This is a genomic window from Brevibacterium sp. FAM 24630 (genome assembly GCF_049804075.1).
Classification (GTDB): Bacteria; Actinomycetota; Actinomycetes; order Actinomycetales; family Brevibacteriaceae; genus Brevibacterium.
In genome coordinates this window covers 1-56,302 of sequence record NZ_JBNBZD010000016.1, presented here as the reverse complement: position 1 = coordinate 56,302, position 56,302 = coordinate 1, and the positions used below count along the sequence as shown (strand labels likewise).

The window sequence follows — 56,302 nt, the reverse complement described above, 5'->3', positions numbered from 1 at the left end:
ATGGCCGCTTCGGTGGCGAAGCCGTGACCGGCGGCGGCCGGATCGAGGACCCACCCGACCTCGGCCTTCTCCTCGCTGTCGTCGGCGAGCCAGATCGCGATATCGCCGATGACTCGTGACCCCTCGAGCGAATCGAGGCCGTCGGCGGTCTCGATGACCAGGGCCAGGGCACGCGAATCTGTCTCGAGCCCCGTGCGGGGGAGGCGTTTGTCGATCTCGGTCTCGGCCACCTCGGCGGTCCAAGGCTCCTGGAGGAGGAACCGGGAGACATCCTCGCGGGAGTAGATGGGAAGGTGCGTCCTGGCATCGGACTCGCGATACGCGCGCAGAACCAGTCGGTCGGTGGTCAGGGGCAGATCCAGCGGGTCCATGAGCTCACTGTGCCAGGCGAACCTGTGAGTGGGACGGACGATGCCGGACGCTTCGCTGGGAGCGTCCGGCCTCGTGCGCGGTTCAGGCGGGGAGGATCCCACGGCGCTTGGCCATGCGGATAAGAGCCGATCCGCCGATGATCGCGGCCACGCCGAAGAAGACCGCGGCACCGATCTCGACGCCGGTGCGCGGCAGGGTTCCGCCGCCACCGCCGGCCAGCCCCGGGCCTTCGCCTCCGCTGCCGGAGCCGGCGTTGCCTTCGCCGCCTTCGCCGCTGCCATTCGCGCCGGTCCCGCCACCGGCGGCATCGGCATCGTTCGAGCCGTTGGAGTCCTCGGATGCGTTCGAGTCCTGAGAGCCTGCCGAACTGTCATCGCCGCCGGTATCGGACGAACCTGAGGCAGTGGCAGAACCGTTCGCGTCATCCGTGCCCGCCGAGTCGTCATCGCCGTTCGCATCGTCGCCCGGGTCGCCGGGCACTTCGGCTTCGGGGTCGAGTCCCAGGCCGTCGGCGATCGTAAAGTGCATGTCCGTCTGATCGGTCAGTCCGACGACGTTGGCGGCACCCGGTCCGTAGGCGGCGATGCGCAGCTGCGTGCCCGTGTGGCCCTGCGACTCCTCTTCGTCCGCGGTCGCGTAGTTCATCGTCATATCGGTGCCGTCGGCGGTGGTCAGTGTCCGGGTCAGACCCGGAGTGTCCGAACCGGCGGAGACGATCTGGCTCGTGTGGGCGTGGTCGGCGGTCGTGATGACGAGAGTCTCGCCGTCCTCTTTCGCGAAGTCGAGGGCGGCCTTGACCGCTTCGTCGAGGTCGACGGTCTCACCGATCTGACCGCACGGGTTCGCGGCGTGATCCTCCTTGTCGATGCTTGCTCCCTCGACCTGGAGGAAGAATCCATCGTCGTTGTCGAGCAGGTCGACGGCCTTGTTCGTCAGCTGATCGAGCTTCGGCACATTCGAGGTGCGCTCGGGGTTGTTCTTGCATTTCACGGCCGGTTCGGTGCCGCCTCCGTGGGTGGCCTTCGGACCCTCCCAGCGAACGGGGAAATTGCCCTCTGTGAAGAGTCCGAGCACCGGCGAATCCTGGTTCGCCTCGGTGAGGGAATCGAGTGAGTCGGAATCATCGACGAGCTGGTAGCCGCGATCTTCGGCCTGCTCGCGCAGTGTCTGGTCCTTCCAGTCACCGGCGGTGGCCTTCTGTTCGAAGGAGGCCGAGCCGCCGCCGAGGGTGACATCGGCACGAGCGTTGATGATCTGCTCGCTGATTGAACCGAGCCCACCGTTCTCCAGCGCCTCATCCGAGCAGTCCTCGCTTGTCTCTTCCGGCCCGTAGCAGCCGCGGAGGCTGATGTGGGTCAGCTGCGCGGCAGGTGTCGCGTCCTGGATCTCCGCGGTCGAGACGTCACCGGTCTTCATTCCCTTCGCACGGGCCATTTCGATGAGGGTCTTGTGCGGGTTGCCCTGGCGGTCGATGCCGAGCGCCCCGTTGTAGGTCTTCGTACCCGAGGACCAGCCGGTGGCGCTCGCAGCGGAGTCGGTGACGTAGTCCGGCTTGCCGGTGTCCTTGTCCACCGCATAGGTCGTGTACTGCCCGGTCATCGGCAGTGCGTCGAGACCTTCGAAGCGTCCGTGGGCGCCTTTCGCATAGTTGCGGGCGGCGGTGATCTCGGAATCGCCCATGCCGTCGCCGATGAGGAGGATGACGTTCTTCGCGCCGGAGTCCTCGACCGCGTCGCGGATGGCGTCGGTGTTGTCACCGTCGAGCTGGCGGGCTCCTCCGGGTTCGTCGATTCCCGAAGCCTGGGCGGGGCTTGCGACTCCGAAGAGCGCGAAGCTGAGAGCGCCGGTCGCCGCAGCGATTCGCAGGGTTCTCCTGGCCATGTGCCGTCCTTTCGTAGAGAAGCACACAGACGTTCACCGAAGATGCGGTCCGAGCCGTGCCGACGGCAGGACTCGGACGAGCGTGTGAGCGTCTGTGTGCGAGCAGACGGCTTCCAACTTACTCAGCTTTCTCACAAGGTGAGTGGAGGGAATGTGAAGCCTGAGTTAACTCGCAGTTCTGTGTCGTCGCTTCGTGTCATTCCCGGTTGCCAGCACGGTGGAATTTCCATTCTTTCGTCGTGAGATCCAGTGACAGATGGCACCCCGCACTCGGTGACAAATGGCATCAGCGCACGCGAGCACTGATTTCTAGTGTGTGAACATGACTTCACAGACAACGTCCCACACGCCCGCTTCGGCCGTTCCGGTCCACCGCGGAGCCGTCACCGCCTCCGCAGTCGCCCTCAACCATCTGACGAAGAGCTTCGGCGGCATCACAGCCGTCAACGATCTCGACCTGACGATCCGCCCCGGCGAAGTCGTCGCCTTCCTCGGACCCAACGGAGCAGGCAAGACGACGACGATCGACATGCTGCTCGGCCTCAGCCGACCCGATGCAGGAGACGTCGAGATCTTCGGCATGCCGCCTCGGCGAGCCGTGTCTCTCGGCTACGTCAGCTCGGTCATGCAGACCGGCGGCCTGCTCGATGACCTCACCGTCCGCGAAACCGTCGAATACACATCCGCGATCTTCGCCTCTTCCCTCGACACCGACCTCGTTCTCAAACGTGCAGGAATCGCCGAAATCGCGAACTCGGTCGTGAAGAAGTGCTCGGGCGGGCAGAAGCAGCGTCTGCGCTTCGCCATGGCGCTCCTGCCCGACCCTGCCCTCATCGTCCTCGACGAACCGACGACCGGGATGGATGTCACCGGCCGCCGCGACTTCTGGCACCAGATGCGCGCTGATGCGCTGACCGGCAAGACGATCCTCTTCGCCACCCACTACCTCGAGGAGGCCGACGAGTTCGCCGACCGCGTCATCCTCATCGCAGACGGGAAGGTCGTCGCCGACGGTTCGGCCCATGAGATCCGCGGCATGGCCGCAGCGAAGACTGTGAGCGCGACCCTGCCGCTGACCGACGGCGAGCCCACCGCCGAGGCGGGCGTGGCCGAACTGGTCGACCTCCTCGGCGGCCTGGCCGGAGTCGAATCCATCGACGTGCGGGCCAGACGCCTGAGAATGCGCACCACCGACTCCGATGCGGCCGCGAAGATGCTGTTCGACAACGCCTGCACCGACCTCGAGATCACTTCTCACTCCCTCGAAGACGCCTTCATCAGTCTCACCGCGAAAGGGGCATGACATGTCCACCCAGCCATCGACTCAACCGGCCGGATCCTCGAAGGTGCGTACGGCACCGGGGGCCGCCTCGGCGAGGTTCCTCTCCTCCCTCGACGACCGCAGGATCCCTCGCTTCGGCGGATTCTCGGCCACCCTGCTCCGGCTCGAGCTGCTGCGGAAGCTGCGCAACCGGCGCACGCTCATCTTCACGATGATCATGCCTGCGGTCTTCTATCTCATCTTCGGCCTGACGAACAAGGACGAGATGCTCGGCAGCACGAATGCCGCGCTCTACATCTCCGTGTCCCTGGCGACGTACGGAGCGATGATCGCCACGACCACCGGCGGTGCCCAAGTCGCGATCGAACGGGCACTTGGGTGGAGTCGCCAGCTGGCGCTGACGCCGCTGCGCCCGGCGGCGTACATCCTCATCAAGGTGATCGTGTCCATGGTCCTCGGCGCGGTGTCCGTCATCGTCGTCTTCGTCCTCACCGCGATCACCGGCGTCCATGCGCCCCTGACAACGCTCGTCTCCTCCGGACTTCTCGTCATCCTCACGTCCTGTGTCTTCGCGGCCTTCGGCGTCATGCTCGGTTATCTGCTGCCCGCCGAGAACGCGATCCAGGTGGCCAGCATGGTCCTCGGCATCCTCTCCCTCATCGGCGGACTCTTCGTCCCGCTGGAGATCTGGCCGGACACCCTGCAGACCATCGCCCGCTTCACTCCGGCCTACGGAGTCGGCGAAATCGCCCGCGCACCGCTGGGCGGGGGTTACGATCATTGGGCGATCGTCAGTGTCCTCGTCTGGCTTGCGATCTTCGTCGCAGGATCGGCCCTGGCCCTGCGCCGGGACACCTCGCGGGTGTGACGGCCGACCACGTCACGGGCGGCAGGGGACGCGCGAACCCAACGATCACGTCAGGAGCACAGTGACCGCGAACGACACCACCGGCGGGGCGCGGGCAGGGTCCTCGCCCGCCGGGCTGCGCCCGCTGAACTTCATGAGCTGGTTCTTCCCGTTCTTCTGGCTCGTCTTCCTCTCCTATCCGCTGGCCGCCTCGCTGCGGCTCGACGGGGCACAGCGGTTCTGGGGCGTGAGCCTCACGGTCGCCTTCGCAGTCGTGTTCTACCTCGGCATGATCGCCGGCGGCATCGGTCTGGGCACCTTCGTCCGGACGATGCGCGACCCCCGTGCTCACCGCACACGACTGGCCCTGATCGTCGTCAATGCGGCGCTCATCATCATGATCGCCATCACCGTCGTGGCCGTTCCCCTCGTCGGCGAGGCGGCACTGTCGTATCTGGCCTATATCTCTGTGATCGCTGTGGTGTCCGTGCGGCGGGTGGTCCCCGGACTCGTCATCGCGGCCTCGACGCTCATCGTCGCCGAGGTGGCCCAACGTCTCGTCCCCGGGTGGAGCCACGACTGGTCGGCCACCTTCGGGATCTCGATCTCCGGGTTCGCCATGGTGATGGCACTCATGGCCGGTGACCGGTCCAGAGCGGCCCGACAGGTGGAGGAGGAGAACCGCCGTCTGGAACGCGAGACCGAACGACTGCGCGTGTCCCAGGTCGTCCACGACGTGCTCGGCCACTCCCTGACCGTCATCGCGCTCAAAGCGCAGCTGGCGGCGAAACTCGAAGCCGCAGGGTCCCCCGATGCGGCCCGGCACATCGCCGAGATCGAAGAGCTCGCCCGTGGTGCGCTCGCCGACGTTCGCACCACGGTGCAGGGAACGCGCACGATCTCCTTGGCCGAGGAACTCGTCGAAGCAACCCGGGCGCTGCGGGCCGCCGACATCACGGTGGAGGCTCCGACCTCGGTCGATGTCGTCGATCCCCGCCTGCGGGAACTGTTCGCGTGGAGTCTGCGCGAAGGCAGCACGAACATCCTCCGGCATGCCCGAGCGCAGCGGGCGACGATCACCATCGAAAGGCACCGTCTCATCATCAGCAACGACACCGCCGGCCGCGGCGACCCCACGCACCCGGCCACGACGCTCGACCTCGGCGAAGTGGGGGCCGGAACCGGGCTGCGGGGCCTGCGGGAGAGAGCTGCGGGTGTGGGGGCGCGAGTGCGCACTCGGAAGTCCGATGCCGGATTCGACCTCGACGTTGACGGAGGTGAGACCCGTGACGACGCTGCTCATCGCTGACGACCAGACCATGGTCCGCGAAGCGCTCGCCGCCCTGCTCGGCATGGAATCCGACTTCGAAGTCGTCGCGCAGTGTGCCCGCGGCAATGAAGTCCTGCCGGCGATTTCGAAGACCCGTCCGGACGTGGCGCTGCTCGACGTCGATATGCCCGAACCCGACGGACTGAGTGTCGCCGCCACGCTGCACAAGGAGTTTCCCCAGGTCAAGGTCATCATCGTCACGACCTACGGACGTCCCGGATGGGTCAAACGGGCCTTGGACGCCGGGGTCAGCGGGTTCATGGTCAAGGACGCTCCGGTCGACCACCTCGCCGACGGCATCCGCCGCGTCATGTCCGGAATGTCGGTCATCGACCCCGAACTCGTCGTCGAATCGACGATGCATGGGTCCTCCCCGCTGACTGCCAGGGAGACCGATGTGCTGCGCACGGCCGCGGACGGGGCCAGCGTGGACGAAGTGGCCGCGACGCTCCACCTCTCGACCGGCACCGTGCGCAATCGTCTGTCCTCGGCGATCGGGAAGACGAATGCTCGCAACCGTGCCGATGCCGCGCGGATCGCCGAGGAGAACGGTTGGCTGTAGGCCTCAGCCCCGTTGACGGCGCAGCGCCTGCCCCCAGGACAGCTTCGGGCCCGACTGCAGGATCGAGCGTTCGAAGATCCGGGTCGCCAGCAGCAGCGCCAACAGCGTGGTGATGACGAGGATGAGCAGGGAGACCAGCGGCTCCCACCAGGCGATCGTGCCGAGGAAAACGCGCATCGGCACGGCCACTGCCGCCGAGAACGGAATGTAGGACAGCACCGCCATCACCGTTTCGTTCGACGAGAAGATGATGACGCCCATGTAGGGCAGGAAGATGAGCATCATGATCGGCATGCTCGTCGACGGCAGATCCTCGGTGCGCGAGACCAGTGAGGCGGCGGCCGCATAGAGGGCGGCGACCATGACGAAGCCGATGATGAAGAGGGGGACGAACCAGGCGATCGGTTCGGCCACCGATCCGAGCACGAGGTCGTTTCCGCTGATCGCGGCCCCGGTGAGAACCGCGACGGCGGTGAGGCCGATCTGGGTGAAGGCGAGGATCGTGCACGCGATGACCTTGCCGAACATGAGCACCCGCGCCGAGGTGGACGCGAGCAGAATCTCGACGATCCGTGACTGCTTCTCCTCGACCACGGACGAGGCGATCGTGTTTCCGAACGTCATCGCGGCCATGAAGAACACGAGTCCGAGGCCGAGCCCGATGAGGTACGTGAGCGTGGGATCCGGGGCATCGGGGTCGAGGAGCTCGACCTCGGGGGTAAGGCTGAGTGCGCCGATGAGCGACTCGGGTGCCGAGCGCAGAGACAGGACCGCGACCCCGGTCGGCGAGTCCTTCGACTCGACGACGGCCGCGTCGACCTTCTCGGAGGTGACCAGGGCCTTCGCCTCATCCGCGTCATCGACTGAGACCGTTTCGATGCCCTCGATTCCGTCCACGGCCTTCGCCCCCGCCGAGGTGACCGCCACCTCGTCCGTGGAGGAGAAGAGAGAGGGCAGCGCCCCGGAGACCCCGACGAGGACACCGAGGATGACGATGCTCAAGATCGTCGAGACCATGAAGGCCTTGGACTTGAGGCGGACCATGATCTCGCGTTCGATGACGAGTCCGATGGCGGTGGTGAAACCTGCTCGGTGCGAGCGGGCGCTGGCGGCGGTGTTCGTGTCTGTCGTGCTCATGCCTGTGTGACCTCCTGGAACAGACGGTTGAGGGCGACTTCGTGCGGCCCGAACGACGTCACCGAGGACACGGTGAGCGCGTGGCGCAGAACCGCCTCGGCGGTGTCGGAACTCGGGGCGGTGAAGCGGGCCCAGCTGCCGTCGAGTTCGACGACGGAGACATCGGGCATTCCGCGCACCCAGCCGAGGTCGGAGTCGGTCTGCAGGGTCCATTCGGGCAGGCTGCGCTGGCGGCGCAGCTCTTTGGTGGTGCCGGCGGCGACAAGGTGGCCGTCGTTGATGATGACGATGTCGTCGACGAGTCGTTCGACGAGGTCGAGTTGGTGGCTGGAGAACAGCACCGGGGCGCCGGAGGCGGCGAAAGAAGTGAGCACGTCGAGGGTGCGTTCGACGGCGGCGGGGTCGAGACCGGAGAACGGTTCGTCGAGGACGAGCGCCTGGGGATTGTGGATGAGGGCGGCCGCGATCTGGACCTTCTGCTGGTTGCCCAGGCTCACTGATTCGAGGGTGTCGGTGGGTTCACCCTTGAGGTCGAGCTGGTCGAGGAGCTCGAGGCCGCGCTTCTTCGCCACTTGGCGGGTCAGGCCGTGGAAGCGGGCGAGGTAGATGAGCTGATCGATGATCGGCATCTTCGGGTAGAGGCCGCGCTCTTCGGGCATGTACCCGATCGCACTGCGATGGCTCGGGGTGATCGGGGCGCCGTCGACGGTGATGTGACCGGAATCGGCGGCGAGGACTCCGAGGAGGATTCGCATGGTCGTCGTCTTGCCGGAGCCGTTCGAGCCGACGAAGCCGGTCATCCGGCCGTCGCCGATGTCGAAGCTGAGATCGTGCAGCACCTGCTTGCTGCCGAAGCTGCGGTTGATGTTCGCCAGGGTGATCATGTCTCAACGCTATACGGAGACCAGCCGCCTGAGATCCGCCGTGAGGGTGAGTTCGAGCCCCTGCCTGCGGGGGAGATTCGACGCACTTCTCAGCGATTCGACACCGATCATATTACTGCCGTTGTCGCTTCGGTGGTCTCATCTCAGCCCTTGTCGTGCTGACCGATCGCCACGACCCCGTTCTCATAAGCCCAGATCACTGCGTGGATGCGGTCGCGGATGCCGAGCTTGGACAGCAGATTCGACACGTGGGTCTTCACGGTGGCTTCGCCGACGAAGAGGTCACCGGCGATTTCGGAATTGCTCGATCCCGTCGCGACCAGTCTGAGCACTTCGAGTTCTCGTTCGGTGAGCTGATCGAGCTCCGGTGCCGCGGGTGTCGTCGGTTCGGGGATGGACACCGAGCGTTCGATGACGCGCCGGGTCACCTCGGGGGAGAGGAGCCCGTCCCCGTGTGCCAGAGCCGTGACGGCATCGATGAGCTGTTCGGCCTCGGCGGTCTTGAGGAGGAAGCCGCTGGCCCCGGCGGCCAGCGCCTGGAACAGGAAGTCATCGCGGTCGAAGGTCGTGAGCATGAGGACCGCTCCGGCCGCGCTTCGGCGGACGATCTGGGCGGTTGATTCGAGGCCGTTCATCACCGGCATCTGCACGTCCATGCAGATGACGTCGGGGGAGAGCTCGAGGGCACGATCGATGGCGATCTGACCGTTCTCGGCCTCTCCGACGACGGCGATGCCGTCCTCGCTCTCGAGGATCGTGCGGAAACCGGTGCGGACCATCGACTGGTCGTCGACGAGGAGAACTCGAATCATCTGGTTGCCTTCACTGAGTTGTCGGGCCCGGGGGAGTCGGAAGCCGATGCGGTTGCCGCTGGGTCGGTTGCGGCGGCCGGGTCGTCGGCCGCGGGTTCGGCGTCGCTGTGAGGATAGGGGAGGCGGGCGCGGACGAGCCAGCCGCCGCGGGACTTCGGCCCCGCTTCCAGGCTGCCGCTGAGTGCGTTCATACGCTCTCGCATACCGATGATGCCCAGGCCCAGGCCTTCCCCGGCCGACCGGTCGGCCGCAGCGCCGGAGCGGGCGGACCCTTCGCCGGTCGGGCGGGAGTCGCTGACTTCGACCTCGAGACCGGTGGTGCCGTATCGCAGCCGCACATCCACCTCGGCGCCGGCACCCGCGTAGCGGGAGCAGTTGGTCAGGGATTCCTGGATCACGCGATAGATCGACAGTTCGGTGGTCGGGGTCAGTGGTCGGGGGCTGCCGATCGTCGTGAACTCGACGGTCTGCCCGGACCGCTGTGCGGATTCGATGAGTTCGGGCACATCGCCGAGGCCGGGATTGCCCTGCGCAGGCGCTCCTTCGGTGCTCGATTCGTCCGAATCGCGCAGGGTGTAGACGAGCGCGCGGAGTTCCTCGACGGTCTCCCTTGTCGAGGATTCGATCGTCGCCAGCGATTCGGCCGCCTTGTCCGGATTCTTCGTCAGACTGCGTCGGGCCGCCGCTGCGTGGATGCCGACTCCGGCGATGTGGTGGGCAACACCGTCGTGGAGTTCACGGGCGATACGCACCCGGTCGAGTTCGAGAGCCTGCTGGGTCAGACGCTTCTCCTGTGAGCGGACCTCGTCATTGGCAGCCCGAAGTTCGGCCAGCAGCTGCCGCTGCTTCCACGCCCGATCGCCGAATACCCAGGCACCGCCGAAGTAGGCGACGTTCGTCAGCAGATTGACGCCGAAGCTTGCCGCGACCTGCATTGCGGTCATATCGGACAGATCGTTGAACTGGAGGCCCAGCGCGAGGACTAGGTAGACGAGGATGCCGAGGCAGTAGAGTGCGCGGGAGATGAAGGCGGCTCGGCGGTTGCTCTGCCAAGCTCCCACCGAGTAGAGACCCATGAACAGGATGATCTGGGTGACGCCGGGCTCCATGGCACTGGACACCTGTGCTCCGACGAATATGATCACTTGGATCCAGGCAACCTGGCTGGGGTAGCGTCGCCGCCAGATCAGTGGCAGGGCGACCGCCGTCGAGGCCAAACACAGCACCCAGAGCGGCGCCTCGAATGGCCAATATCCACCAGCCGTGTACAGCACCGCGAAGATCATCGAAGCGACCGCTAGGGTGATGACCAGATAGACATCACCCCGCGTGGGTCTCAAAGACGTCGCGTTCTCTGCCATTCCTCCAGCTTAGTCAGTCCGCTGATGCCGCGGTATCCGTCTGGATGGGGAACCGTCCGGGCCCGCCTCCGGCACAGGGCGGAGACGGACCCGGCATCAGCCCAGTGCCAAGCTGTACAGGTGCTCGAGAGCTCCGTCGATGGCATGCGGCACGGGACGGCCCGAATCATCCAGCTCATTCCACCGCTGCCGATTCACCAGGATCGTCATCTGACGTCGGCCGTCGGCACGTGTCATGGTGATGGCGCCGCCTCCCCACACCGAACCGTCGTGGCCCCAGAACGTTCCTCCCGCCTCATTGCGGCGATGCAGTCCCAATCCGTAGTCGATCATCGTTCCCTCGAAGGAGCGGACGGGGGCCGTGCGCTGCATCTGCGCAAGCGACTCCGCCTGGAGCAGCTCGCCGCCGATGAGGAGGCCGAAGAACCGATTGAGATCGGCAGTGGTCGACACCAGGGAGGCCGCCGGCCCGACCCACGACATGTCGAACTCACTGAAGTCACGGGGCGGATCGGCCATCGAGAACCACGACTCGTAGAGTCGCGAATGCGGCCTGGCCAGAGCCGTGTCCGAGGGGAAATAGGTGTCATTCAGACCGGCAGGCACGATGACCTCGGTGGTCATGGCTGGGAGGACGGGCTGCGCACCTATGCCCGCGCTCAGCTCGAGACCCTCAGCGCACATCCGCGGCTCGTCGAGCTGGTCATGTCGCGCCCGGCGGTGACCACCGGAAACCTCGCGCTCATGGAGTCCCTGCTGACATTCCTCCAGGCCGACGCGTTCCCGCCGGCTTCGGCCCTCGATATCGTCTACTCCCTCAACGAGCTGGTCCTCATTCACGCCGTGCTCGAGGCCGGAGACGACACGGCGCCGGGGCCGCAAGGGGAGGATAGGCGGAGGCGCCACCTGGCCGGAGTGTCCGCCGAAGACTTCCCGCTCCTCGCCGAGGCGGTCGAGGCGAACGCCGATCGCGCTGCCGATGCGCAGTTCGAGTTCGCGCTCGACGCTCTCATCGCCGGATTCGCGGACCTTCGCCGGAAGCGATGACCGCCCGCCTAGAATGGTCCTGACCGCGCCGCCAGGAGCGAGGCGGTCGTGAGTCGATGGTCCGATTCCGGCGGCCGAGGAGGATGAGTGGATCGACGTGAGGCCATTGCCCGGACCGGGATGGAGCTGGTAGCCGAAGGTGGCAGTCATGCTCTCACCCACCGTCGAATCGATCAGCGTCTCGACCTGCCGCCGGGAACGACGTCGAACTACGCGCGCAACCGACGCGCTCTGGTCATCATGGTCATCGACCAGATCGCGGCCATGGCCGATCTGCGCGGGGGTGACCGTGACCGCCCTCTGCCGAACACCGTCGCCGAGGCGCTCGAACAGCTGGTCCCCACGCTGGAGGCGACCATCGCCCGCGGGACCGATATCCGGGCACGGATGTCACTGTCTCTCGACTACTGGCAGGACCCCGAACTGCACACCCTGCTCACCACCGAATCTCCCATTCGCCTCAAACTGGTTGCCGAGGCCGAGCGCATGCTCGCCGGTCTCGGGGTTCCCGAGCCCGAGAAGCGAGCGATCGACTTCATCGGTGTGATGAACGGCCTGTTGTTCGACCGGTTGGCAGGCAACGGCGTGCGCGGAGCTCGGGTCGATCCCGCCTCGGTGCTGGGCGCCTGGCTCATCGGCATCGGCGCCAGGCGATGACCGCGGTGGTGTCGATCGCAGCAGTGTACTGACGATCCCGGCCTCGAGGCGACGCAGCTGCGTATGCGGGGTCAGCCGAGATGGACCTTCTGCGCGACGATGACGGCGAGATCGCGGTGCTGCCAGTGCACCCGCGGGTGCAGGCCTGTGGCCTCGAGCCAAGCCAGTTGGTCCTTCAGCGAACTCGGGGTGTCCTCGATCCCATCGATGGGCGTGATGACATCGGCCGGGTCGACAGGAACGACGAGATCGGCGAGGACGAAGCGCCCGCCCTCATCGAGGACGGCCGCGACCCGTGCGAACAGATCCGCCTTGCCTGATCCGTCGAGGTGATGGACGGCCAGGGTCGACATCACGAGGTCGAAAGGCCCGCTCGGCAGCGGGTCCTCCAGTCGGCTCTGCTGCAGAGCAGTCCTGGTCGGATCGAGAGCTTCTTCGGCCGCAGCGAGCATCTCGGCGCTGTCGTCGATGCCGAAGAGGTGCGCCTCCGGCAGTGCCCGGGCCACCTCGGCGGCGGTGAGGCCGCTCCCGATGCCCAGATCGAGGATGGTGCGAGGGGCGTCGGCTGCGACGGCTGCGCTCAGTTCGGCCTGCAGACGGGGATAGTCGGGGATCTCCTCGGCCATGAGCGCGCGGTAGGACTCCGGGTCCCAGGCGAATTCGGTCATGACTCTGCTCCTTCGCCGATGCGATGGGTGCTCGGCTGCTGTGTCGGAAGTGCCTGCGGCTGCGGAGGGTTCGGGTGCGGCTGCGGAGCGATGCCGATGTGGGCAAGGAAGCGGTCGAATCCATGGACGACGGCGGCGAAGCGCCAGGAGAAGAGGGAGTCGAGGCCGTGCTGTCCGCCCGGAAACTCCGCATACCACGTGGGCTGGCTCGACGCGGTTGCCACCTGCTTCGACAGTTCCCTCGCATCATCGATCGGGGCCCAGGAGTCATTGTCGCCGTGGACGAAGAACATCGGCGGTGCCGCCGAGGCATCCATCGCCAGCGGGGTCGACACGGGGTGCTCGTCCTCGCTGCGGCCGTAGTACCGACCGTAGTAGCCGTAGAGGCACAGCGCGGCGGCGATCCGCGGGGTCGTCAGCTCGTCGTGGGTCAGTTCGGCCTCCTCGCTGAGCGGCGGGCCCACGTCCGCGCCCTGGCCGAGTGCAATGAGCGAAGTCAGATGTGCTCCGGCCGAGCTGCCGGCCATGACGATCGTCGAGGCGTCTCCGCCGTGGAGCACCCCGTTGTCGCGTGTCCAGCGCAGCACGGCTCGTGCATCGTCGAGGTGATCGGTGAAGTCCGCTTTCGGGCGCAGCCGGTACGTCGCGCTGATGCAGACCCACCCGCGGGCCGCCAGATGGTGAAGCAGTGCGCGGGCCTCACGGCGGTTTCCGCCGGAGGAGTATCCCCCGCCGTGGAAGTACACGAGCACCGGGCCGCTGAGGGTCTGGTTCCGGAACCGATAGACATCAAGGCGCTGTCGTCGATGCTCGCCGTAGGACAGACCGCCGATCCGCATGACCGAACGGGGGCGCAGCGGGACGGGGAACAGCAGCGGACGCAGCCAGGTCCACCTCGGTGGGGGCGCCGAGCTCGTGCTCCCGCGCCGAGGTTCGGTGTGTGCGCGGATCAGCGCCGTGACCACCGATCGAGCCAGAAGGCAGCGCCGCAGCACCACGAGGAGGCCGAGGAGGATGATTGCCGACAGCGCAAGGAGCACCGTTCCCACGGGGCCGTCCAGGTCTCCCTCGCTGAGAGCAAGCGCGGTGGAGAGGATCAGCCAGAGTGCCCCGAAGTGGGGCACTTCGCTGATGACGACCGCCAGGAAGCAGCTGATGCGACCTGCGCGGCCATAGCCAGGCGGCGGGATGAGGGCCGCAGCCGTGCACACGCCGAGGAGTCCGATTGTGAAGAGGTAGCCGATCGGCATGTGGGTCTCCTTCACCGTTGATGGACATGCCGGTCACATCACGGTACCACGACCATCGTAGTGGTTGAATCCCTTCCTACAGATCGAGTGCGACGATCGGGTCCGTGGTCGGCTGCTCGGACCCGCCCGCGGGCTCCACGGTGATGCCGAACAGGCTGCCTTCCGAGAATTCCCTGCCGGCGATGGTCACCGGTTCATCGGTCATGAGACCGGCGCTCTCGGGCCCGTCGTCACCGATCACCCACATCTGCATCGATTTGCCTGCCGGTGGCTCTCCGACATCGCGCGGGCTGAATCGGATGAGCTGCTCGCTCTCCGAGGACAGCACGGTGACCGAACCGCCCTCGGGCAGATCGGCCGTGCTTGTGCGAAGATCATCGGCCTCCATGAGGCGCGTGGACTCGTCGAGCTGCTGCTGGGTTGCGGCCAGCTGCTCCTCGAGCTGGTTCTGATGCTGAGTCTGCTGCCAGATCGTCACTCCGAATCCGCCCACGATGATGACGGCGGCCGCGGCCGCAGCATAGGGCAGCCAGGGCCGCTGCCGGCTGCGGCGGGCACGCTGATCACGAATGTCGCTGACTCTGCTGTTGCCGCGGCGATCACCGCGTTCACCAGGGTCGATTCGCTCGCCGCCCTCACCGCCGTCCCCGTGGTCCTGCGACTGACGGTGCTCCGACGGTGAGGTGGATGGAGCTGCTGCCGCAGATTCCGAGCCGACGGGACCGGCTGGATCCTGAGACCCCGGGTCGACCGGTGGTGTGGTCCGGGCGAGCCAGTGGTCACCGGGAGGTTCCTGCGCATGTGTCGACGGAATGTTGAGGATGGCCTCTCGTGTCTTGTCGCTGACCTCCTGCGGTTCCTCGTCCTCCGCCATCAGCGCCATCGTCTCGGCGTAGGCGTCGACTTCGGAGCGGAAATCTGCGTCGGAGTCCGCGAGGCGCTGCGCTTCGGCGAGTTCGGAGTCACTGAGCCCTCCGAGGGCCAGACCGGCAGCCAGATAGTCACGATCGGCGTTCATCGGCTTGCCTCCAACTCTTCTCGCAGCTTCTTCATTCCGTCCCTGATCCGTGACTTGATGGTACCCAGCGGCACCTTGAGGTTCTCCGAGATCTGGGTGTGGGTCATGCCCTGGTAGAAGGCCATGACGATCGGTTCGGCCTGCTCCTCCGGCAGGACCTGCAGAGCCGAGACCGTCCGATCGGACTCTGCGCGGGCGATCACCGTCTGCTCCACCTGTTCACCGGCTTCGGCGGTCGTCCGCAGACCGTCCGCGAGATCCCGGTTCTGTTGGGCCTGGACGCTGCGTACGCAGTCGATGGCTCGTCTGCGGCACAGGGTGATCAGCCAGGCTCTTCCGGTGCCGCGGTTCGGGTCGAAACTCGAACACCGGGTCCAGACCTCGGTGAAGCATTCCTGCAGAACCTCCTCGGCGAGCGATCTGCTCTTGACGATCCGCAGGATCACGGCCATGAGGATGCGGGATTGGGTGGTGAACAGCTCGTCGAAAGCGGACCGGTCGCCCTCGGCGATGCGGATCAGCAGCGCACCGCCGGGATCAGCGGAAACCGCTGTCTGGTCATCAGAGCTCATTGCCCAATCATGCCATCTGCGCAGAATCTGATCACCCCGGTCCGTGATGAGAGAGTCGTGCATGTCATGTGTGAACGGTGAGCCGAGCAGGGCGGGAGCAGCGACGCATCGCTCACGTGAGATCGAACGAGTCGCAGGGAATGCAGAAGCGGCCGGGCGCCGATCGTCTCGCTGCTGATCGGTTCCCGGCCACTTCATCGTGGTGCACTCTCGTGGCGAACTCCGGTCACTTCTCCGGCATCATCACGCCGTCGACCATGTAGACGGTGGCGTTGGCGGTCTTCACGCCGCCGCAGACCAGTCCCGCATCGTCGAACTTCATGTCTTCGCCGTCACCGGAGATCTTCACCTTCGAGCCTTCGACGGTCTCGTGTTCGCCGGCGATCTCATCGGGTGAGAGCTGACCGGGGATGACATGGTAGGTGAGTACCTTCGTCAGCATGTCCGAGTCCTTGGCCAAGGCGTCGAGGTCGTCCTTCGGCACGTCGGCGAAGGCATCGTCGACCGGGGCGATGACGGTGAATTCATCGCCGTTGAGGGTGTCGACGAGGTCGACATCGGGGTTGAGCTCGCCCGAGACCGCTTTGGTCAGGGTTGTGAGCATCGGGTTGTTCGAGGCCGCTGTGGCCACGGGATCCTGTGCCATTCCCTCCACGGATCCACCGCCGTCGGGGTTCTCGTCGGCATAGGCTGCACAGCCTGAACCGACGAGGTCGCTGTCGTCCATCGAGGAGTCGCCGGATTCTTCGGGCATCTCGGATTCGCCCGAGTCAGCCGACTGGGATTCCGAGCTGTCGGAATCCGAGCCGGATTCCTCGCCTCCCGAATCCGAACCCATGCCCGAGCAGCCGCTCAGTGCGAGGAGGCCGATCGCGCCGGCCGAGAGGATGGTGGCGGTACGTGTGCGAAGCAGTGTTTTCATCGTTCTTCTCCTAATCAACAGTGATGTGTATCAGCGCACAGCCGTGGAGTTGACTCCATTGCTCGCTGTGTACTGGGTATTCGCAGCGGAGGCGAATGCGGATGGGTGGATGGCAAAGAAATCTGAAAGATTCTTCGCCGAGGCGGGAACACCCAGCCCGAGGGCGGGAGCCTCGGCGCAATCGGCGCTCACTCGACGCGGAACTGGATGTGGTGGTGGCCGGTGGCCGAGTTCGGGATCGCATCTCGGCGCTTCGCAGTCTGGACTGTGCCGTCCTTGTCCGTGGCTCGCACGGTCAGCGTGTGCGAGCCCGGCTCCACCTCGGCGAAATCGGTCCGCCACTGACGCCAGGTGTCGATCGTGACCTCCTCGGCCAGATCGGCCTCCGTCCACTCGCCGTCGTCGAGTCTGACCTCGACGCGGTCGATGCCCGAACGCTGCGCCCACGCGGTGCCGCCGACCTGAAGACTGCCGGCAGAGACCTTCCCCAGCGGTTTGGGCACTTCGATGCGGGAGGCGACGAGGATGGGCGCCTTCGCATCCCACCCACGGTCGGTCCAATAGGAGGTCTTCTCATCGAAACGGGTGACCTCGAGCTCGGTGACCCATTTGGTTGCGGACACGAAACCGTAGAGCCCCGGCACGACGAGGCGTGCGGGAAATCCGTGTTCGGGCGGCAGCGCCTGACCATTCATGCCGACGGCCAGAAGGGAATCGCGGTCATCGGTGAGAGCCGTGATCGGCGTCGAGGCGGTGAAACCGTCGAAGGAGTGGGAGAGGACCATATCGGCGTCTGCGCTCGGCCGGGCACGTTTGAGGAGCTCACGAACCGGGTAGCCGAGCCAGGTCGCGTTGCCGACAAGATCGCCGCCGACCGGATTGGACACACAGGTGAGCGTGATGTGGTGTTCTTCGAGAGGGAGATCGAGCAGCTCGTCCATCGTCAGGGTCACCTCCTCGGCGACCATGCCGTGGATGCGCAGCGACCACTGTTCGGGATCGACGACCGGAGGGGCGAGGACCGTGTCGATGCGGTAGAAGTCCTGCGGGTCGGTGAGAAAAGGGGCCGTGCCTGTCACATCGGTGCTCGCCTTGGCGGGGATCGGTTCCGCCTTCTTCGCCGGGCGGGGCAGGACCAGTTGAGCCACCGCAGCTCCCGCATCCTGTGCAAGAGAGGCAACGGTCTGGCCGGCGGCGATGGTGACCGCACCGATCGCACCGAAGGCTCCTGCCAGGGTGAAGAAGCGACGGCGACTCAAGGGCTCCGGCGTTCGTGACCCGTGCTCTGCGCCTCGCCGATCGGAGCCGGGTGCTCCTGAGCCGCCGAGACGCAGGAGCACCACGAAGACCGCGATGCCGAGCGCAAGACCGATGAGCGTGGGAACGATGTCCGAAGCATTCGCCTCGGGACGCAGCACGATGACCACCGCGGGCACGAGCCCGGCGATGAGCAGAAACAGTGTGGCCAGACGTCGGTGGGACAGGGCGAGGATTCCGATGAGTCCGCCGAGGACCAACGCCCCGAGTCCCGTCGAGAGGACGAGGACAACCTTGTCGTTGTCTCCGAACAATGCGATGACGGGTTTGATCGCCGCCGGCGGGGCGAGGGGGATGATCGCCTGGCCGAGGGTGAGCAGCGGTGCGGCACTGGGACTGAATGCGCGCGCGATGAGGTCGGCGAGGCCGAACATCACGAGGGTGGCCGCGATTCCGACCAGAGCGCCTCGGAGACGGCGGCGAGCGCGAGGATATGGGTTCATGGGAATGATTCGGAGACCGCGGGTCTTCGGATGGGATCATCCGGCCGCGTCACATTCCATTCACCGAAACCCCAGTGACCATGGCACGTGTCTGTCGTAGCATGGAGCAATGACTGAGAACCCCGGATACGCCCAGCCGCAGGCTCCGAGCGCCGATGCGGATGAGCCGAAGAGCCCGACCGCGCCCATCTACACCGCTAAGGTCGAGAACCTCGGCGGCACCTCCGGAGAGGTGCGCGTCGAAGACGGCCAGACCCTGACCACGGCTCCGACTTCGCACGTCGAACAGGGCAACAACCCCGAACAGTTCCTTGCGATGGCGTGGTCGACGTGCCTCGGTGAGACCCTCAAAGTCGTGCTCGCCGTCAACGAACTCGACGTCCTCTCCCGGGTGCGCGTCGAGGTCGAACTGCACAAAGAGCCTTCGGGCAACGGCTTCTACTTCGCCCCGCGTGCGTACATCTCCATCGACGGGGTCTCGGACGAGGACGCCGAGAAGTACGCGGCCCGCGCTCACGCACGCTGCCCGATCTCCAAACTCCTCATGGGCAAGGGAACTCCGGTCGTCGAGATCGAACAGTACAAGAACCCGGACAACTTCCAGCTCAGCTGACCGAGCGGGCCGGGAGCCGATGTGGAACTGAATCTGCAGGAAGTCCTCTTCCTCGCCCTCGACCTCACCGGCACCTTCGCTTTCGCCGTCTCCGGTGTGCTGCTGGCGGCCCGCCGCAATTTCGACATCACCGGCGGACTCGTGCTCGGCACGCTCACCGGCATCGGCGGCGGCATGATCCGCGACGTGCTCCTCGACCGGGTGCCCAACGCCATCGCTCAACCCATCTATCTCGCCCCGCCGGTGATCGCGACCCTGCTCATCTACATGATCGGCTCGCACATCTCCCGGGCACGGATCTGGATCGTCGCCTTCGACGCGATGGGACTCGGGCTCTTCAGCGTCACCGGAACGACGATCGCGCTCGCCGCCGGAACGAACTACCCGGCCGCGCTGCTCATGGGCGCGCTGACGGCCTGTGGCGGCGGGCTCATGCGCGATGCCGTGGCCAGCGAGGACCCTGCGATCTTCCGCGGCACCGACCTCTACCTCATCCCCGCCCTGCTCGGATCGGGGCTGACGATCCTCGCCGAGGTGACCGGACTGTTGGGCGCCATCTCCTCGCTCATCATCGCGGCCGCCGCTTTCGCCTTCCGCATGCTCGCGTGGAAGCTGCAATGGCGGGTCCCGCAGCCGATGCGGCAATGGTCGTACCGCGAGACCCGCCATCGGGTGAAGAAGAAGCTGCCGTCGGTGTTCCGGAAGCCGGACTGAGGCGGGCCCTCCTGTCTGCAAGGATGATCGCATGAGCGAGCCGAAGAGCAACTGGACGACCGACCCTGCCCCTCTGCTGCGCGTTGGGGAGGGATTCCGCCTCGGCGAGGTCGATCCCGACTCCACTCCCGGCTACGCCGGGGACAAGAAGAGCGGGAAAAAGGATCTCGGGGCGCTGTCGACCGAGCTGAACGACCTGCAGGAGAGGCTCTTCGCCGCCCACCACGACGACGACACCGGGCCAGCCGTCCTCCTCGTCCTGCAAGCCATGGACACCGCCGGCAAGGGCGGAATCGTGCGCCACGTCGTCGGCGCCGTCGACCCACAGGGCGTCGAAACCGCGAGCTTCAAGAAACCGACGGATGAAGAACTCGCCCATGATTTCCTCTGGCGCATCCGCCCACGGGTACCCGGGCCCGGCATGATCGGTGTCTTTGACCGCTCCCACTACGAGGACGTGCTCATCGGCCGCGTCCGTGAACTCGCTGACGCCCCCGAGATCGACCGCCGCTACTCAGCCATCAACGACTTCGAAGCCGAACTCGCCGAGGCAGGAGTGCACATCGTCAAGGTGATGCTTCACCTCTCCCGGACGAGCAGAAGGAGCGGCTGACCGAACGCCTCGACCGGCCCGACAAGTACTGGAAGTACAACCCCGGCGACGTCGACGAACGACTCCTGTGGCCGGATTACATGGACGCGTATCAGACCGTGTTCGATCGCACCTCCACCGAGGCGGCACCCTGGTTCGTCGTCCCTGCTGACCGGAAATGGTACGCGCGACTGGCCGTGCAGCGACTGCTGCTCGACGCCCTCCACGACATCGATCCACAGTGGCCTGCCGCCGATTTCGACGTCGAGGTCGAGAAGAAGCGGCTCGCCGAGAGCTGAGGTCCACGTCTGCACGGAACGTCGGGCCGCCTCGGCGAGGTAGGGGCCCGAGCGCATCGCGACGTCAGTCGCGGCGGATGCTGAAGTCGACCTTTGTGGGGTGTTCGACGGTGCGCGAGACCGTGCAGTACTTGTCGTGGGAGAGGCCGACGAGGCGTTCGATGCGGGCATCGGCCTTCCGCCCGTCCTCATCGTCGGGGAACGCGAGGTCGAAGTCGAGGTGAACGTTGTCCAGGCGGGAGGCGCCGTCCTCGTCGACCTTCTCGGCCTGTGCGTTGACCTCGAAGCGGGTCGGTTCGGTGTGGCGGCTGGTCACGGTGTCGACGTCGATCGACGAGCAGCCGGCAACGGCGGCCAGGAGCAGCTCGACCGGGGACATGAGGCCCTCGCCGCGACCGAATTCGATGCTCGCCCCGCTCGGAGCGGTGGCGCGGTAGTGGTTCTCGGCGATGCGGGTCAGTTCGATGCTGCGGGTGTCTTCACTCATGGACCCATGATGTCAGACTCCGGGTCTCAGGGGCGGGTGAAGTCGACCTCCCCCGATTCCTGTACCTGTGCCGTGCGGCCAGGACCCGATTCGAACTGCCAGTACAGGTTCGTGTGAGAGACGACCTGCTCCGGCGGGGGAGCTCCCCACTCGGTGAGGTCCTCGGTGGTGTGGGCGTCGGTGACGAGGGTGACGTCGTAGCCGCAGGCGAAGCCGCCGTGGATCGTCGAGCGCACGCAGGCATCCGATTGGGCGCCGGTGACGACGAGGTGGCCGACATCCTTGCCGGCAAGCACCTCCGCGAAGTCCGTTTCCTCGAAGGTGTTGCCATGGGTCTTCTCGATGATCGCCTCGCCTTCGGCGGGGGCGAGCGCATCGACGATCTGCCACTGCGGCGAACCCGACGGCAGCTCATCTGAGCTGTGCCGGACCCACACCACCTCGGTGCCGGTGTTCCGGGGAAGATCGACGAGAGAGGCGATCGTCGAAATGACCCCGTCTGAGTTCCACGAGGCTTCCATCACCGCGTTCTGGACGTCGATGACGATGAGGGCGGAGTTGCTGCGAGCGGATGCGGGCAGTGCGTCGGTGCCTGTGGGCATGATGATCCTCCTTGATCGCCATTCATTATTCTCTGCCGAGTCCCGGCAGACAAGAGCGTATGTCGGTATTTCGGCGGTGGTGTGAGAATGAGCGGGTGAACGATATCTCTCCCGGCTCCGGCGACGCCTCGGCCGCCCCACGCCGTTTCAGTGTGCTGCGCAGCTGGAAGACCGCGCCGTACCTGGTGGGCTCGGGCACGGCGATGATGGGCGACAACATCGAGCACGTCATCACCTATTGGGTGCTGTGGGAGAAGTTCGAGTCCCCGGCCCTTGTCGGTTTCCAGCTCATCAGTCACTGGCTGCCGTTCCTGCTCCTGTCCGTCTACGCCGGCTCCTTGGCCGAGCGCTTCGATTGTCGCCGCCTCATCCAGATCGGGCAGATCATGTTCATGGTCGTCTCCCTGTGCTGGGGCATCCTCTTCCTCACCGACTCGCTGCAGCTGTGGCAGGCCTGCGTGCTGCTCGTCATCCACGGACTCGCCGGATGCCTGTGGGGCCCGGCCGAGCAGATGATGCTTCATGATTTCGTCGACCGGAAGGAGCTGCCGAGCGCCGTGAGGCTCAACGCGACGTTCCGCAGCCTCGGCATCCTCTTCGGGCCCGTCGTCGGCTCCGCCCTGCTGCTCGGGGTCGGGGCGACCTGGGGCATCTTCATCAACATCGTCTTCTACCTGCCGCTGACACTCTTCCTCATCCGCACGCCCTTCACCGGACATCTGCGCAGCGGCAGTGTGCGCACGGCGCGGACGACGCTCATGCAGTCGCTGCGGGTGCTCATCGACGTCCGCCACAATCGTGCGATCCTCGGCATGCTGCTGCTGGCCGCGCTCGCCTCGATGACGATCGGTGCGGTGCTGCAGACCGCGATGCCCGTCTTCGGCGGGATCCTCACCCCGTCCGGCGGAGACAGCGACTTCACCTACGGGGTGCTGCTCTTCGCCATGGGTGCCGGAGGGGTCCTCGGCGGGTTCGGGCTCGAGGCGACCGGATGGATCAAAGCGGTCCCCACGGCTGCCGCGCTGGCCGCTGCCGCGATGGGGCTCAGCGCCGTGTTCTTCGCCCTGACCTCACACCTGTGGGTGGCGATCGTCATGCTCGTGATCGCCGGAGTCTCGAAGATCACCGCCGAGTCGACCGAGATGGCGATCATCCAACTCGAGGCGCCCGCGGAGATCCGTGGGCGCGTCATCGGATCCTATGCGATGTTCGGCCCCGGGATGCAGACCTTCTCCGGAGTCACGGTCGGGGTGCTCGGCACGATCGCCACGATCCCCGGGGCGGTCATCATCGGCGGCACGGTCCTCGCCATCGGGGCAGTGGCCATCGGCGCCTATGCCGTGACCGGACGGAGGCACACATGACCCCGCGGCCCGGGGTGAGCCTCGAAGTCGTGTCGGTCGGGTTCGCTCCGGTCAAGGGCACACGGCACATCCGCCGGCCGGAGGCGCAGTTCGACGCCGAGGGGCCCGTCGGCGATCGCCGATACTGCCTCGTCGACGTCGAGCGTCGTCAGGTCCTCAAGACCGTCCAGCACCCTAGCCTCATCGGGGTCACGGCCGAACTGCGCGGGGAGGAGCTGGCGATGTCGCTGCCCGACGGCCGGTCCGCCTGCGCCGTGCCCGCCACCGATGGTGAGGTTCTCACCTGCGACTACTGGAAGCGGAAAACCGATCTCAGCCTCACGGACGGCCCGCACGCCGCACTGCTGTCGACCTGGCTCGGCCGACATGTGCGTCTGGCCCGTGCCCCTCGTGGAGACGTCGTCTTCGGTGCGCCGGTCTCCATCGTCACCACGGCCTCGCTCGGCGACCTCACCGATCGGGCGGCCCGACCAGGACTCGTCGACGAGGCGGCCCGCTTCCGTGCGACCTTCGTCGTCGACACGGATGTCCCATTCGCCGAGGAGGCCTGGCAGGGCCGGGAGGTCGGCCTTGTCGACTCCGGCCTCGGCGAGATCCGGGTGCGCATCGGGGCACCGATCCCGCGGTGCGCGGTGATGGACCTCGACCCGGTCACCGGCGAGCGGAATGCGCGCCTGCTGAGAGCGCTGGCCGGCTATCGACCCACCAACGAGGTCGGCGAACCCCTCTTCGGGGTCTATGCGGAGATCGACAGCCGGTCCGAGCTCAGGTGACGGCGCCGCGGACCTTGTGCTGCGGGACGTCCCATTCTCGGTTGTCGAGGATGTCACGCAGCGCCTCGACGGTGTCCCAGACATCGGTGAACCCGACATAGAGCGGAGTCAAGCCGAACCGCAGCACCTCGGGCTCGCGGTAGTCGCCGATGACGCCGCGCTCGATGAGCGCACTCATCACCGCGAACCCCTCGGGGTGGGTGATCGAGACCTGCGAACCGCGCTGCGCTTGCTCGCGCGGGGTCACGACCTCGACGGGATGATGCGACAGACGCGAATCGACGAGCTCGATGAACAGATCGGACAGAGCCAGCGACTTCTGCCGCACGGCCGCCATGTCGGCCCGGGAGTGGACGTCGAGACCGACCTCGGCCACGGACATCGAGATGATGCCCTGCGTGCCGGTGAGATAGCGCCGGATGCCGTCGGCCGGCGTGTAGTTGGGCTCCATCTCGAAGGGCTGCTTGTGGCCCCACCATCCCGACAGCGGTTGGGTGAACCGTGTCCGCAGAGCCTCGGAGACCCAGACGAACGCGGGTGAGCCCGGACCGCCGTTGAGGAACTTGTACGTGCAGCCGACCGCCATGTCCGCGCCCGAGCCGGCCAGGTCGATCTCGAGCGCACCGGCCGAATGGCAGAGGTCCCAGATCGCCAGTGCCCCTGCCGCATGGACCGCCGAGGTCGTCGACTCCATGTCGAAGAGGCGACCGGTGCGGTAGTTGACGTGGGTGAGGACGACGAAGGCCACCTCGTCGGTCAGGGCGGTAGGGAATCCGGCGGCCACTTCGGCGTCATCGACGAGGCGGACCTCCCAGCCGTCGCCGAGCTGCTCGGCCAGGCCCTCGAGCATGTAGATGTCGGAGGGGAAGTTCTCCCGCTGAGTGAGGATGACGCGGCGTCCCGGAGCATCGGCGGCCTGGATCTTGCAGGCGGCCGAGGCGACCTTGAACAGGTTGATCGAAGTCGTGTCGGTGACGACGGTGGCCCCGGCACCGCCCCCGACGAGGCCCGCGACCTTGTCGCCGAGCACGGCGGGCAGGTCGAACCAGCCGGCGTCGTTCCACGAGCGGATCAGACCGGCCCCCCACTCCTCGGAGATGACGTTCTGGGCACGCTCTGCGGCCCCCTTGGTCCGGGCTCCGAGGGAATTGCCGTCGAGGTAGATCGTCTCCGGCGGGAGGACGAACTCCTCGCGGAAGCCGCGGAGAGGATCGTAGGCACCCCGCTGGGCGCAGGCCGCCCGATCGAGCGCACCTCCGCCGGCACGGGCGGGCTGCTCGGAAGCTCGAGAGTCAGCGGAGTCAGTGATCGGTTCGGCGTCGCGTCCGTCGTCGAGAGTGGTCATGGTGTCGTCCTTTCGGTGCTGTTGTCGTTCAGTGTGGCAGGTTCGTCGGCGGCTGTGTCGGAGGCTGTCGCGCGGGCGGCGAGGATCCGGCCCACCGTCGGGTACCGGAGAACCGCGATGAGGACTCCGATCGCCAGCCACGCTGCCAGGGCGATCCACACCACCGGTGTGAAGTCGGCTGCGAGCAGCGTGATCTGGTAGAGGTTGACCGCTGTGCCGATCACCGTCAGTGCCCAATGCAGCCAGAGGGGGATCGTGAAGGGGGCCCGGGCGTGGGTCTCGGGCATGACATAGCGCATCCGCAGCGAGACGAGCAGGATGACGATGAGCATGACCTGCACCAGCGCCGAGGCGGCCGTGCCGATGACCGAGATGTCGAGACCGGCGATCGCTGGGACGATGCCGAGGACGAAGAGCGCGGTGAGGATCCAATGCGGAGTGCCGAACCGGGCATTGACCCGTCCGAACGCCGCCGGCAGCCAGCCGTCGTCCGTGGCGGCGAGCAGACCCTTCGACCCCCACAGGAGCTGGGCGTTGAGCGTAGAGACGATCGCGACCATCGCTCCGCCGAGGATGAAGAACACCCACCAGCCGTGAGACATGATCTCTTCGGCCACGACCGAGAGGGGCTGATCGGCGACCTCGGCGATGGGAAGGACACCCACGGCGGGGATCGCGATGAGCACGTAGAGGAGTCCGACGACGAGGGTGCCGCCGATCATCGCCAGAGGGATGTCGCGAGAGGGGTTCTTCATCTCGCGACCGAGCTCGGCGACGCCGAAGCTTCCCATGGTGGCGAAGGTGAGCAGCGCCGCCGCGGACAGGAGCTGGGTGAAGCCGTGCGGCAGCGGTTCGGGGTAGGCGTTCCATTCGATGTGGCCGAAGCCGTTGACGATGAACACGGAGAAGCCGATGAGCATGAGGACCATGAGCCAGACCCCCACCCGCGAGGAGAAGGCGGCGCCCATGAGGTTCGCGACGTAGAAGATGCTGACGATGACGACCGCGACGATGATCGGGTCGAAGAAGTCCGAGAGCGAGTGCAGATAGATCCCGGCAGAGAGGCCGTAGAGGCTGAGCGCGCACTGCTGCATGAGCGCCATCCACATATTGACGAAGCCGAGCCGCGGATCGACGACCCGCGCAGGCCAGGTGTAGGTCCCGCCGACCGCGGGAAGGGCCGAGGCCATCGCGGCATAGGGGATCGAGACGAGGATGATCGTGACCACCGCGATGAGGTAGGCCCAGGGCGTTCCGCCGCCGGTGATGCCGATGGCCACGCCCGTGAGCGAGACGATGCCGCCGCCGATCACCTGATTGATCGTCACGCTCAGCGCACCGGGCAGTCCGATCGTGCGTTTGAGCTGGTCCTGGTTGAGCTTGGCTGCCACGAGAGTCTCCCGAGTCGTCGTCTTCGCCGATCCGTTCCGCCTCTGCGATGAGGGGCGCGGCGAGCGTTCGCGTATGCTCCTCATCCTGGCATGGCATTCGGATATGATGGGCAGAATCCGAACAGAATTGAGTCACTGAGAGGAATATTCGTGAATGATTCGACGCTGATCGCCGATCATCGCTCCGATTCGGCGGATGTTCGGCTCGCCGAGGTGGACCTGGCGATCCTCCGTGAGCTCAGTGCCGACGCCCGGACCTCGAACAAGACCCTTGCCGCGCGGGTGGGGTTGGCGCCATCGACCTGCTCGGGCCGCGTCAGCGCCCTGCGGCAGAGCGGGGTGCTGCGCGGCTTCCACGCCGACATCGACTACGAGAAGCTCGGACTGAGCGTGTTCGGGATGATCTCCGTGCGTGTCACCCCGGTCGGCCGTTCGCAGCTGCGCAGTGTCATCGACCGGCTGCTCGAGGCAGCCGAGACGCTCGAGGTGTATCAGGTGTCGGGGGAGCGGGATCTCCTCGTCCACGTCGCCTGTGACCATCCGACGGGCCTGCACCGATTCATCGAGCAGAACCTGTCCGATCCGACGATCGCGCACACGCAGACGAGTCTTGTGTTCGGCCATCATCGGAAATGACGGTCTCGCACATACTGATGACGGCGTAGACGATGACTCGTGTCGGCAGATGACGCCGGATGACCCGAAGATGTCGGCGGGAGTCGGAAGCCGACGGAGTCAGGGCGGCCCGCCGGCGGAGATTCCTAGGCTGGGGTCGGCAATCACCCAAGCAACAGCACCGACACCGGGAGGCCCCGTCATGACTGCATCCGCCACTAAACTCGACACCATCGCCGACATCACTGCTCAGGAGCGCGCCGAACGCCTCGCCGCGGCGGGCAGCGCCTGGAATGAGCGTCTGGCCGCCTCGGCGACGAACGGCCGCCTGAAGTTCTCGGCCTCCGGCACGGCCCGCGGGTCCGTGTCCTCGGTGATCACCGCCGGGCAGCACACCTTCGCCGTCGACGAACCGACCCCGCTGGCCGGCGATGACGCGGCACCGAACCCCGTCGAATACGCGCTCGGAGCGCTCATCTCCTGCCAGATCGTCGTCTATCGCCTCTACGCCCACAATCTCGGGCTGACCATCGACGAACTCGATGTCACCGCCGAGGGCGACCTCGATGTGCAGGGACTCTTCGGAGCCGATGAGACCGTCCGTCCCGGGTTCTCCACCGTGCGGGTGTCCGTGAACGTCTCGGGACCCGACGACGCCGAGGACTACCGCAGGCTGCAGGAGACCGTCGACGCCCACTGCCCGGTCTTCGACATCTTCACCAACCCGACGCCGATCGACGTCACCGTGACGAAAGTCGACTGAGGACGAGAGCCGTCACGGTCGGAGGGCCGGCTGATGCGTGTCCGTCGGTCGGAGGATCGGCTCACGAGTATTCGCCGGCCCTGTCTGATCAGCCCGAATGCGCGGCGAGGACCTCGAGGACGGACTCTCCGTAGCGGTCGAGCTTCTTCAGACCGACACCGCTGACCTGCCCGAGCTCGCTGACCGAGCTCGGCCTGACCTCGACGATGCCGTAGAGCGTGGCATCGGGGAACACGACATAGGCGGGCACGCCCTGCTCTTTCGCCTGTTCACCGCGCCAGGCGCGCAGGGCTTCGAACAGGGAGGCATCGGCCGGGTCGAGTTCGACTTCGGGGCCGGACCGGCGGCGGGATCCCGCCTTCTTCGCACCGGACCTCTTCACCGGGTCGACGCGCAGCGAGATCTCCTCTTCACCGCGCAGCACGGGACCGGCCGCCTCACCGACGACGAGGACTCCGTAATCGCCGTGGGACTCCAGCAGTCCTCGGGCGAGCACCTGACGGATGACGGTCTTCCACTGGCTTTCGGACAGGTCGTCGCCGACGCCCCAGACGCTCAGGCTCTCGTGGTCGGACGCCCGGGAGCGGTCGTTGTCATTGCCGCGCAGCACATCGATGACCTGCCCGGAGCCGAAACGCTGTCCGCGTTCGCGATCGAGGCGAATGACCGCCGAGAGCAGCTTCTGCACGGCCACGGTCGCATCCCAGGTCACCGGGGGTGTCATGCAGGTATCGCAGTTGCCGCAGGGCTCGGACTCCTCATCGAAGTAACGCAGCAGCTGCACGCGCCGACAGTCGACGGTCTCGCACAGGGCCAGCATCGAGTCGAGGTGGCTCATCGCACGGCGTTTGAACACCTGGTCGCCCTCACCGGATTCGATGAGGCGGCGCTGGGAGACGACATCGCCGAGGCCGTAGACCATCCAGGCATCCGCGGGCAGCCCATCACGGCCGGCACGACCGGTCTCCTGGTAATAGCCTTCGACCGATCTGGGCAGATCGAGATGGGCGACGAAGCGGACATCGGGTTTGTCGATGCCCATGCCGAAGGCGATCGTGGCGACCATGACGATCCCGTCCTCACGGAGGAACCGAGCCTGGTTCTCCGCCCGCACCTCGGCGGGAAGTCCCGCGTGATAGGGCAGGGCGGTGATGCCGCGGGCCACGAGCGCCTCGGCGAGCTGATCGACGCCGCGCCGGGACAGGCAGTAGACGATGCCGGCGTCCCCGGGGTGTTCGGTGGTGATGAAGTTGAGCAGCTGGGACCGGGCCGAAGCCTTCGGTTCGATCCGATAGGTGATGTTGGGCCGGTCGAAGCTGGCGACGAAGTGTTCGGCCTCCTGGAGGTGGAGGCGTTCGGTGAGCTCGGCATGAGTCGCGGGGGTCGCCGTGGCCGTCAGCGCGATGCGCGGGACGTCGGGGAACCGTTCGGCGAGCACCCCGAGCCCGAGATAGTCGCTGCGGAAGTCATGGCCCCACTGGGACACACAGTGGGCTTCGTCGATGGCGAACAGTGAGATCTGCGCCTGTTCGAGCAGCCGCATCGTCCGCGAGAGCACGAGGCGTTCGGGCGCGAGGTAGAGCAGGTCGATCTCACCGGCGAGCAGCTGCTGCTCGACCTGCTGCGCGGTGTCGAAATCGAGAGAGGAATTGAGGTAGGCCGCGCGCACACCGAGGTTCTCCAGAGCCGCGACCTGATCGGCCATGAGCGCGATGAGCGGGGAGATGACCACGCCCGTGCCCGGCCTGACCAGGGACGGAATCTGATAGCACAGGGACTTGCCGCCGCCGGTGGGCATGAGCACGACCGCATCCCCACCACCGACGACCTGGTCGACGATGGCCGCCTGCTCACCCCGGAACTCCTCATAGCCGAAGACATCGTGAAGGACATCGAGGGCGGAAGTCGTGGCTGCGGAGGTCATGGACCCCACCCTAGTTCACGGCACTGACTCAGAACCTCCGGGGCGTTCAGTCGTTTGAGACCGTGCAGGAGAGGCGACGGAGGACAACTGATGCCGAGTTTTGGTCGCAATCGGACATTCGCGCCGAAATTGAGGTCGCAATCGGATACTTTGCTGCCGCCAAAATGTCCGAAGGTGACCTATGTTTCAGCGAACTGTCCGAAAGTGCCCGGCCCGGACCGTCCCTCACCGGGCAGAGAACCTCCGGGCCGCGACGAGCCCGAACACGCAGACCGCGGCCACCGCGACCGCGAAGATCGTCGTCGCATTCGCCAGTCCCACCTCGGCGGCGAGGAATCCGGCACCGATCGCCGGCACGGACATGAAGACGTAGGCGAGGATGAAGTAGGAGGTGGTCGCCTCGGTGCGGTGCTCCGGGGCGGTGGCTGCGGTGATCGCGCGCATCCCGGTCATGAACACCAGCCCCTGCCCGGCTCCGGCCAGCACGGAGGAGACGATGAGCACCGGCAGCGAGCCGATCAGGAGCGCGAGCACAAGCGCACCCATGCTCACGATCATCGTCACCGTCCCGCCGACGATGAGCCGACGGTCGCTCAGCCCCCGAAAGACCAGCTGCGCGCTCGCCGAGGCGCCGAAGAGGAGGAACACGACGGTGCCGGTGACCGCCGTCGACGTGAGGTGCAGGGTCTGCCCGATGAAGCTCGGCGCGACCGCCGAATACAGCCCGCACACCGCGAATCCGGTGATCGCTCCCGGTGAGGCGGCGAGGAACATGCGCTTCGCCGAGGCGGGGATGCCCGGCAGCTGCAGCCGCACCGCACCCGGGGTGCCGCGCTGCTGCCTCCGCGTCCGGTCCCGAACAAGGAGCAGCGCGGCCCCGGCGATGATGAGCATGATCGCGTTGACGAGGAACGGTGTGAAGAGGGGCCCGGCGGCGAAGTGGGCGAGGAGTCCGGAGGAGAGGATCCCCAATCCCAGTCCGCCCATGTTCGCGGCCGTCGCGAGCGACCCGGCCAGCCGTTCGCGTCCGGCCGGGGCGTTCTCGAGCACGGTGACGGTGGCCGTGGACGTGAAGATCCCCGCGGCCAGCCCGGAGAGGACACGTCCGGTGAGCAGCAGTCCGACGTTCGCGCCGATGAGGAAGAGGACCGCCGAGGCGACCGAGAAGACCACCCCGAGGCTGAGCACCGGGCGCCGCCCGAGACCGTCGGAGAGGCGGCCGAAGACGATGAGTGCGGCGATGACGCCGAGTGCGTAGATCGCGAAGAGCTGAGTCGTGAAAGCGGTGCCGAAGCCGAACCGCTCCTCGTAGAGGGGGTAGAGCGGAGTCGGCAGGGTCGTGCCCATCATGACGACGGTGAAGACATACGCCGAGGCGGCCAACCCCCATCCCGTGGCCGCATGCGACTGCGATGGGTCCGGGGTCTTCGCCTGCGATCCTTCGGACATCGCCACCGCCTTTCGCCTCGGGCGCCGTCTGCCCCCTGTACGTGTCGAACCGTCAGCGATTGTACGCTGGAGTCTCCGCACCATGCCGGGGCGCCGGCATGGTGGATTGTGCGCATCCGCGAGAAGGAGCAGATTCCGATGACCCCGAGCCCGATCACCCCCATCCCGGCAGAGTCGACCGCCGCCGAGGCCCCGAGTCGGCGTCGGGTGATGAAGACCGTGGGTGTGGCCGGAACCGCTGCGGTCGTCGGCACCTCGGTGGCGGCCACCTCGGGGTGCTCACCCGAAGAGGAGGAGGCCGCGCCGACGCAGGATGCGAGCCTTCCGAGCTCCGATGTTCCCGTCGGATCGGGCACCGTCATCGACGATACCTATGTTGTGACTCAGCCGAAGAAGGGCGAGTTCTTCGCGTTCTCGTCCGTGTGCACGCACCAGGGCTGCCAGGTCAAGAGGGTCACCGAGGAAGCCATCATCTGTCCGTGCCACTCGACGAACTTCTCGGTCACCACCGGTGAGGTGCTCTCCGGTCCGGCCGAGGAACCGCTGCCGAAGTACGAGGTCACCGAGGACGGTGGGACCCTGACGATCACGGGCAAGTGATCCATCGCCTCCGGGTGAGGCGTCCGCGCCCGTCGGGGGCGCGGGTGGCCTGCATCCTGTGATGCTGCGTTCGCTGGGACGCTCAGGGGAGAAGTCCGGGCAGAACCAGGGCTCCGGCGATGACGAGGGCGGCCACGACGGAGAAGCCGAGTCCGCTCACCTCGCTGCGACGGGTCTTTGCGTCTTCGGCCCGCCAGGGCAGGCCGGGCCAGACGAGAACTGCCCGGAAGACGGCGACGACGATGGTGGCCATGGCGGCCAGCCAGACCCAGACGAACCAGTCGGCCCAGCCTCCGAAGGGCCCGACGAGGCGGATGAGAAGCACGAACATCACGCCCGTGCCGATCCCCGAGAGCAGGCCCATCCGCGTCGCCGACCTGGGCGCCCGCAGTGCTGCGAAGGCGCCCCAGGCTGCGATGATCGCACCGATGACCGCTGAGACGAATTCGGGATTCATGACCGTGCTCCCTCCTGTCTGACGTCGACCGGTCGCGCCGGCCCGGCGTCGGATGTGTCTGAGATCAGCGCTGCAGCCGCATCGACCCAGTTCGCGGAGTCGTTGAGCACGATGACACCCCGCCCGGACTGTGCATCGAAGCCGAGGAACGACGTGTAGCCTCCTGTACCTCCGTTGTGCCAGGTGAGGTTCGGCGCGCGGGTCTTCGTCGTGAACCAGGCCCAGCCGATGCGGTCGCCTTCATCGAAATCGGCGCGGGGCTCGGCAGCATTCGCGCCGGGAGCGCTTCCATCGCGTACCGCCCGCAGCCAGATCGACATGTCGTGGGCGGTCGAGCGGATCGCACCGGCGGGCGCGGAGCCGCCCATCACCCACGGGGCGGCGGACAGGCCCGAGGAGGTGCGGCCGTGGCTCAATCCCTCGGGGGAGTCCGGCACGAAGGTCTCCTCCATCCCCAGCGGTTCGGTGATCCGCGTCCGCACGAGCTCGCCGTAGTCCTCCCCAGTGACCTCGGCGATGGCCTGACCGAGGACGGCGAACCCGAAGTTCGAGTACTCGGGCTCCTTCTTCCCGACCTCCGCCTCGTGCAGACCGGCCACGATGGCGGCGGCGTCGCCGCGATAGGGGTCCGCGCGGACGTAGTTCGCGAGGATGCCGGAGAGGCCCTCGCCCCACCCTGACCACGGCTTCTGCGAGGGCAGACCCGACCGCTGCTGGGCGATGGACTCGAGGCTCACTTCGGCGACCTTCCCGTGCAGATCCGGCCAGACCTCGCCGAGGCGGGTGTCCGCGTCGATCTCGCCCCGGTCGATGGCATCGGCGAAGAGGGCGGCGGTGAACGTCTTCGTGATCGAGCCGATCTCGAATTCGGTGTGTTCATCGGCCCCGGTGCCCGCGAAGGTGACCTCGTCGCCGTCGATGCGGGCCGCGGCGATGTGCTGCCAGTGTTTGCTGCCGAGGGTCTGTGCGAGCTCGCTCATGAGCTCGGCGTCACCGGTGGGAGTTCCTTGGAAGCCGCGCGGCCACGGGGTGAGGACGGCGAGAGCGACGGCCGTGAGTGTCGCGGCGGCCAGGGCGATGATCCGGCGCCGAGGCGCGCGCCCGGAAGTCGCCTCACCGTCCGCCGGAGGCCTGCGGTCGGGATCGGTTTCGGTCATCGTTCCTCCTCGTGGTCGGGGGTGGGAAGTGCGGTGATCAGGGACGGAACGCTCGCCGCCCGTGTCGTTCAGTGCGTGCCGATGAGCACGAGCGTGAGCAGCGGGATGACCCGCGAGGCGGGGACTCGCCAGTGCCCGCGGCGGGCATTCTCGAGCCATCCGGCACCGGCGAGGGCATGCACATGGTGGTAGATCTGCCCGGACGTGCCGAAGCGCTCGTCCCGACCGAGCTCGGCCACGGTCGACGTGCCTTCGTAGATCGCCTGCAGCAGCTGGAGTCGGACGGGATGGCCGAGCGCTGCCAGGGATCCGGCCGCCTCGGCGAAATCGATGTCGCCCAGTCCCGCACTCGTCAGCCCCATCTGCCACCCCACGGGCGCGTTCGAGCCCGGGGGAGTGGTGTACCCGGTGTAGGTGACTCCGCCGTCCTCGCCGAGGCAGTCGACGAGTCCGTGCAGTGCCCAGAACGTGTCCGTGTCGCCGGGCAGCCCCGCGGCTGCCTCGCCCGGGGGCGCGGATCCCGTCCCGCCCGCAGCCGGGGACGATTCTGCGCTGCCCGTCTCCGCGGAAGCACCCGATGCCCTTGCCCCCGTCGCGGGTGAGGCTCCGGCTTCGAGCTCGGCGACCCGGCGTTCGAGTGCAGAGAGGCGTTCCTCCGGTGAAGGCGTTGATTCCATGGCTCAATAATACAATAAATACGTAATTACGTAAATGCATCTCGAAGGGTGCGTCCGCGCCTGAGCCAGGGCTGAACGGACAGACTCAGGCGGGCGACCTAGACTGGTGTCGTGATGAGTACCGAAGAGCCGCGCACCGAATCCACGTCCCCGCGTTCCGAGGCCTCCCCGCAGGCCATCGCCGCCGCGAAACGGCTCGGCACGCCCATGGTCGTCCGTGGCCTCCTCGGTGTGGTTTTCGGCATCGCCACCGTCTTCTGGCCCCGTGATGACAGCAACCCGCTGCAGCTGAGCATGCCGACCGACGTCGTCGACCACCTCGCCATCGGCTACCTCATCCTCTTCGCCCTCGCCCTGGCCTTCGAAGCCGTGCGCGCACCGCTGAATGTGCGCACCGCGATCTACGGCCAGGCCGTCATTGCGATCCCGGCGATCGTCTTCCTCTTCCTCGCCGACCACCCCGCCGAGCTGCGCGCGGCGCTGAGCATCTGGGCCCTGCTGCACGGCGCGCTCGAATTCTGGGCCTACAGGCAGCTGAAGTCCCAGCCGATGGCCTCGGACTTCCTCATCGCTGCGGGAACCCACGCCCTGCTGGGCATCATCCTCGTCTTCGGCGACGGTATGGAGGCCCTGTCGATCCTCGGCTTCACCGGCGCCGCGACCCTCATCGCCGGCGTGATCTTCATCATCGGCGGGTACTCCCGCCTGAGCAAAGGTCGTCAGCTGGCCAAGCGCGGCGAACCGGCCGAGCAGATCGGCACCCCCGCCGAGGCGGCCACCTCCGACGACTCCGACGAATCAGATGACGGAACTGCCCCGAAGAACGAGCCCTGACCGGGCACCCGAGACACCCGAGGTGAGATGAGCACTGTCGAGTACGAGAGCGCGACCGAATCCCGATTGGCCACCATCGCCGCCTCGGTGAGGTCCTCCGAACTCCTCGGCGACCTCGCCGAAGCCAGCCGCGAACTCGACCCCGCCCTCTTCCGCCGCCTCTTCGAACTCTCCCGGTCCCCGTCTCTGCTCGTGGCCACCGATTACGACGGCACGATCGCTCCCATCGTCGACGTCCCCAGCGAAGCCTTTCCCTTGGAGAGCTCGGTCGACTCACTGCGCGCGCTCGCCCTCCTGCCGTCCACCTCGGCGGGGGTCATCTCCGGTCGCAGCCTGCGTGACCTCGCGGCGATGTCGCGCCTGCCGCGGGAGGTCCACCTCTTCGGATCCCACGGCGGAGAGACCGACACCTTCACCATCGCCAGCCTCACCGAGGCGCAGCGGGCGACCCTGGCCGACTTCCGCGCCGAGCTCACCCGCACCCTGCCCGGCGAGGTCATCGAGCACAAGACCACGGGCGCGGCCGTCCACCTGCGCGGACTCGACGAGACCGAACGCCGCCGGGTCGAAGCCGCCGTCGAACAGCTCGCGACCGCCCATCCGGTCCACCCGACCCGGGGCAAGCAGGTCATCGACCTGTCGGTGGTGCCGTCGTCGAAGGCCGAGGCCCTGACCCGGCTGCGGGTGCAGACCGGAGCCGAGAACGTGGTGTTCATCGGCGATGACACCGCCGACGAATTCGCGCTCGAGACCCTCGGTGAGCACGACCTCGGGCTGAAGGTCGGCACCGAGCCCACGACGACGCACGCGGACTTCCGCCTGGCCTCCTCGGACGAGGTCTCCACCGTCCTCGGGGCCCTGTTCGAACTGCGCAAGTCCTGGCTCTTCGGTCGGCGGGCCACCCCGATTCAGCGGCACAGCCTGATCGGCAACGGGCAGTCGACCGCGCTCGTCGATCCCGCGGGCAGCATCTGCTGGATGCCGCACCCGCTGCCGCATTCTGCCTCGATGTTCTCCGAGATCCTCGGCACCGAGGCGGCCGGGTTCTTCGCCGTCGCCCCCGTCGGCGGGGCGAGCCCGCTGACTCAGCGTTACCTCGGGCACTCCACGCTGCTCGAGACTCGGTGGGCCGGCCTCAGCTGCATCGACTACCTCGCTCCCGTCGACGGGCACAGCGACGACACGATCGTCGTGCGCGTGCTCACCGGCGATGCTCCCGCCCGGATCCGCTTCGCCCCTCGCCTCGACTATGCGACGGTGCCGACCCGCATGGTGACGACCGATGACGGGGTGGCGGTGCTCGGGACCTCGGAACCCATCGAACTCCATGCCCCGGGGCTCGACTTCGAGCTCGTCGAGAACGGCGACTCCCACACCGCCGAGGCGACCGTCGTGCCCTCGCAGCAGCCCGGCGGCAGGGTCGTGCTCGTCCTCGCCTGCGGTACGGGCACCGGCGACGCCGGTTATATCGCCACCGGCGGGGAGCACCATGTGCGCGAACGTGCCCTGAACTTCTGGACGAACTGGGTCGACTCGCTGCACCTGCCCAGCCATCACCGCGAAGAGGTCATCCGCTCGGCGATCACCCTGCGCGCCCTGTGCCACGAACCCACCGGAGGAGTCCTCGCCGCCCCCACGACCTCCCTGCCCGAGGGTATCGGCGGCGTGCGCAACTGGGACTACCGGTACACGTGGCTGCGGGACGGGTCGATGACGGTCCGGGCCCTGCTCGCGCTCGGTTCGACGGGCGAGGCCGAAGGCTTCCTGTCGTGGCTGTCCGGGATCCTCTCCCGCACCGTCTCACCCGAACAGCTCCACCCGCTCTACGCCGTCGACGGTTCGGCGCTGACCACCGAAGCGGTGCTCGCCCACCTGCCCGGATACGCCGGCTCTCGGCCGGTGCGGGTCGGCAATGCCGCCGAACACCAGGTCCAATTGGACGTGTTCGGCCCGGTCACGGAGCTGCTCGACGAACTCAGCGGCCACCTCGGCGAGCTTCCCGAGAACTATTGGACCCTCACCTGCCAGATGGTCGAAGCCGTGGGCAAGCGGTGGTTCGAGGCCGATCACGGGATCTGGGAGGCCCGGCGCGCACCGAAGCACAACGTCTACACGCGAGTGATGTGCTGGGTGACGGTCGATCGGGCGCTGCGGATCGCCGAACGGTTCGACCGCGAACCGCCCGGGGCGTGGCGGCAGCTGCGCGAGGAGATCGCCCACGACGTGCTCACCCACGGGTACAACGAGGAGGTCGGGGCGTTCACCGTCGCCTACGGGGAGACGGACCTGGACTCGGCGGCGCTGTTCGTCGGGCTCTCCGGGCTCGTCGATGCCGATGATCCGCGGTTCGTCTCGACCGTCGACGCCGTCGAACGTGAGCTGCGGGTCGGGCCGACCGTGTTCCGCTACCGCTACGACGACGGGCTGCCCGGCCTCGAGGGCGGATTCCACATCTGCACGACCTGGCTCATCGAGGCCTTCATCGAAGTCGGTCGCATCGACGACGCGTGGGACCTGTTCCGGCAGGTCGACAACCTGCTCGGGCCGACGGGGCTGCTGTCCGAGGAGTACGACCCCGTCGCCGAGGCGCACCTGGGCAATCACCCGCAGGCCTACTCGCATCTCGGCTACATCCGCGTCGCCCAGCTCCTCGACGCCCACCGCCCGAGCTGACCCGCGGGGCGGTCCGGGGTGCCTGCCCGCCGGTTGCGCCGCGCAGCACCGACCGCTGTTGCCTCGTCCGTGAGATGAGTGTGGCCAGATTGCCATTTTCGACGCAGAAATGTGCAATCTGACCCCACCCATCTCCGGCGTCTTCCTCCGTCCATAGCCGCGAGGAGCGAGCGGCGAGTCGTACGTACTCCGCCTGTGGATATCGCAACTCTGTCCACAGGCGGATATTCGCCTCTGGCATTCTTCGTCAAGGGTGAGGCAGTCTCATGCCATGGATAATCAGGCGTCAGATTCGCGGCCACTCAACGCTACCCAGCGGTCCGGCCCGCAAAGCGGTCAGGCGACCAACTCACGGGCCGGTTCTAGGACCAGCTCGCGGATGAGCCCGCAGGCCAACCCGCTGCACGACAATCGGGCCGACGTTCCGGCTAACGCAGCTGGGGGATCGACGGCTCCTCCGCCGCCGCGCGACAGTACGAAGCCGCGGAAGCTGCGCGTCCGGTCCTGGTCGGAGAAGCCACGTCAGTTGTTGACCGCCGCTATTCCGTTCACGAGGGCGCAGGCCGCTTCGCGGGGAATCACGCGTCGCGCGCTGGACGACGGGCGGAAGTACCAGCAGCTCGACTACGGCGTATGGGTCGAAGCCGCTCCCACGACTCGGGTCGTCGCTCCGACTTGGGCGGATACCGAGTGGATCGAAGAGCGAGTGAAGCTGTCGGGTCTGGCCTGCATCGACCCGAATGTGGTCGCCTGCAATGTCACTGCGGCACGGTTATATGGCTTGCCGGTGCCGTGGAATGCCGATACACGGATGCATGTGGCCCGCGAAGACAAGTGCCTGTCCAGGTATCGGAAGAATGTTGTCTTCCATCGCTACGAATGGCTGCGGTCGGAGAACTTCTTCGGTCTGCCGCTCGTCACGGTACCGCAGTTATTCATCGAACTTGCGCGGGTGCTGACGGTCAGGCAACTCGTGGAGCTTGGTGATGCCGCCGTCGGCCGGTGGCACGGTGGACCGGTGACAACCATCGACGAGATCCGCGCTGAGCTTGCTTCCCGCCGCCGAGTGTACGGACGTCTCACCGCTGAAAGCGCGCTCGACTTGGTCCGGGACGATGTGGACTCTCCACCGGAGACGAGGCTGCGATTGCATCTCATCGACGCAGGTCTTCCTGAACCCCTGGTCCATCCGGCAGTCATGTGTGCGCTCATCGGGACAGAACTCCATCCAGACATGGGCTATCCGTCGATCAGGCTCGCCATTGAGTACGAGGGAGACCACCACCGGAGCTCGCCTACCCAGTTTGCTGAGGACAATCGCCGCATCTCAGCACTTCAGGCGGAGGGTTGGACGGTCATCCGAGTATCGAAAGGCTCGGACATGTCGGAGATCTGCCGTCTGATCGCCCACCACCTGCGCGCAGGCGGACTTATCTGAGGACGCCACCTGGCCGCTGCGCCGGTCGGCGAAAGATAGGTGTGGTCAGATTGCCCAATTCAAGCTCGATATTGGCAATCTGACCACACCCATTTCGCTGGCAGATGGTATGACCCCGCTGGCAGTGTTGCGCCGCCCTACCGGACCGAGCCTCACTCGACGAGGAGGGTGACCACCTCGGCGACGCAGGCGGGACGTTCCTGGTCCTCGATCTCGATCGTGTGGTTGAGGATGACCTGCGTGCCCTTCTGGCCGCGGATGACCTCCTTGACCTCGACCCTGCCGCGCAGGCGCGAGCCGACGACCACGGGCTGGAGGAAGCGGACCTTGTTGAGTCCGTAGTTGACGCGGATGGACACGCCCTCGATCGTGAAGATCTCGGCGGAGAACTTCGGGATGAGCGAGAGGGTGAAGAACCCGTGGACGATGGTCGCACCATAGGGGCCCTCGGCCGCGCGGGCTTCGTCGATGTGGATCCACTGGTGGTCATCGGTGACATCGGCAAAGGTGTTGATGGCGTCCTGGTCCATCGTCGTCCACTCGGAGGCTCCGAGTTCTTGACCGATGAGCGATTCGATCTCGTCGATGCCGTTGATGGTGCGCATTGAAGGTTCTCCTTTGATCCTGGCGACGTTCGATCCCAACGACGCCGATCCTCGCGAATCCGCCTCGCCGAGGCGGGGCCGGCGGCTGACCGCGACCCGACCGAGCGACTGAGCGGACAATCGATTGGAAAGCGTCGTTCCTGGCATCATACGTCTCCGGCCGCTCGCCGCCACCCGGTCGTCCGGACTGTGAGTCGCGGACCGAGCGTTGCGAGGTGAGCGTCGCGCGCTGAGAGTCGCGAGGTGAGCGTCGCGAGGCCGGGAACCGGCACGGGCGCGGGCACGGGTAAGGGCCCCGGCGCGGGTGCGAGCACGGGCACGGGGACGGACCCCAGCACGGGCACGAGCACGGACACGGGCACGGGTAAGGGTCCCGGCACGGGCGCGGACCCCAGCACGGACCCCAGCACGGGTACGGGCACGTTAGATTGGTGGCATGGCCGAAAGCGCACACGATCGTCCCGAAACGCTCACGCATCCCCTCTCACCGAGGTGGCTGGAGCGACCCGACGGCTACCGCCATTTCGAGACCGCGTACTTCGTCGGGCACGGGAAGGACACCTTCGAACGCTGCGCCGAGGAGCTGCTGCATTGGGAGGTCAAGATCCGCAGCGGCTTCGACATCGACATCGGTGAGCGCGAGGCCGGCAGAGCAGGCGTCGGTGAGTGCGGAGACAGTGGGGGAATCGGTGGTGGCTGTGTAGATCGGGCAGGCAACAGCAGAAGTGCGCCGCCGCGGGTCGAGGCAGGACAGGAACCGACGATCCGAGTCCGCTTGGGCCCTTTCCGGCTGCCCGAGCCCTCCCGTGTCCTCGATGTGTTCGAGGCGACCGATCGGTGCGGTTTCACCTACGGCACGAAGCCGGGTCATCCGGTCACCGGGGAGGAGTCCTTCATCCTCGTGCGCACCCCCGATGACAGGGTGTTCCTCGTGCTGCGCTCGGTCTCACGGGCCGGAGCGGGCATCTGGCGCCTCGGCGAACCGTTCGTCAGGTTCGCGCAGGTGATCTATAGGCGCCGCTACGGCAGAGCACTGCTGCGAGGCTGAGCCGGGTGCGCGTCACGGCTGAAGCGCGGGCGCAGGGGCGGGCGTCCCGGCCGGGCCGGGTGGCCCGCTTCCAGGGGTTCGTGCCGCGGGTCAGTTGTCCTTGATCGACTGGCGGGCCGGGGTGTACTCCCAATGCCAGGGCTCGTACATACTCGACTTCGCCCAGTCAGGATTCTCCCAACCGTATTCGTCACCGTGCTCGACGAGCCAGCTCCAGGCGCCGGACTTCGATTCGACTCCGCCGCCGAGGTCGAGGGCGATTCCCCAACCGTGCAGCGATGTCCCCGGCTTCGCAGCCAGCCCCGGCTTCCGGCCGGCCACCGAAAGCTGCCCGGCCATGTCGCGGTAGGAGTCGGTGATCTGGAATTCCTTGCCGGTGTCCTTCTTGTAGGCGGCGTTCATCTTCGCGAAGGAGACCGCGGCATCGGCACGCAGGCGGTGGTCTTCCTTGCCGAGGTCGCACAGCCATTCCTCGGGCAGTTCGCCGTTGCCGGCGGATCGGTTGAAGTTCTGCTTCGCATCGCAGCCGGGCAGAGCGCTCTTCTCGACGGCGCGGGAAGCGGCTTCGACGTTCTTCTGCTTCGCGCTCGGGGCGCCGATCTCGACCGACGACTTCCCCTTCGACTCGGGGATCTCGGCATCGACTTTCTCCGGGCTGACCGCCGCAGGCTCTCCGGCGGCCGTGGGGTCGGTCTTGACCTCGGCACCACCGTTGAGATTGGTGACCAGCATCGTCACCGCAGTGGCGGCTCCGGCGACGGAGACGGCTGCCAGGGTCGAAACCGTCCGCACCTTCCGTCTGCGCACGGACTTGAGCAGGACACCGTCCGAACCGCGATGTTCTGCGGCTCCTGCGCTGACTCGACGAGCGGCAGGAGTCGTGGACGAGCCGAGGCTCGTGTGTGCTGCAGCGGATTCGCGGGCCCTGGCGGCCCGGCGCGGAGAGACGCCGGCAGCCTGAGCCTCTGCGGCCATTGCCGCACGGCGTGAGGGCAGGGGTGCGGAAGACGCACGGTGCTCGGCGGTCGTCGGGGTCGTGGCGGCCGTGTGCGTCGACGCCGCTGCCGTCGAGGTTTCGGTCAGGTCGGCCGGCGCCGAGACGCTGCGAGCGCTGGCGCGTCCGCGTGAGAACCGGGACTTCCGCCGGTGCAGATCGCGTCGACGCAATGGTGCCTCTGCGCTCGAGGGTGACTCTGACATAACTCTCCGTATGTGTCGCTGACTCGTCGAAGGCTGTCGGCCGATCCGACCGCTTCAACACAACATCACAAAAGTGTAACGGTCATGTATAGAAACTGTCATATATTCGTGATGAGTCGCACTCATGGTGATCGAGGCGACTGCGCGAAAATCCGGCAGGAACAGGGCGTCATCCCTGGTGAGCAGCTCAGAAGCGGGGGAGGGCCGCCTCGGCGAGGTTATTCTCCTGTGCTGTCGATGTACTGTCTCAGCGCGCGATCCTGGGCCTCTTCGTCGGGGAAGATCGCTTCGGTGCGGGCGCCGCCGGTGACGGAATCGTTGCTGAAGATCAGCGTGATGCCGAGCAGGCGGGCCTGGCCCTGAGCGATGACGAGGCCGAGGCCCATGCCGCCGCCTCCGGCAGAGACGAAGCGGGTCGGGCCGGTGTTGACGATGTCGGGCGGATAGCCGGGGCCGGAGTCGGTGATGACGATGCTGCGGGTGGAGGTCTCGAGGCGGATCGGGTCGCCGCCGTGCTTGATGGCGTTGACGAGCAGGTTCGAGATGATGCGTTCGAAGCGGCGCACATCGGTGACCAGCGTCGAGTTCAGCGCCGCCAGGTGGGTGTCGATCGTGTGCCCGGCCAGGGCTCCGGAAGCGTCCATCGTGCCGAGCAGGGAGCGGATCGCCTGATCGACGTCGACGCGGGTGAACTCGGGGTTCGCCCGCCCTGCGTCGAGTCGGGAGACCTCGAGGAGATCCTCGACGAGGACCTGCATCCGCTGCACTCGGTCCTTGACCAGTTCGGCCGGGCGGGAGTCCTCCTCGAGCAGGTTCGCGGCATTGACGAGCCCGGTCAGCGGGGTGCGCATCTCGTGCGCGAGGTCGGCGGTGAAGCGCTGTTCGGAGTCGATGCGTTCGGTCAGCCGGGCCACCGCGGTGTCGACGGCCGTGGCGAAGGCCCACACCTCCTGATCGGATTCGTCGATGACATCGGCGATGCGGGTCGAGGTGTCACCGCCGGCGATCTTGCGGGCGGCCTGCGCGCCGAGGGTGAGCCTGCGCGAGATGCGGCCGGCGACGATCGAGCCGACGCCGCCGACGACGAGGGCCGAACCGATCATGCCCACCAACAGCGCCTGGTCGATGCGACCGATGAGCACCTGGCTGTCTTTCGTCGAGGCACGCACGGAGATCACTTCGGTGTAGGAGCCGACCTCGATGGGGGCGGCCGCCCACACGATCTCCTCGCCGTCGACCTCGGACCGGATCGTCACGCTCTGGCCCTTGAGCGCCGAGCTGCGGGCGTCTTTGGGCAGCTGCGGGTCATCGATGCGGGCGTTGAGGGTGAGCACCCCGGTCTCGGAGAAGATGGCCGTCGCATTCGTCAGCTGCTCGGTCACGGTCGAGCGCATCCGATCGTCCTCGGCGCGGGCCGCAGACTGGCGGAGCACGATCGAACAGGACAGGACGGCGATGATCACCGAGGCGACGATGAGCAGAGAGATCTTCCAGCGCAGCGACATGCGATCAGCCTGCGAAGCGGTAGCCGAATCCGCGAACGGTTTCGATCATGCTCGCCCCGATCTTCTTCCTCAGCCGCTGGATGTGGACGTCGACGACGCGGGAATCGCCGGCCCATTCGTAGCCCCACACTGTGAACGCGATCTTCTCGCGGGAGTAGACGTGTTCGGGCTGTTCGGTCAGCAGCAGGAGGACGCGCAGCTCGGTGGGAGTGAGGTGGACCTCCTCGCCGTCGATCTCCACGGTCAGGCGGCCGGTGTCGAGGACGAGGGAGCCCAGCCGGGTCCGGAACGGACCCAGCCCGTCGTCACCGGTCGATCCGGGCTGCACGGACGGAGCGTCGCTGGGCCGTGGAGGAACCCCGGCGTCACCGCCGATGGCCTCTTCGTCCTCAGCCGCCTCGGGGGCGGTGGTGAATTTCCCGCCGGCGCCGAGGTAGGTGTCATCGGATTCGAGCTGCGCCCGCAGCCGATCCCGGGTGTCCATTCCGGGGCTGGCGCCGAGGACCTCGGGGATGCCGTCGCCGGTGACCATGCCGCCGGGACCGATCACGGTCTCCTCGGGTTCGTCCGCCTCGGGGGAGGGGGAGTAGCCGAACCGGTCTGTGCCGGTGGTGATGAAACGGCGCACGACGGCGCGGATCCGAGCGTTGAGGACCTGCATGTCGAAGGGTTTGGTGAGGTAGTCATCGGCTCCGGCTTCGAGGGCCTGGACGATGTCGATGGCATCGGAGCGGGCGGAGATGATGATGATCGGGATCGTCGAGCGCTCACGCACGGCGCGGCAGATGGAGGCGCCGTTCATCGTCGGCAGCATGAGGTCGAGGAGGAGGACGTCGGCACCGTGAGCGGAGACGAATTCGTACCCCTCGCGGCCGTCGGCAAACGCCGAGACCGTGTAATCGAAGCGTTCGAGCCCGATCTGGGTCGTTTCCCGGATGACCTCGTCATCCTCGACCAGAACTATATGCATTACGTTTCTCCATTAAGCCGCGTGAAGCGTTGACCTGGTTCAAACCTACCGTCGTGCAGGCGGAACACCTGCACCGACCAGCCTGACGGGCAGCAGGCGTCGTCCCCGTCTGCGAACATCGCCTCCTGCACCACCAGTGTCCCATTCTTGCCGGGACTGAGTTTGAGCTGATTTCCGGTGGCGATGAGTTCGAGCCGGGGTTTGCCGTTGTGTTTGCTGATGACCGCGCCCGCGATGAGCTCGTCGCGCTGCTGAGGGTTCGCCACCGTCACCACCTGGAACTTCTGATCGTCGCGGTGGAACGGAGTGGAGAACTTCAAGCACTCCTCGCAGTCGGCGACGACCTTCGCCGTCTCGGCGGCGCTGCCGGTGACCGCGACTCCCGAGGCGTCGACGATGGTCTTGCGGATCGTCTTGAGGGAGAACGGTTTGTTCGGCGGTCCGGCATCGGCGCTGTCGGGGGCGAAGAGGGACGGGGAGGGATTGCCCTCGGGTGAGACCTTGAGGCCGCGGTCGGGCCCGCATGCGGTGAGGGTGACCGCCATGACTGCGACGAGCATGATGGCGGCGAAGGCGCGAAGGGCGGTGCGGGGGCGCGGGGTGACGGCGATGTTCGGGGCGCCGGAGGAGTTCGTGTGGGGGATGTCAGGGGTGCCGGTGACGCTCGAGGTGCCGGTGTGCGCGCAGAATTCGGGACCAGGCCAGGCCTGGCCGGAGTGAAATGGGCGCAACGCCTCCCCGGAGGCGTGTCTGGAGGGGACGGACACATGCCTATTTTTGCCTGTTCTGAACTCGTAGTCCACCTGATCGTCTGGACAGGCGAGTCGGACCCGGCCGGGATGACCAGCGGTGGGACTGCTCTCGCACGGCTCAAGGTGTCTTGAAGCCACCTCGGTGAGGGTGGGAAGGGCGGTCGCGGTCCACCGCCCCCGGGGCGGGAGCGGAGTGAGGGCGAGAGGGTGCCGCTCCGGGGCGGGAGCGGAGTGAGGGCGAGAGGGTGCCGCTCCGGGGCGGGAGCGGAGTGAGGGCGAGAAGTCGCGTGGGGATGACCTCGGTTCCGGGTGGGGTCGACTCTCAGGTCGGGCGGGTAGAATAGAGGGCATGGCGCCAACGAACACCCCGAAGAAGAAGTCCACAGGCGGCAAGCCGACGAGCACCGTGTCGTATAAGGACGCGATCAAGGTCGGCGTCGTCTGCGGGATTGCGACTCTGATCCTCGCGATCATCGTCACCCGATCCTGGCAGGACCCTCGTGCCTTCGGCTACGCATTCATCTACGCCGGTGCCGCATTCGTGGTGGTCGCCGGCTTCGCGAGCTACCTCAACTGGGTGATGCGCAAGGACACGCAGAACCAGAATCAGTCCTACCCGGTCCTCAAGTAGGACTCCTCAACTCGACGTCAGACAGGTCGGTCGGTGTTGGAAGCTTCACGGCTTCGACACCGACCGACCTGTCTGCATGTGTCGGGCGACTGAGCCGACGGCGTGTGCCGGACGACTGACCAGCCTGCGTGTGTCGGGCGACTGCGGCGGGAGCATCCCTCACCGTTAGCGGCTTGTCCTACGGTTGCTCCCGACTCGAACCGTCAGCGCCTCAACCACCCGGTGCTGCAGGAGGTTGTGACGCTGACGGTGACTGATGCCGCCTGAGGCCTGCGTCCGGCCACTCGCCACCCGGTGCGGTAGGAGGTTGTGACGCTAATGGTGACTGATGCCGCCCGCCCAGCCACCCGCTGCCCGCCTCGCCGCCCGGCCACCTGCCGCACAGCCCCTCGGGATCATTTGAAGCGGAGGAGGCGGAGACTGTTGAGGACGACGAAGACTGACGAGAACGCCATCGCGGCACCGGCGATCATCGGATCGAGCAGACCGAGGGCCGCGATCGGGATCGCCGCCGTATTGTAGGCGAAGGCCCAGAACAGGTTGCCCTTGATGAGCCCCAAGGTTCTGCGCGAGAGCCGGATCGCCTGCGGGATCTGGCGCGGATCGGATTTGACCATGGTGATGTCCGAAGCCGCCATGGCGGCATCGGTGCCCGAGCCCATCGCGATGCCGAGGTCGGCCCCGGCCAGAGCCGCGGCATCGTTGATCCCGTCGCCGACCATCGCCACGGCTCGGCCCCGTTCCTGGAGTTCGGCGACCACAGCGACCTTGCCTTCGGGGCGGACGTCGGCGCGCACCTCGTCGATCCCGAGGGACTCGGCGACCACCTGGGCGGCCTGCTCGTTGTCACCGGTGAGCAGCACGGTGTCGAGACCGAGCGAGTGCAGCTCGGCGATGGCATCGGCGGCCGAGGGCTTGGCCACGTCGGAGACGAAGCTCAGGCCCCGGAAGTCACCGTCGATGGCGAGCGCGACGATCGTGGCACCGCGCGGGACGGACTCGGCTGAGTAGTCGAGGCTGATGCCGTGCTCGCGGAGCAGCCCCGGGCGACCGGCGAGGACATCGGAGCCGTCGATCGTGGCCCGCAGGCCGCCGCCGGGAATGTTCTCGAAGTCCGTGACCGCACCACCGGATGTGACTGCACCACCGGATGTGACCGTGCTACCGGATGCGGCTGCCGCACCGGGCGTGGCTGCCGCATCGGACGTGACCGGATCATCGGACGCGACTGCCGCGCTCGCCGAGGCGGCCGCATCCGTCGCGCTGTATGTTTCCGTCCCGCCGGACGCCTCCGTGCCGGCAGCTTCGGATGAGGCCCCGACGGCCTCGGATGAGACATCAACGGCCTCGGGTGAGGCCCCGACGACCTCAGGTGAGGCAGCGACGATGGCACGCGCAATCGGATGCTCGCTGCGCGATTCCAGTCGCGCGAGGACCTCGAAGTCCGCCGGCGACAGGTCGGTTCCGACCAGACTCATCACGCCGGTGGTCAGGGTTCCGGTCTTGTCGAGGACGACCGTATCGATCCCGCGCGTGGACTCGAGCGCTTCGGGGCCGGAGACGAGGATGCCCAACTGCGACCCGCGCCCGGAGGACACGGCCAACGCGGTCGGGGTGGCCAGGCCCAGGGCGCAGGGACAGGCGATGATGAGGACGGTGAGCCCGGCGTGCAGGCCCGCGGCCCAATCGCCGGTGGTCAGTCCCCAGGTGAGTAGGGTGAGCACGGCGATGCCGAAGACGATCGGCACGAACACCGCTGAGATCCGATCCGCCAGACGCTGCACGGCCGGTTTGCCGGTCTGCGCGCGGCTGACGAGGTCGGCCATGGCTGCCAGGGTCGTGTCCGAACCGACTCGCGTGGCCCGCACCTCGAGTACCCCCGAGGTGTTGATCGTGGCTCCGGTGACGCTGTCGCCGGGCGCGACCTCGACCGGTACGGATTCGCCGCTGAGCATCGCCTCGTCGATGGCTGAATGTCCGGCGAGGACCTCACCGTCGGTGGCGATCTTCTCGCCGGGACGGGCGAGGAACACATCGCCGACGGCGAGTTCGTCGATCGGCACCTGTTCCTCGGTGCGGGTGCCGCCCGTCCTCTCGCGCAGCACCGTCGCCGACTTTGCGCCGAGGTCGAGCAGGGCCTTCAGCGCGGCGGTGGCCCGGGACTTCGCCCGATCCTCGGTGAGCTTGCCGATGAGCAGGAACACCGTGATCGCCGCGGCGGCTTCGAACCACACATGGTATTCGCCGGGCACATTCCAGCCGTGGCCGTCGGCCACCGCCCGCCCGAGCGTGAAATAGGAGTACAGGCTGGCCACGGTGATGCCGACGCTGACGAGGGTGTCCATCGTCGTCGACCCTCCGCGGGCGGCCTTGAACGCCGCCGAGTGGAACGGCCACGCACCCCACGTGACCACCGGCAGGGCCAGCAGACCGGCCACCCACTGCCAACCGGCGAAGTGCCAGCTCATGACCATCGAGATCGCCACGATCGGTGCGGCCAGGACGAGCGAGCCGAAGAATCGCGGCCGCAGGTGCCGCGGGTCGTAATCGACGATCTCGGGACCGGACCCGCCCGACGGGGAGCGCACCGTGGCACCGTATCCGGCCTTTTCGACGGCGGCGGTGATGTCGTCGTCGCGCAGCTCGGATTCGATGATCACGTGCGCGGTCTCCAGCGGCAGGTTGACCTCCGCGGTGACCCCGTCGAGGCGGGTGAGCTTCTTCTCGATGCGGGCCGAACAGGATGCGCAGGTCATCCCCGTGATGTCGAGATCGACCTCGCGTGACATCACTTCACCTCGTAGCCGGCCTCATCGACGGCGGCACGGATCGCCGCATCGTCGAGGGCATCCGCCGAGGTGATCGTGACCGGGGAATCGCCCCCGGCGTTGAGTTCGATGGAGACGTCGCTCACGCCCGCAAGGGCCCCGAGCTCTTCCTTGACAGCGGCTTCGCAGTGTCCGCAGGTCATGCCCGAGACGGTGATGTTCGTGGTCGTCATCTTTTCTCCTATCAGCGGTGAATGGTGCCCGAAGCCTGCAGCTTTCGGCGTCGTCCGGCTCCCGAGGAGCGGACGCGGCCCAGAGGCTCAGCTCTTGATGAGTCGGGCGATTGCGGCTGATGCCTCCTCGACCTTCTTCCGCGCGGCTTCGTCGTCGCCGGATGAGGCGGCGTCGACCACGCAGTGAGCGATGTGCTCTTCGAGGAGGTTGATGGAGACCGCGTGCAGCGCGGCTGTCGCGGCGGAGACCTGGGTGAGGATGTCGATGCAGTACTTGTCGTCATCGATCATCTTCCCGATGCCGCGGACCTGTCCTTCGATCCGCTTCATCCTCCGCGCGAGAGCGTCCTTCTGCGGGGTGTATCCATGGTGCTCAGTCATGCTCACACCGTATACCCCTATAGGGTATAAATCAACGGCACCCCTCGCCGAAGCGGCCCCGCCGTCCCACCCCGCCCCGTGCCGGCCGGGTGGGCGGAGTCCTACAATCGAAGACATGCGAGTTGCCAGACTGTTCCGTTTCCCCGTCAAGGGATTCCCCGCCGAAGAGCTCACCGAAGCCCGTGTGGTCAAGGGACACGGAATCCGCGGCGACCGCGTCACCGCGTTCACCAACGGCAGCCTCGACGTTCCCGATGACGCCTGGCACTCCTATTCCGCCTTCACGGTGCTCAAGAACGACCCCGAACTGCAGAAGTGGGGCGTGAGTGCCACCCTCGCCGAGGAGGCTGCCGGCGATTCCGCGAACGCCGATGACTCCGAGGGCGGCGGTCGCGCGGAAGAATCCGCGACCGTGACGCTGACGTCGCCGGCCGGGGAGGCGACGACGTTCGCCACGGACGACGCGGACAGCCGTGCCGCCTCGGCGGAATTCCTCTCGAAGCGCATACCCCCTCAGGGTACATTTCCGCGGTCTCTGGCGGTCGCGGAACAGGGGATGTTCGACTCGCAGAAGTCGGGGATCTCGATCATCAATCCGGCCTCGGTGGAGGCGATCTCCGCGACCGAGGAGGGAATCGAGGGCCTCGACCTCGATCCGCTGCGCTTCCGCGGCAACGTCCTCGTCGAGGGCCTCGCCCCGTTCGAGGAGTTCGCGCTCATCGGCTCGATCGTCCGCCTCGGCGGGGTGCGACTGGCGATCCGCTCGTCGATCGAACGGTGCCCGGCGACGACGGTCAACCCCGTGACGAAGGCCGTCGACGTCAACGTCCCGCGGCTGCTCAACTCCGCGTGCGGTCACCTGCACTGCGGCGTCTACGGCGAGATCCTCGACACCGGCGATGTCGCGGTCGGCGATGAGATCGGCGTCGAGGGCCGGGCCCCGCGCGAACTCGTCAAGACCGCGCGCACCCCGCGATTCATGACGGTGGTCGGCAAGCAGCAGATCTGCAATGACATCGTCGAGGTCTCCCTGCGCGATGATCTCGGCTGGATCCGCGAATTCGACGAACCGGGCATGAACCTGCGCGTCCACCTCGAACTCGGTGCGCCGTTCTGGCGCACGTACACGATCACCGACGTCGTCGACGACATCGTGCGCATCGCCGTGCGCACCCAGGGGCGGGGATCCCGCGCGGTCGCCTCCCTCGAGGACGGGGAGCGCATCCTCACCTCCGGTCCGCACGGAACCATGACCGCCTCCCGCGTCTTCGGAGGGACGACGGCCCTGGTCACCGCCGGAATCGGGATCACCCCGAGCCTCGGACTGCTGCGCGTTGAGGGGCATGGCGAACTGCCCGAGACCGACCGGATCAAACTCTTCCACATCGACCGCGACCACCGCACCGCGTGCCTGTGGAACCGACTGCAGGACCGCGCCACCGGCGGTCGGATCCCCGTCGAAGCCCACCACCGCGACACCGCGACCGCCGGGCGACCGAGCCACCGCGAACTCGTCGACTGGGTGGCCGGATGCGACAACGTCATGGTCTGCGGGCCCCGCGACTTCACCGCCGCCGTGCTCGCGGCAAGCGACGAAGCGGGAGTCCCCGCCGTCCACCAGGAGACCTTCGCCTCCCCGAACACGGGCATGAGCGAGACCATCGCCGCCTGCCCGCCCGCCGAGGTGACGCTGGAGAATTCCGGCACGAGCTTCATGTGGCAACCGCAGGAGGGCACCCTGCTCGAATCCCTGGAAGCCCGCGGGTTCCAATCCGCGAGCTCCTGCCGCGGTGGATCCTGCGGAACCTGCGCGGTGTCCCTGACCGCCGGTTCCGTGCTCTACCCCATCGAACCGGTCGCCCAGGTCGACACCGACGAAGTGCTCGTGTGCTCCGCGATCCCGGCCGGACCGATCAGCCTCCGCCTCTGAGCCCGAACTCGGACGGCCGCCTCGGCGAGGCGGTTCCGCCTTCTTCGCCCCACCGGACGGCGGTGAGACGGGTGGCACAATGGTTTCCATGCCCAGAAAGAAGCGCTCCGTCCTGACGACGGCCACCACCGGACCGGTGGGCCGTCTGAGTCGGTGGGTCCGCCTTTCCGCGGCCGGACGGATCATGTTCGCGAACTCGATCATGCTCGTGGGCATCATGGTGCTCACGACGAGTCTGCTCTACCTCCAGCTCTCCCAGCTGAACACGAAGCGCGAACAGGACCTGCTGCGCTCGGCCGCCGACAACATGTCGCTGTCGCTCGGGCTCGTCGGCACCGGTGAGGCCGGCAGCGACGACTTCCTCGACGCGGAGTCCCGCGCCGATGTCGAGACGATGCTCGGCAACGTCATCAGCCAATACGGGTTCGACATCGCCGCCGTCGTGCCCATCGACTTCCTCCTCACCCCGCCGACCCTGGGCTCTCCTGACCGACAGCAGGCGCTGGAGAAGAAGGCCGCCTCGGCGAATTCCGGCACGATCCCCGAGGACTCGATCGATCAGCTGGCCCAATCCGTCGACGAGGAGTCTCTCGAGAAGGGGCGGACGACTGTGCGCTTCATCGACGACGGCGGGCCCGGCGACGGCACCATGTACGTCGTCACCCCGGTCTATGCCGAACACCTCGGCGCCGACGGCGTGGGACCGGACACCGTGGTCGGGGCTGTGATCGTCGGCAGCTCCGCCGACTCGGTCCGCGAAGGCTTCCTCGCGCAGGGCAAATGGCTCATCGGCATCGCGGTGCTCACTCTGCTCCTGGGCATCGGCTCGTCATGGGTGACCTCCCGCGGGCTGCGCCGGGTCACCGGCGACTACGGAGCCGACGAACTGCGCAGCATGCTCGACTTCTACTCCTCCGTACTCAAAGCGGTCTCCGAGGGCCTGCTCCTCGTCGACCGGCTGCGGGGGATCGTGCTCATCAACGCCGAAGCCCGCGAGCTGCTCGGCCTGCCGGCGGCCGCAGACGATGCCGACCCGGCCCGCGCCTCGACGGAGGAGATGCCCTTGAACGGCGTCGACCTGCCCGAGGCCCTGCATGACCTGCTCGCTTCCGGCCGCTGGGCCCGCGACGAGATCCACTACACCGATGACCGGGTGCTCGTGGTCAATCAGCAGCCCACCGAGGCGGCCAGCGACACCTGGGTCGTGACCATGCGCGACCACACGGAGCTGGCCGAACTCTCCGGCGAACTCGTCTCCGTGCGCTCATTCTCCGATTCCCTGCGGGCCCAGACCCACGAATACGCGAACCGGCTGCACATGGTCGTGTCCCTGCTCGAGACCGGGCACGTCGACGAGGCCATCGACTTCGCCGCCAAAGACCTCGACGACCTCAACCGCGTCAACGGAGACGGGTCGATGACCTTCGACCACCCCGTCCTGTCCGCCCTGCTGCTGTCGAAGATCGCCCAAGCCGCCGAGGTGGGGATCGAGATGACGGTGGACACCGCGGGTCTCACGGGCCGCCTCAGCGGGGACGACCGGGATCTCGCGACGATCCTCGGCAACCTCATCGACAATGCCTTCGACGCGCTGGGCAGGCAGGACGTGCTGCCCGAGGACAAGCGAGTCCACGTCGAACTGTCCGGCTCGGGTGGATCCGGAGGGTTCACGATCGAGGTCAGCGACGATGGTCCCGGCATCGACGAGGAGCACCTCGATGCGATCTTCGAACGCGGATGGTCGACGAAGCACGACGGCGTCGAGACCGACCAGGGGCAGGGACGTCAGCAGACGGGCACCCGCGGAGTCGGGCTCTCGCTGGTCGTGCAGGCGATCCGCCGCCTCGGGGGAGCCGTGGACGTGCAGGGCCGGGGTGAGGACTGCGACCGATTCAAGGGCGCCGTGCTCACGGTGTGGCTGCCGGACCGCCTCGGCGCCGTGGCCGCGGCGGGGGCCGCAGCGGACGCAGGCACTCATCCTGACCGGGAGTGAGCCCGAGCCTGTGGCCGTCATGGAACAGCGATGTGCCCGGACTGCAACACGATCGGGGTCGCTGTCAAACGGCTGAAGCTAGACTGACAGCATGTCGGATACAACTGCCCCAGGGTCGAGCATCGGTGTGCTCGTCGTCGAGGACGAGATGGTCGCCGCCCGTGCCCACGCGAAGTACGTCGACCGCCTCGACGGCTATCACGTTGCGGGGGTGGCGAAGAACGCCACCCAGGCGATGGCCGCTCTGACCGGACAGATCTGCGGTCTCGACCCCGCCGGCATCCACCTCGTACTCCTCGATATGAACCTGCCCGACGGCCACGGGCTCCAGGTCTGCCGAGCCATCCGCGGCCAACGTGTCGACGTGGACATCATCGCCGTCACCGCCGCCAGGGACATGCAGATCGTGCAGGAGGCCCTGTCCTACGGGGTCGCCCAGTACATCATCAAGCCCTTCACGTTCCCCGTCTTCAAATCCAAACTCGAGGCGTACTCCTCATTCCGCAACCGCCTCGGCGGTGATTCGAATGACGGCGAAGTCACGCAGACCGAGGTCGACAAGGCGATCTCGGCACTGCGCACCCACACCGTGGCCGCGACCGCGAAGGGCGTGCCCGATGCGGTGCAGGACGAAGTCCGCGTCCTGCTGAATGAGAATCCCGGACAGTCCGCCGCCGAGGTGGCCGAAGGCCTCGGAGTCTCGCGTGTCACCGCTCGCCGCTACCTCGAATCCATGGCCGACGCGGGCATGCTCGAACGTCGTCCCCGCTACGGGGCGACCGGCCGCCCCGTCCTCGAATACACCGTCGTTTTCGACGCCACCTGACCGCACCGTCGCGGCGGGCGAGGGGATCAGCCGACCGCGACGCTTCGGGGTCCGGCGATGGACATCGCGAACACCTCGGTGGAGGATGGTTCCATGTCGAAGAAGTCGCAGGTCTGGTTGGCCACCGTCCTTGTCCTCATCCTGCTTCTCGGTGCTGGTGCCTTCGCGATCTTCCGACTCCCCATGCTCAAGTCCACCGCGGCGCAGGCCGCCGCCCACGATCTCGCCGAGGGGCAGCTGACCTCGGACATCTGGCATGAGAAGGACCTCGCTCAGGGCCTGTTCGACCGGGTCACGAAATCCTTGGGCAAGCGGGTCGATCTGCGCTCGGTCACCGTCGAGGACATCACCGAATCCGAGGGCCGGACCGTGGCGAGACTCGACTGGACTTGGGCGAACCTCGACGGTGAGGCCTGGAAGTACAGTTCCGAACTGCCGCTGGAGAAGAAGGGCCTCTTCTGGTGGGCGGGCCTCACCGAGAAGTCCATCCACCCGAAACTCGCTCGTGGCGGCAGCTTCGCACTGCGCGCGAACCCGGGCAGACGAGGAAAGATCCTCGGCGCCGACGACGCAGTGCTCATGGAGGAAGGGAAGGTCGTCGATATCGGCCTCCACCCGAACCGCTTGGAGCCCGACACCCTCGGCAGACTCGTCGACGCGCTCAACAAGGACGTCGACTCCCTCGACCTCGACGTCGGGGACCTCGAAGACGCGGTCGACGAGGCGGAGGGCAACCGACTCGTCCCCGTCGTGACCCTGCGCGAAGACGACTACGCACGGGTCAAGGACGCCATCCACGACCTGCCGGGGGTCCTCTTCTCCGAAGACAGTCAGACGCTCACGCGAAGCCGCGGATTCGCACAGGCCACCCTCGGCTCGGCCGGGCCCGCCAGCGCCGAAGACATCAAGAGTTCCGACGGTGAGGTCATCGCCGGAGACATCGTCGGACGCACCGGTTTGCAGAAGACCTTCAACACCCGACTCAGCGGCCCCGGCAGCGTCGAAGTCTTCGCCAAAGGCGATGCGACCGATGACAAAGGCGGCACGACGAAGCTGACGAGCCTGCACGCCTTCGAGCAGAAGGACGGCGAGGACGTCGAGACCACCCTCGATGTGAAGACCCAGAACGCCGCAGACAAGGCAGCCGCCACGGGGAAGAAGCCGACCGCCGTCGTCGTCATCCGGCCCAGTGACGGTCGCGTGCTGGCCGTGGCCAACCACGATCCGAAGGGCGCGGCCTGGGACCGGGCGCTGAGCGGGCAATACGCTCCCGGTTCGGTGTTCAAGATCGCCTCGGGACTCGCGCTCCTCGAATCCGGGGTGAAGCTCAGCGACGATATCGCCTGCCCGCAGACCGTGACGGTCGGTGGGAAGAAGTTCAAGAACGCCGAGGATGAGGTCCTCGGGAAGGTCACCTTCGCCGAGGATTTCGCCCACTCCTGCAACACCGCCTTCGTGTCCTCGGGAGAGAAGGTCAGTGGCGATGACGTGGCGGACGCGGCCGCCCAGCTCGGCATGACGCCCGGGGTCGGGACGGAGGAAAGCGGCTCCGGCAAGGACGCAGACGACTTCAGGAAGAACACAGCCGGTGCGGGAGCCCTGGGCATCGGCGCGAAGATGGCCTCGGTGCCGGCCGACGGCGACGAGGTCACGCACGCCGCGCAGATGATCGGCCAGGGCAAGGTTCAGGCGAGCCCGCTGGCAGTGGCGACGATGGCCGCCTCGGTGACGGCCGGCGAGACTGTGGCCCCGCAGCTCATCGGCGGCGATGCCCGCGATGATGCGAACGCGGACGACGAGGGCACAGATGGTGCCGCCGAGGACGCTCCCACACTCGATGGGGACGCGGCGAAGGAGCTCTCGGACATGATGCGCGAAGCTGTCACCGACGGCACCGCCACCGCGCTCAAGGACGTTCCCGGCGATCCCGTTCACGGCAAGACCGGCACCGCCGAATACGGTGACGAGACCCCGCCGCGCACACACTCGTGGTTCGCCGGATTCCAAGGGGACCTGGCCGTGGCGGTCCTCGTCGAGGACGGCGGATTCGGCGCCGAGGCGGCCGTGCCCGTCGCGCACGAATTCTTCGACCGCATCAACTGAGTTTGCACCGACCGAGCTCTACCGGGCCAGCTTGGGCCGAAACATAGGTCGCAATCGGACAACCGGGCAAAAACATAGGTCGCAATCGGACATTTTCTGACGGGCGGTTTCTATCTTCTAGTGCAACACCCGGCCTGACCAGCACGGTCGGGTCGGGACAGCACTTGAGAAGGAGCCCATCATGCGACCAGTCCCTTTCGACCACCTCGACGCGTTCTTCGTCTGCCT

The 56,302-nt window shown here is 66.9% G+C and carries 52 protein-coding genes and 1 pseudogene (1 of these 53 cut by a window edge); 23 read left to right on the top strand and 30 right to left on the bottom strand.

Annotated features, from left to right (window positions below):
• Positions 1–371: the 5' portion of a GNAT family N-acetyltransferase gene (locus tag ACPUD7_RS12640; protein ID WP_425120096.1), read on the bottom strand. Its footprint begins 205 nt before the window's first position; 371 of the gene's 576 nt are visible here — the first part of the coding sequence; it begins with the start codon at positions 369–371; the stop codon falls past the left edge of the window.
• Between the two features lie 82 nt (positions 372–453).
• Positions 454–2,253 (bottom strand): alkaline phosphatase, encoded by a 1,800-nt coding sequence (gene phoA / locus ACPUD7_RS12635; RefSeq protein WP_425120095.1) that lies wholly within the window; start codon positions 2,251–2,253, stop codon positions 454–456.
• Between the two features lie 322 nt (positions 2,254–2,575).
• Between phoA and ACPUD7_RS12630 the strand changes: the two genes are divergently transcribed.
• The 4 genes from ACPUD7_RS12630 to ACPUD7_RS12615 all read left to right on the top strand — a co-directional run bounded on the left by ACPUD7_RS12630 (position 2,576) and on the right by ACPUD7_RS12615 (position 6,274).
• On the top strand, positions 2,576–3,556 hold the full coding sequence (locus ACPUD7_RS12630) for an ABC transporter ATP-binding protein (RefSeq protein ID WP_425120094.1): 981 nt from the start codon (positions 2,576–2,578) through the stop codon (positions 3,554–3,556).
• A gap of 1 nt (position 3,557) precedes the next feature.
• On the top strand, positions 3,558–4,403 hold the full coding sequence (locus ACPUD7_RS12625; RefSeq protein ID WP_425120093.1) for an ABC transporter permease: 846 nt from the start codon (positions 3,558–3,560) through the stop codon (positions 4,401–4,403).
• A gap of 61 nt (positions 4,404–4,464) precedes the next feature.
• Positions 4,465–5,691: a sensor histidine kinase gene (locus ACPUD7_RS12620; protein WP_425120092.1), complete on the top strand. Its 1,227-nt coding sequence runs from the start codon at positions 4,465–4,467 to the stop codon at positions 5,689–5,691.
• Positions 5,669–6,274, top strand: coding sequence for a response regulator transcription factor (locus ACPUD7_RS12615; protein WP_425120091.1), 606 nt, complete (start codon positions 5,669–5,671; stop codon positions 6,272–6,274). The genes ACPUD7_RS12620 and ACPUD7_RS12615 overlap by 23 nt, the downstream gene beginning before the upstream one ends.
• A gap of 3 nt (positions 6,275–6,277) precedes the next feature.
• Here ACPUD7_RS12615 and ACPUD7_RS12610 read toward each other — a convergent pair whose 3' ends face one another.
• The 5 genes from ACPUD7_RS12610 to ACPUD7_RS12590 all read right to left on the bottom strand — a co-directional run bounded on the left by ACPUD7_RS12610 (position 6,278) and on the right by ACPUD7_RS12590 (position 11,119).
• A complete protein-coding gene (locus ACPUD7_RS12610; RefSeq protein WP_425120090.1) occupies positions 6,278–7,411 on the bottom strand; it encodes an ABC transporter permease in 1,134 nt (377 codons plus the stop codon).
• A complete protein-coding gene (locus tag ACPUD7_RS12605; protein ID WP_425120089.1) occupies positions 7,408–8,295 on the bottom strand; it encodes an ABC transporter ATP-binding protein in 888 nt (295 codons plus the stop codon). Before ACPUD7_RS12605 ends, ACPUD7_RS12610 begins: the two co-directional genes overlap by 4 nt.
• A 143-nt stretch (positions 8,296–8,438) precedes the next feature.
• Complete coding sequence (locus ACPUD7_RS12600) at positions 8,439–9,107, bottom strand: response regulator (RefSeq protein WP_425120088.1); 669 nt, start codon at positions 9,105–9,107, stop codon at positions 8,439–8,441.
• Entirely contained in the window at positions 9,104–10,468 is a 1,365-nt protein-coding gene (locus ACPUD7_RS12595; RefSeq protein ID WP_425120087.1) for a sensor histidine kinase, read from the bottom strand. The genes ACPUD7_RS12600 and ACPUD7_RS12595 overlap by 4 nt, the downstream gene beginning before the upstream one ends.
• Before the next feature lie 96 nt (positions 10,469–10,564).
• Complete coding sequence (locus ACPUD7_RS12590; protein ID WP_425120111.1) at positions 10,565–11,119, bottom strand: serine hydrolase domain-containing protein; 555 nt, start codon at positions 11,117–11,119, stop codon at positions 10,565–10,567.
• On the opposite strand from ACPUD7_RS12590, the gene ACPUD7_RS12585 reads away from it, so the two are divergent.
• Positions 11,015–11,515 carry a TetR/AcrR family transcriptional regulator C-terminal domain-containing protein gene (locus ACPUD7_RS12585; protein WP_425120086.1) on the top strand — a complete coding sequence of 167 codons (501 nt, stop codon included), beginning with the start codon at positions 11,015–11,017 and terminating at the stop codon, positions 11,513–11,515. The two genes, ACPUD7_RS12590 and ACPUD7_RS12585, sit on opposite strands and share 105 nt — an antisense overlap.
• 87 nt (positions 11,516–11,602) lie before the next feature.
• The gene (locus tag ACPUD7_RS12580; RefSeq protein ID WP_425120085.1) at positions 11,603–12,172 is read left to right on the top strand and encodes a TetR/AcrR family transcriptional regulator; all 570 of its coding nucleotides are present in this window, start codon (positions 11,603–11,605) and stop codon (positions 12,170–12,172) included.
• Positions 12,173–12,243: 71 nt separating this feature from the next.
• On the opposite strand, the gene ACPUD7_RS12575 is transcribed toward ACPUD7_RS12580, so the two are convergent.
• From ACPUD7_RS12575 to ACPUD7_RS12550, 6 genes are all read right to left on the bottom strand, one after another.
• Positions 12,244–12,840: a class I SAM-dependent methyltransferase gene (locus ACPUD7_RS12575; RefSeq protein WP_135537803.1), complete on the bottom strand. Its 597-nt coding sequence runs from the start codon at positions 12,838–12,840 to the stop codon at positions 12,244–12,246.
• A complete protein-coding gene (locus tag ACPUD7_RS12570) occupies positions 12,837–14,090 on the bottom strand; it encodes an alpha/beta hydrolase (RefSeq protein ID WP_425120084.1) in 1,254 nt (417 codons plus the stop codon). Before ACPUD7_RS12570 ends, ACPUD7_RS12575 begins: the two co-directional genes overlap by 4 nt.
• A 76-nt stretch (positions 14,091–14,166) precedes the next feature.
• Positions 14,167–15,108, bottom strand: a complete 942-nt coding sequence (locus tag ACPUD7_RS12565; protein ID WP_425120083.1) for an anti-sigma factor domain-containing protein — start codon at positions 15,106–15,108, stop codon at positions 14,167–14,169.
• Positions 15,105–15,680, bottom strand: a complete 576-nt coding sequence (locus ACPUD7_RS12560; protein WP_425120082.1) for a sigma-70 family RNA polymerase sigma factor — start codon at positions 15,678–15,680, stop codon at positions 15,105–15,107. The genes ACPUD7_RS12565 and ACPUD7_RS12560 overlap by 4 nt, the downstream gene beginning before the upstream one ends.
• Positions 15,681–15,906: 226 nt before the next feature.
• Positions 15,907–16,602, bottom strand: coding sequence for a fasciclin domain-containing protein (locus tag ACPUD7_RS12555; RefSeq protein WP_425120081.1), 696 nt, complete (start codon positions 16,600–16,602; stop codon positions 15,907–15,909).
• Positions 16,603–16,790: 188 nt separating this feature from the next.
• Positions 16,791–18,362: a molybdopterin-dependent oxidoreductase gene (locus ACPUD7_RS12550; protein ID WP_425120080.1), complete on the bottom strand. Its 1,572-nt coding sequence runs from the start codon at positions 18,360–18,362 to the stop codon at positions 16,791–16,793.
• Positions 18,363–18,471: 109 nt separating this feature from the next.
• Between ACPUD7_RS12550 and ACPUD7_RS12545 the strand changes: the two genes are divergently transcribed.
• The 3 genes and pseudogenes from ACPUD7_RS12545 (at position 18,472) to ACPUD7_RS12535 (ending at position 20,580) form a co-directional block, all read left to right on the top strand.
• Complete coding sequence (locus tag ACPUD7_RS12545) at positions 18,472–18,975, top strand: OsmC family protein (RefSeq protein WP_135537808.1); 504 nt, start codon at positions 18,472–18,474, stop codon at positions 18,973–18,975.
• 21 nt (positions 18,976–18,996) lie between these two features.
• The gene (locus ACPUD7_RS12540; RefSeq protein ID WP_240689586.1) at positions 18,997–19,689 is read left to right on the top strand and encodes a trimeric intracellular cation channel family protein; all 693 of its coding nucleotides are present in this window, start codon (positions 18,997–18,999) and stop codon (positions 19,687–19,689) included.
• A gap of 31 nt (positions 19,690–19,720) precedes the next feature.
• Positions 19,721–20,580, top strand: a pseudogene (locus tag ACPUD7_RS12535) (PPK2 family polyphosphate kinase).
• 64 nt (positions 20,581–20,644) lie between these two features.
• On the opposite strand, the gene ACPUD7_RS12530 reads toward ACPUD7_RS12535, so the two are convergent.
• Both ACPUD7_RS12530 and ACPUD7_RS12525 read right to left on the bottom strand, forming a co-directional pair.
• Positions 20,645–21,067 (bottom strand): OsmC family protein, encoded by a 423-nt coding sequence (locus tag ACPUD7_RS12530; protein ID WP_135537809.1) that lies wholly within the window; start codon positions 21,065–21,067, stop codon positions 20,645–20,647.
• A 26-nt stretch (positions 21,068–21,093) separates the two neighbouring features.
• Positions 21,094–21,669, bottom strand: coding sequence for an isochorismatase family protein (locus tag ACPUD7_RS12525; protein ID WP_425120079.1), 576 nt, complete (start codon positions 21,667–21,669; stop codon positions 21,094–21,096).
• Positions 21,670–21,764: 95 nt separating this feature from the next.
• Between ACPUD7_RS12525 and ACPUD7_RS12520 the strand changes: the two genes are divergently transcribed.
• Both ACPUD7_RS12520 and ACPUD7_RS12515 read left to right on the top strand, forming a co-directional pair.
• On the top strand, positions 21,765–23,033 hold the full coding sequence (locus ACPUD7_RS12520) for an MFS transporter (protein ID WP_135537811.1): 1,269 nt from the start codon (positions 21,765–21,767) through the stop codon (positions 23,031–23,033).
• Complete coding sequence (locus ACPUD7_RS12515) at positions 23,030–23,806, top strand: MOSC domain-containing protein (RefSeq protein WP_135537812.1); 777 nt, start codon at positions 23,030–23,032, stop codon at positions 23,804–23,806. Before ACPUD7_RS12520 ends, ACPUD7_RS12515 begins: the two co-directional genes overlap by 4 nt.
• On the opposite strand, the gene kynU is transcribed toward ACPUD7_RS12515, so the two are convergent.
• Both kynU and ACPUD7_RS12505 read right to left on the bottom strand, forming a co-directional pair.
• Entirely contained in the window at positions 23,799–25,151 is a 1,353-nt protein-coding gene (kynU, locus tag ACPUD7_RS12510; protein WP_135537813.1) for a kynureninase, read from the bottom strand. The genes ACPUD7_RS12515 and kynU overlap by 8 nt on opposite strands.
• A complete protein-coding gene (locus ACPUD7_RS12505; RefSeq protein WP_135537814.1) occupies positions 25,148–26,626 on the bottom strand; it encodes an APC family permease in 1,479 nt (492 codons plus the stop codon). Before ACPUD7_RS12505 ends, kynU begins: the two co-directional genes overlap by 4 nt.
• Positions 26,627–26,692: 66 nt before the next feature.
• Between ACPUD7_RS12505 and ACPUD7_RS12500 the strand changes: the two genes are divergently transcribed.
• Positions 26,693–27,178: an Lrp/AsnC family transcriptional regulator gene (locus ACPUD7_RS12500; protein WP_240689587.1), complete on the top strand. Its 486-nt coding sequence runs from the start codon at positions 26,693–26,695 to the stop codon at positions 27,176–27,178.
• Between the two features lie 181 nt (positions 27,179–27,359).
• Positions 27,360–27,920 carry an OsmC family protein gene (locus ACPUD7_RS12495; protein WP_135537818.1) on the top strand — a complete coding sequence of 187 codons (561 nt, stop codon included), beginning with the start codon at positions 27,360–27,362 and terminating at the stop codon, positions 27,918–27,920.
• 88 nt (positions 27,921–28,008) lie between these two features.
• Here ACPUD7_RS12495 and recQ read toward each other — a convergent pair whose 3' ends face one another.
• Entirely contained in the window at positions 28,009–29,844 is a 1,836-nt protein-coding gene (gene recQ, locus ACPUD7_RS12490) for a DNA helicase RecQ (RefSeq protein WP_135537820.1), read from the bottom strand.
• Positions 29,845–30,069: 225 nt separating this feature from the next.
• Complete coding sequence (locus ACPUD7_RS12485; protein ID WP_135537822.1) at positions 30,070–31,293, bottom strand: MFS transporter; 1,224 nt, start codon at positions 31,291–31,293, stop codon at positions 30,070–30,072.
• A 138-nt stretch (positions 31,294–31,431) separates the two neighbouring features.
• Here ACPUD7_RS12485 and ACPUD7_RS12480 point away from each other — a divergent pair, with 138 nt between their 5' ends.
• The gene (locus tag ACPUD7_RS12480) at positions 31,432–31,893 is read left to right on the top strand and encodes a Rieske 2Fe-2S domain-containing protein (RefSeq protein WP_425120078.1); all 462 of its coding nucleotides are present in this window, start codon (positions 31,432–31,434) and stop codon (positions 31,891–31,893) included.
• Positions 31,894–31,975: 82 nt separating this feature from the next.
• Here the strand turns inward: ACPUD7_RS12480 and ACPUD7_RS12475 are convergent, their stop codons facing one another.
• The 3 genes from ACPUD7_RS12475 to ACPUD7_RS12465 all read right to left on the bottom strand — a co-directional run bounded on the left by ACPUD7_RS12475 (position 31,976) and on the right by ACPUD7_RS12465 (position 34,184).
• Entirely contained in the window at positions 31,976–32,350 is a 375-nt protein-coding gene (locus ACPUD7_RS12475) for a hypothetical protein (RefSeq protein WP_425120077.1), read from the bottom strand.
• Positions 32,347–33,507: a serine hydrolase domain-containing protein gene (locus tag ACPUD7_RS12470; protein ID WP_425120076.1), complete on the bottom strand. Its 1,161-nt coding sequence runs from the start codon at positions 33,505–33,507 to the stop codon at positions 32,347–32,349. Before ACPUD7_RS12470 ends, ACPUD7_RS12475 begins: the two co-directional genes overlap by 4 nt.
• 68 nt (positions 33,508–33,575) lie before the next feature.
• Positions 33,576–34,184, bottom strand: a complete 609-nt coding sequence (locus ACPUD7_RS12465; RefSeq protein ID WP_425120075.1) for an ArsR/SmtB family transcription factor — start codon at positions 34,182–34,184, stop codon at positions 33,576–33,578.
• A gap of 114 nt (positions 34,185–34,298) precedes the next feature.
• Between ACPUD7_RS12465 and ACPUD7_RS12460 the strand changes: the two genes are divergently transcribed.
• From ACPUD7_RS12460 to ACPUD7_RS12450, 3 genes are all read left to right on the top strand, one after another.
• Positions 34,299–35,018, top strand: a complete 720-nt coding sequence (locus ACPUD7_RS12460; protein WP_425120074.1) for a hypothetical protein — start codon at positions 34,299–34,301, stop codon at positions 35,016–35,018.
• A gap of 27 nt (positions 35,019–35,045) precedes the next feature.
• A complete protein-coding gene (gene otsB, locus ACPUD7_RS12455; RefSeq protein ID WP_425120073.1) occupies positions 35,046–37,691 on the top strand; it encodes a trehalose-phosphatase in 2,646 nt (881 codons plus the stop codon).
• A gap of 706 nt (positions 37,692–38,397) precedes the next feature.
• Entirely contained in the window at positions 38,398–39,129 is a 732-nt protein-coding gene (locus tag ACPUD7_RS12450; protein ID WP_135537834.1) for an endonuclease domain-containing protein, read from the top strand.
• A gap of 152 nt (positions 39,130–39,281) precedes the next feature.
• Here ACPUD7_RS12450 and ACPUD7_RS12445 read toward each other — a convergent pair whose 3' ends face one another.
• Positions 39,282–39,734 carry a MaoC family dehydratase gene (locus tag ACPUD7_RS12445; RefSeq protein WP_135537836.1) on the bottom strand — a complete coding sequence of 151 codons (453 nt, stop codon included), beginning with the start codon at positions 39,732–39,734 and terminating at the stop codon, positions 39,282–39,284.
• A 436-nt stretch (positions 39,735–40,170) separates the two neighbouring features.
• On the opposite strand from ACPUD7_RS12445, the gene ACPUD7_RS12440 reads away from it, so the two are divergent.
• Entirely contained in the window at positions 40,171–40,782 is a 612-nt protein-coding gene (locus tag ACPUD7_RS12440; protein ID WP_135541717.1) for a DUF1990 family protein, read from the top strand.
• 90 nt (positions 40,783–40,872) lie between these two features.
• Here ACPUD7_RS12440 and ACPUD7_RS12435 read toward each other — a convergent pair whose 3' ends face one another.
• The 4 genes from ACPUD7_RS12435 to ACPUD7_RS12420 all read right to left on the bottom strand — a co-directional run bounded on the left by ACPUD7_RS12435 (position 40,873) and on the right by ACPUD7_RS12420 (position 45,224).
• Positions 40,873–41,982, bottom strand: a complete 1,110-nt coding sequence (locus ACPUD7_RS12435) for a M15 family metallopeptidase (protein ID WP_135541715.1) — start codon at positions 41,980–41,982, stop codon at positions 40,873–40,875.
• A gap of 218 nt (positions 41,983–42,200) precedes the next feature.
• A complete protein-coding gene (locus tag ACPUD7_RS12430; protein ID WP_135541713.1) occupies positions 42,201–43,487 on the bottom strand; it encodes a sensor histidine kinase in 1,287 nt (428 codons plus the stop codon).
• 4 nt (positions 43,488–43,491) lie between these two features.
• The gene (locus ACPUD7_RS12425) at positions 43,492–44,457 is read right to left on the bottom strand and encodes a response regulator transcription factor (protein ID WP_425120072.1); all 966 of its coding nucleotides are present in this window, start codon (positions 44,455–44,457) and stop codon (positions 43,492–43,494) included.
• Entirely contained in the window at positions 44,457–45,224 is a 768-nt protein-coding gene (locus ACPUD7_RS12420; protein ID WP_425120071.1) for a hypothetical protein, read from the bottom strand. Before ACPUD7_RS12420 ends, ACPUD7_RS12425 begins: the two co-directional genes overlap by 1 nt.
• A gap of 334 nt (positions 45,225–45,558) precedes the next feature.
• Between ACPUD7_RS12420 and ACPUD7_RS12415 the strand changes: the two genes are divergently transcribed.
• Positions 45,559–45,840: a hypothetical protein gene (locus tag ACPUD7_RS12415; RefSeq protein WP_135541709.1), complete on the top strand. Its 282-nt coding sequence runs from the start codon at positions 45,559–45,561 to the stop codon at positions 45,838–45,840.
• 395 nt (positions 45,841–46,235) lie between these two features.
• On the opposite strand, the gene ACPUD7_RS12410 is transcribed toward ACPUD7_RS12415, so the two are convergent.
• From ACPUD7_RS12410 to ACPUD7_RS12400, 3 genes are all read right to left on the bottom strand, one after another.
• Complete coding sequence (locus ACPUD7_RS12410) at positions 46,236–48,629, bottom strand: heavy metal translocating P-type ATPase (RefSeq protein WP_135541707.1); 2,394 nt, start codon at positions 48,627–48,629, stop codon at positions 46,236–46,238.
• The gene (locus tag ACPUD7_RS12405; RefSeq protein WP_135541705.1) at positions 48,629–48,841 is read right to left on the bottom strand and encodes a heavy-metal-associated domain-containing protein; all 213 of its coding nucleotides are present in this window, start codon (positions 48,839–48,841) and stop codon (positions 48,629–48,631) included. Before ACPUD7_RS12405 ends, ACPUD7_RS12410 begins: the two co-directional genes overlap by 1 nt.
• A gap of 87 nt (positions 48,842–48,928) precedes the next feature.
• Positions 48,929–49,222, bottom strand: coding sequence for a metal-sensitive transcriptional regulator (locus tag ACPUD7_RS12400; RefSeq protein WP_135541704.1), 294 nt, complete (start codon positions 49,220–49,222; stop codon positions 48,929–48,931).
• Between the two features lie 115 nt (positions 49,223–49,337).
• Here ACPUD7_RS12400 and ACPUD7_RS12395 point away from each other — a divergent pair, with 115 nt between their 5' ends.
• The 4 genes from ACPUD7_RS12395 (at position 49,338) to ACPUD7_RS12380 (ending at position 56,074) form a co-directional block, all read left to right on the top strand.
• Positions 49,338–51,152 carry an MOSC domain-containing protein gene (locus ACPUD7_RS12395; protein WP_135541702.1) on the top strand — a complete coding sequence of 605 codons (1,815 nt, stop codon included), beginning with the start codon at positions 49,338–49,340 and terminating at the stop codon, positions 51,150–51,152.
• Between the two features lie 88 nt (positions 51,153–51,240).
• A complete protein-coding gene (locus ACPUD7_RS12390) occupies positions 51,241–53,145 on the top strand; it encodes a sensor histidine kinase (protein WP_135541700.1) in 1,905 nt (634 codons plus the stop codon).
• Positions 53,146–53,236: 91 nt separating this feature from the next.
• On the top strand, positions 53,237–53,971 hold the full coding sequence (locus ACPUD7_RS12385; RefSeq protein WP_135541698.1) for a response regulator: 735 nt from the start codon (positions 53,237–53,239) through the stop codon (positions 53,969–53,971).
• Between the two features lie 93 nt (positions 53,972–54,064).
• Complete coding sequence (locus ACPUD7_RS12380) at positions 54,065–56,074, top strand: penicillin-binding transpeptidase domain-containing protein (RefSeq protein ID WP_135541696.1); 2,010 nt, start codon at positions 54,065–54,067, stop codon at positions 56,072–56,074.
• The last annotated feature ends 228 nt before the right edge of the window (positions 56,075–56,302 follow it).

Coding starts and splice junctions, on each gene's coding strand:
- phoA (WP_425120095.1), bottom strand. CDS start 2,253: ATGGCCAGGAGAACCCTGCGAATCGCTGCGGCGACCGGCGCTCTCAGC.
- ACPUD7_RS12630 (WP_425120094.1), top strand. CDS start 2,576: ATGACTTCACAGACAACGTCCCACACGCCCGCTTCGGCCGTTCCGGTC.
- ACPUD7_RS12625 (WP_425120093.1), top strand. CDS start 3,558: ATGTCCACCCAGCCATCGACTCAACCGGCCGGATCCTCGAAGGTGCGT.
- ACPUD7_RS12610 (WP_425120090.1), bottom strand. CDS start 7,411: ATGAGCACGACAGACACGAACACCGCCGCCAGCGCCCGCTCGCACCGA.
- ACPUD7_RS12605 (WP_425120089.1), bottom strand. CDS start 8,295: ATGATCACCCTGGCGAACATCAACCGCAGCTTCGGCAGCAAGCAGGTG.
- ACPUD7_RS12600 (WP_425120088.1), bottom strand. CDS start 9,107: ATGATTCGAGTTCTCCTCGTCGACGACCAGTCGATGGTCCGCACCGGT.
- ACPUD7_RS12595 (WP_425120087.1), bottom strand. CDS start 10,468: ATGGCAGAGAACGCGACGTCTTTGAGACCCACGCGGGGTGATGTCTAT.
- ACPUD7_RS12585 (WP_425120086.1), top strand. CDS start 11,015: ATGCGGCCTGGCCAGAGCCGTGTCCGAGGGGAAATAGGTGTCATTCAG.
- ACPUD7_RS12575 (WP_135537803.1), bottom strand. CDS start 12,840: ATGACCGAATTCGCCTGGGACCCGGAGTCCTACCGCGCGCTCATGGCC.
- ACPUD7_RS12570 (WP_425120084.1), bottom strand. CDS start 14,090: ATGCCGATCGGCTACCTCTTCACAATCGGACTCCTCGGCGTGTGCACG.
- ACPUD7_RS12565 (WP_425120083.1), bottom strand. CDS start 15,108: ATGAACGCCGATCGTGACTATCTGGCTGCCGGTCTGGCCCTCGGAGGG.
- ACPUD7_RS12560 (WP_425120082.1), bottom strand. CDS start 15,680: ATGAGCTCTGATGACCAGACAGCGGTTTCCGCTGATCCCGGCGGTGCG.
- ACPUD7_RS12555 (WP_425120081.1), bottom strand. CDS start 16,602: ATGAAAACACTGCTTCGCACACGTACCGCCACCATCCTCTCGGCCGGC.
- ACPUD7_RS12550 (WP_425120080.1), bottom strand. CDS start 18,362: ATGAACCCATATCCTCGCGCTCGCCGCCGTCTCCGAGGCGCTCTGGTC.
- ACPUD7_RS12545 (WP_135537808.1), top strand. CDS start 18,472: ATGACTGAGAACCCCGGATACGCCCAGCCGCAGGCTCCGAGCGCCGAT.
- ACPUD7_RS12530 (WP_135537809.1), bottom strand. CDS start 21,067: ATGAGTGAAGACACCCGCAGCATCGAACTGACCCGCATCGCCGAGAAC.
- ACPUD7_RS12525 (WP_425120079.1), bottom strand. CDS start 21,669: ATGCCCACAGGCACCGACGCACTGCCCGCATCCGCTCGCAGCAACTCC.
- ACPUD7_RS12515 (WP_135537812.1), top strand. CDS start 23,030: ATGACCCCGCGGCCCGGGGTGAGCCTCGAAGTCGTGTCGGTCGGGTTC.
- kynU (WP_135537813.1), bottom strand. CDS start 25,151: ATGACCACTCTCGACGACGGACGCGACGCCGAACCGATCACTGACTCC.
- ACPUD7_RS12505 (WP_135537814.1), bottom strand. CDS start 26,626: ATGAGGAGCATACGCGAACGCTCGCCGCGCCCCTCATCGCAGAGGCGG.
- ACPUD7_RS12495 (WP_135537818.1), top strand. CDS start 27,360: ATGACTGCATCCGCCACTAAACTCGACACCATCGCCGACATCACTGCT.
- recQ (WP_135537820.1), bottom strand. CDS start 29,844: ATGACCTCCGCAGCCACGACTTCCGCCCTCGATGTCCTTCACGATGTC.
- ACPUD7_RS12485 (WP_135537822.1), bottom strand. CDS start 31,293: ATGTCCGAAGGATCGCAGGCGAAGACCCCGGACCCATCGCAGTCGCAT.
- ACPUD7_RS12480 (WP_425120078.1), top strand. CDS start 31,432: ATGACCCCGAGCCCGATCACCCCCATCCCGGCAGAGTCGACCGCCGCC.
- ACPUD7_RS12475 (WP_425120077.1), bottom strand. CDS start 32,350: ATGAATCCCGAATTCGTCTCAGCGGTCATCGGTGCGATCATCGCAGCC.
- ACPUD7_RS12470 (WP_425120076.1), bottom strand. CDS start 33,507: ATGACCGAAACCGATCCCGACCGCAGGCCTCCGGCGGACGGTGAGGCG.
- ACPUD7_RS12465 (WP_425120075.1), bottom strand. CDS start 34,184: ATGGAATCAACGCCTTCACCGGAGGAACGCCTCTCTGCACTCGAACGC.
- ACPUD7_RS12460 (WP_425120074.1), top strand. CDS start 34,299: ATGAGTACCGAAGAGCCGCGCACCGAATCCACGTCCCCGCGTTCCGAG.
- otsB (WP_425120073.1), top strand. CDS start 35,046: ATGAGCACTGTCGAGTACGAGAGCGCGACCGAATCCCGATTGGCCACC.
- ACPUD7_RS12445 (WP_135537836.1), bottom strand. CDS start 39,734: ATGCGCACCATCAACGGCATCGACGAGATCGAATCGCTCATCGGTCAA.
- ACPUD7_RS12440 (WP_135541717.1), top strand. CDS start 40,171: ATGGCCGAAAGCGCACACGATCGTCCCGAAACGCTCACGCATCCCCTC.
- ACPUD7_RS12435 (WP_135541715.1), bottom strand. CDS start 41,982: ATGTCAGAGTCACCCTCGAGCGCAGAGGCACCATTGCGTCGACGCGAT.
- ACPUD7_RS12430 (WP_135541713.1), bottom strand. CDS start 43,487: ATGTCGCTGCGCTGGAAGATCTCTCTGCTCATCGTCGCCTCGGTGATC.
- ACPUD7_RS12425 (WP_425120072.1), bottom strand. CDS start 44,457: ATGCATATAGTTCTGGTCGAGGATGACGAGGTCATCCGGGAAACGACC.
- ACPUD7_RS12415 (WP_135541709.1), top strand. CDS start 45,559: ATGGCGCCAACGAACACCCCGAAGAAGAAGTCCACAGGCGGCAAGCCG.
- ACPUD7_RS12410 (WP_135541707.1), bottom strand. CDS start 48,629: ATGTCACGCGAGGTCGATCTCGACATCACGGGGATGACCTGCGCATCC.
- ACPUD7_RS12405 (WP_135541705.1), bottom strand. CDS start 48,841: ATGACGACCACGAACATCACCGTCTCGGGCATGACCTGCGGACACTGC.
- ACPUD7_RS12400 (WP_135541704.1), bottom strand. CDS start 49,222: ATGACTGAGCACCATGGATACACCCCGCAGAAGGACGCTCTCGCGCGG.
- ACPUD7_RS12395 (WP_135541702.1), top strand. CDS start 49,338: ATGCGAGTTGCCAGACTGTTCCGTTTCCCCGTCAAGGGATTCCCCGCC.
- ACPUD7_RS12390 (WP_135541700.1), top strand. CDS start 51,241: ATGCCCAGAAAGAAGCGCTCCGTCCTGACGACGGCCACCACCGGACCG.
- ACPUD7_RS12385 (WP_135541698.1), top strand. CDS start 53,237: ATGTCGGATACAACTGCCCCAGGGTCGAGCATCGGTGTGCTCGTCGTC.
- ACPUD7_RS12380 (WP_135541696.1), top strand. CDS start 54,065: ATGTCGAAGAAGTCGCAGGTCTGGTTGGCCACCGTCCTTGTCCTCATC.